Origin of the sequence: Stutzerimonas stutzeri (assembly GCF_019090095.1) — a bacterium.
Lineage (GTDB): Bacteria > Pseudomonadota > Gammaproteobacteria > Pseudomonadales > Pseudomonadaceae > Stutzerimonas > Stutzerimonas stutzeri_AN.
This window is the reverse complement of record NZ_JAGQFP010000003.1, coordinates 281,637-336,044: the sequence shown is the minus strand read 5'-3', so window position 1 is coordinate 336,044 and position 54,408 is coordinate 281,637. Positions and strand designations below refer to the sequence as shown.

Below are 54,408 nucleotides of genomic sequence, written 5' to 3'. Positions count from 1 at the left end.
TACGACTCCATGTGCCTGAAGCTCATCGTCTGGGCGCTGACCTGGGAAGAGGCGCTGGCGCGTGGCTCGCGCGCGCTGGACGACATGCGCGTACAGGGCGTGAAGACCACGGCCAGCTACTACCAGAAGATTCTCGAAAACCCGGATTTCCGCAGCGGACAGTTCAACACCAGCTTCGTCGATAACCATCCGGAACTGCTGAACTACTCGATCAAACGCAAGCCGGGCGAACTGGCCCTGGCCATCGCTGCCGCCATCGCCGCCCACGCAGGCCTGTGAGGAACGAACCATGACTGCTCAGAAGAAAATCACCGTTACTGACACCATCCTGCGTGATGCCCACCAGTCGCTGATCGCCACCCGCATGCGCACCGAAGACATGCTGCCGATCTGCGACAAGCTCGACCGCGTCGGCTACTGGTCGCTGGAAGTCTGGGGCGGCGCGACGTTCGACGCCTGCGTGCGCTTCCTCAAGGAAGACCCCTGGGAGCGCCTGCGCCAGCTCAAGGCGGCGCTGCCCAACACGCGTCTGCAAATGCTGCTGCGCGGGCAGAACCTGCTCGGTTACCGGCATTACGCCGACGACGTGGTCGAGGCCTTCTGCGCCAAGGCGGCGGAAAACGGCATCGACGTGTTCCGCATCTTCGATGCGATGAACGATGTGCGTAACCTGGAAACCGCCATCAAGGCCGTGAAGAAGACCGGCAAGCATGCCCAGGGCACCATCGCCTACACCACCAGCCCGGTGCACACCGTCGAGCTGTTCGTCGAGCAAGGCCGGGCGATGCGCGACATGGGCGTCGATTCCATCGCGATCAAGGACATGGCCGGTCTGCTGACGCCGTTCGCCACCGGCGACCTGGTCCGCGCACTGAAAGCCGAGATCGACCTGCCGGTGTTCATTCACTCGCACGACACCGCCGGCGTGGCCAGCATGTGTCAGCTCAAGGCGATCGAGAACGGTGCCGACCACATCGACACCGCGATCTCCTCCATGGCCTGGGGCACCAGCCACCCGGGCACCGAGTCGATGGTCGCCGCGCTGCGCGGCACGCCGTACGACACCGGTCTGGACTTGGAGCTGATCCAGGAAATCGGCCTGTATTTCTACGCGGTGCGCAAGAAGTATCACCAGTTCGAAAGCGACTTCACCGGCGTCGATACCCGCGTGCAGGTCAACCAGGTGCCGGGCGGGATGATTTCCAACCTCGCCAACCAGCTCAAGGAACAGGGCGCGCTCAACCGCATGGATGAAGTACTCGCCGAGATCCCGCGCGTGCGCAAGGACCTGGGCTACCCGCCCTTGGTGACCCCGACCTCGCAGATCGTCGGCACCCAGGCGTTCTTCAACGTGCTTGCCGGTGAGCGCTACAAGACCATCACCAACGAAGTGAAGCTCTATCTGCAGGGCCGCTACGGCAAGGCACCCGGCAACATCGATGCCAAGCTGCAGCGCCAGGCCATCGGCGGAGAAGAAATTATCGAAGTTCGTCCGGCCGACCTGATCAAGCCGGAACTGGACAAGCTGCGCCAGGAGATCGGCGCGTTGGCCCACAGCGAAGAGGACGTACTGACCTACGCGATGTTCCCGGATATCGGTCGCAAGTTCCTCGAGGAGCGCGAGGCCGGCACCTTGCAACCCGAGGTGCTGCTGCCGATCCCCGACGGCACCGCGGCGAGCGCCGCCAGTGGCGAAGGTGTACCGACCGAGTTCGTCATTGACGTGCACGGCGAGACCTACCGGGTCGACATCACCGGCGTCGGCGTCAAGGGCGAAGGCAAGCGGCACTTCTTCCTCTCCATCGATGGCATGCCGGAAGAGGTGGTGTTCGAACCGCTGAACAACTTCGTCGGCGGCGGCAGCGGCGGGCAGCGCAAGCAGGCCAGCGGCCCGGGCGATGTCAGCACCAGCATGCCGGGCAACGTGGTGGATGTGCTGGTCAAGGAAGGCGATGTGGTCAAGGCCGGACAGCCGGTACTGATCAGCGAAGCGATGAAGATGGAGACCGAGATCCAGGCGCCGATTGCCGGCAAGGTGAAGGCCGTGCACGTGGCCAAGGGTGACCGGGTAACGCCGGGTGATCTGCTGATCGAGATCGAAGCTTAAGCAACTGTCCCGTGGGAGCCGAAAGGCTCCCTTTTTTTGTCTGCTGAACGAATGCGGGAGTTATCGATGGGGCTCGACCCAGTTGTGCTGTTCTTCCTGTTCGGCCTGTTTGCCGGGTTGTTGAAAAGTGAGCTGAAGCTGCCAACGGCACTGTACGACACGCTGTCCATATTGCTGCTGCTGGCCATCGGGCTGCATGGCGGTGTCGAGCTGGCCGAGCAGGCCAGTGCGGCGTTGCTGGGGCAGTCGGCGTTGGTGTTGCTGCTTGGTTGCACGCTGCCGCTGCTGGCGTTTCCGTTGCTGCGTCTGCTGGGCTTTTCGCGGGTGGACTCAGCCAGTGTTGCGGCGCACTACGGTTCGGTCAGCGCCGGTACCTTCGCCGTAGTGGTGGCATTTTTGCTGGCCAACAAGATTGCCTTCGAAAGCTACATGCCGCTGTTCGTGGCGATCCTGGAAATACCGGCAATCCTGGTCGGCATCGTGCTTGCCAAGGGCGTCGCGCGCGACACCGACTGGCGAGAGCTCGGTCGAGAGATCTTTTTGGGCAAGAGCATCATGCTGCTGCTGGGCGGGTTGATCATCGGGGCCATCGCGGGCAAGGAAGGCATCAAGCCGCTTGAGCCTTTCTACACCAGCATGTTCAAACCTGTTCTGGCGCTCTTTCTGCTGGAAATGGGCTTGATCGCGTCAGGCCAGATGGGCTCGTTAAAGCGCTATGGCCTGCGTCTGGCCGTGTTCGGCCTTGGCATGCCATTGATGGGAGCGCTGATCGGCGCTTTGCTCGCGCGGCTGATGGGGTTGTCGCTCGGCGGCACCGCAATGCTCGCTACGCTGGCTGCCAGTGCGTCCTACATCGCCGTGCCAGCAGCCATGCGCCTGGCATTGCCGGAGGCCAATCCCTCACTGTCACTGACGGCGTCGCTGGGGATTACCTTTCCATTCAACATCCTGATCGGTATTCCGCTGTATCTGGCGCTGGCCGAAACCTTGATCGCCTGGGGGCTTTGACATGACGACTGCGACCCGAACACTGCTCACCGTGATCTGTGAAGCCGCGCTGGAAAAGAAGCTTGTGGCCGATCTTGACCACCTCGGCGCACCGGGCTGGACCCTGTCCGAAGTGCGAGGGCGAGGCAGCCGTGGCGTGCGCAGCGCCGAATGGGACACCGAGGGCAACATTCGGCTGGAGATCATCTGCAACCGCGACGTCGCCGAGCGCATCGTCGAGCATCTGCAGGCTCGCTATTACGACAATTTCGCCATGGTCTGTTATCTGGCGGATGTCGAAGTGCTGCGGCCGGAAAAGTTCTAAGCGGTTGCCTTGTGGGATTGGCAAGCAAGGTGGGACGTGGCTCGATCGGACATCGCCTCGGCGCATGCCGAGACGATGAGCCGATGGGGCTAGCGGTCGAGACGGCGCTGACTGCGAAGGGCTTTCAGGTCGCCCTGGGTGCACGTGAGTGGCTCGGCGCCGGTCAGGTCATAGCAGCGCTGACCGAAGCCCATCGGCCAGTAAATGATGCCGCCGGGTGGCCAGAAGATCGATGCAACGCGAAAGCGCGCGCGCAGCTTGCCTTGCTGAAGCAGTTCGCCCTGTTCATTGCTGAGCTTGTAGGGAATGCCGCCAGCGGCGGTCCAGAAGAACGGGCGGGTTTTGACCAAGCCCTGGGAGTATTGCTGCGGTCGCTCATAGACGGAGACCTGGCTATGTTCCGGCAGCTTGAAATAGGTCGCGGTGGAGCAACCGCTAAGGATGATGGCGAAGGCCAACAGGCTTGCCGCGCGTTTCAACGTCATATCGATTCGTTCCTTGTGGTGATGCCCAGGGCGCATACCGTGCCCTGTAAAGCGGGCGGGACTATACCCCGCGCAAGGGTGATGGCGAAATCGTGGCGCTGAACGGTGCAGTCGCAAGGCGAGGTCGAGCGTTGTCTGGTCATCGCAATGGGCGTCGGCGCTTGTCGCGTCTGCTGGATCTGGAGAGGCGGCATGGGGATGTGTGCGTTGATCGGAACACGGGAAGGCCGGCGGCAGAGGTTGACTGTGATGATCGCCGTCTAACTGGCGTCAGTAGCCTGATGAGCAACTGGCCTGCGCGGCAGTGCGCTGGCGTGCCCCGACTTCTTCCAACCATGGGACCTGTATGCAAAACCTGTTGAGCGAAATCCTCGATGAAGTTCGGCCGCTGCTCGGTAAAGGCAAGGTGGCGGACTACATTCCTGCACTGGCGGACGTGCCGGCCGATCAGCTGGGTATTGCCGTCTGTAGCGCCGAGGGTGAGCTCTACCACGCCGGCGATGCGAAGACGCCGTTCTCGATCCAGAGCATCTCCAAGGTGTTCAGCCTGGTGCAGGCGATCCAGCACGGTGGCGAGTCGCTGTGGGAGCGGCTGGGGCACGAGCCGTCCGGGCAGCCGTTCAACTCGCTGGTGCAGCTGGAGTTCGAACGCGGCCGGCCGCGCAACCCGTTCATCAACGCCGGAGCGCTGGTGATCTGCGACATCAACCAATCGCGTTTCGCCGTGCCGGCCCTGTCGATGCGCGACTTCGTGCGGCACCTGTCGGGCAATCCGCTGATCGTGTCGGACTCCCGCGTCGCCGAGTCGGAGTACCAGCATCGCGCACGAAACGCAGCGATGGCTTACCTGATGCAGGCCTTTGGCAACTTTCACAATGATGTCGAGGCGGTGTTGCGCAGCTACTTCCATCACTGTGCGCTGCGCATGAGCTGCATCGACCTGGCCCGCGCGTTCAGCTTTCTGGTGCGCGACGGCGCTTGTCTGGACGGTGACGAGCCGGTGCTCAGCCCGAGGCAAGCGAAGCAGGTCAACGCGATCATGGCGACCAGCGGACTTTACGACGAGGCCGGCAATTTTGCCTACCGCGTCGGTCTGCCGGGCAAGAGCGGTGTCGGTGGCGGCATCGTCGCCGTGGTGCCCGGGCGTTTCACGGTTTGTGTCTGGTCGCCGGAATTGAACCAGGCCGGCAATTCACTGATCGGTATGGCCGCTCTGGAGAAACTATCGCAGCGCATCGGCTGGTCCATTTTCTAAAGGCCGGTCGCCTGGATTCCTCGGGCTGGGGTGGGACCCCGGCCTGGTTACGGTCTGTCACACCTTTGCGGTGTCTGGCCTTGTACGTGCAACGTCGTATCCAACCAACCTAAAAGAGAGATCGCCATGAGTCTCGAAGACAAGACGACCGAAACGGCGCAGGAGGCGCTCGACAACCTGATCGCAGGCGTCATGCAATTTCGCGAGGAAATCTATCCCCAGCAACGCGAGCTGTTCAGCAAGCTGGCCAACGAGCAGACGCCGCGGGCGATGTTCATCACCTGTGCCGACTCGCGCATCCTGCCGGAGCTGATCACCCAGAGTTCGCCAGGCGATCTGTTCGTGACGCGTAACGTCGGCAATATCGTACCGCCCTACGGCGTGATGAACGGCGGCGTGTCCACTGCCATCGAGTTCGCCGTGATGGCGCTCGGCGTTCACCACATCATCGTCTGCGGTCACTCCGACTGCGGTGCGATGAAGGCGGTGCTGAACCCGTCGAGCCTGGAGAAGATGCCGACGGTCAGAACCTGGCTGCGCCATGCCGAGGTGGCCAAGACCGTGGTTGAAGCCAACTGCGGTTGCGCCGATCACAACACCCTCGGTGTGCTGACCGAGGAGAACGTGCTGGCGCAGCTCGATCATCTGCGTACGCATCCCTCGGTGGCGGCGCGGCTGGCCAGTGGCGACCTGTTCATCCATGGCTGGGTGTACAACATCGGCACCAGCGAGATACGTGCCTACGACGCGTCGAAAGGCGAATTCCGCCTGATCGGTGACGGCCCGTTGCCGATGGCGACGCCGAAATCGCGTTACGTCTGACCGGGCGTGACCGCAGGTGCGCTTATGGCGCCTTGCGGTCACGGATCAGGTAGCAGAGGTCGGGTGTCTTGCTGCACCCGGCATAACCTTCGCTGATGATCTCGTTCAGCGCTGCTTGCAGGCGCGTCACCGCCTCGTCAGGGGTGTCCTTGTGCAGCGCCAGATAAAGGTCGGTCGGCTGGAAGCTCAGCACCGCATGCAGACCCTCCGCACCTTGCTGTTTGGCGTGATAGCGCCAGACCGGGTCGGCGGTGGCCCACAGGTCGATGCGACCGCTGAGCAATTTGCGCAGGTTCTCCTCTTCGCTCAGGCTGTCGATCGGCTGCAAGCCCTGGCTGCTGAGCAATTGGCTGATCCCACTGCTTTTCTGAGTACCAATTGCGTAGGGCTTGGCCTGGCTTAGCGACGTGAGCGCGATATCGGCATTCGGCGCGGCCAGCAGCACGCTTTCATAGCGCGCCAGCGGCCCGACCCATTTGAATTGCGCTTGGTTCTGTTGCGTACGGGCAACGGAAAACAGGCCATAGCCGGCGTCGTCCAGCGTCTGGGTATAGATGCGGTCCCAGGGCGAGCGCAGGGTCAGGCTATAGGCGATTCCGGCACGCTTGAACATTTCGCGCACCGTGTCGGTGCCGATACCCTGCACCTCGTCGCCGCGCGCGAAGTGCTTGTTGTTCGGGCCCATATTGAACGGCGGAAAATTATCGGTTTGCAGGATGATCTGGTAGTTCTTCGGCAGCTCCGCCTGTGCGGTGCCGATGGCCAGCCCGAGGCATAGCGATAGGATGGCTTTATGGGGCGCGCCCATGATGTCTGCTCCCTTGACGCTGTTTTTATTGTTGACTGCTCAAGGGTAGTCGCGCGGCGCCACCCATGCCAGCGCGGGGCGCCGTTGGGGTGAACGCGATCGCGTTGCGGAAGATTGTTTGGTTAGGAGCGGAGGGCGCGCCACACTCAGTGGCGCATCCAGCGGATTCGCGGCGCAGCGCGAATTATTTGTGCAGGACGAACTGGCCAGTGAAGCGTACGGCGTCACGTCCGTCGGCCGCCAGGATTCGACTGTGCAAGGCGATGCGCGAACGGCCTCGGCGGCGATAGATGGCCTCGAAGCGATCCCAGGCCTCTTCGCTGGGCGCCGAGCAGATCGCGATGGCGTCATCCACCACCGGGAGCGGGTAGTCGATCTGGCCTTCGTGAATGACGATATGGCCATCCTCGATGCCCGCCTCGCGCAGACGTAGATGCAGCCAGCCCCAGCCAGCCAGAACCGAGGCGCAATACAGGCTACCGCCGAACATGCTGCTCTTGTGGTTGATGTTCGCCTGCAACGGGACCCTCAGGCGCAGCTCATGGTTTTCCCATTGCTCGACACGCAGGCCCATTGCCCGGGTCAGAGGGATATCGTGGTGCAGAATGGCTTCCAGGTAGCGGCTATCGCGGCTCATTCCGGGCGGATTCCTAAACGTTTGCAGATACAGGCAGACGTCAAGCATGACTGCTGAGTCACGAGATTGCCAGTTTCTGCGGGCGCTTTTTTACCGGGTTCGAATCGCCGTTGGCGGCTGGCTCGCCAGCCTCAGCGGGCCGCCGTTTTCTGCTGGTAGGCGCAATAGCCGGGCCGTGGGCCGATGCGTGGATGGTTGCGGCAGGTGTCCGGTCGCTTGGCATAGACCGTGCACAGACGTGTCTGCCGGTCGAGGTAGAGGCAGTCCCCATTGGCCAGGCGAGTCAGGGTGAAAATGCCATGCTTCTGATTGAAATGTTCGATGATGCCGGCCTTGCTCAGGCGCTTGGCGACCTGCTTGGTCGGTTCGTCGCGTTCGAAGGCATCGATCACCTCCAGGCGGATCAAGTCCTCGAGACGCACCTCGACGGGCAAGGTGCAGCAGGTGGCTCGGCAGTCGCCACACAGGCCATTGCTGTAGCGCGCCCAGGTTTCCAGGCGGTCGGGGTCGGCGGAAGCGATCAGTCGAGTTTTCACGGGGCAGGGCAATCGGTCATGAAGGCGCGCGATCATAACGAGCCGGTGTGGAATTTCCAGCGAATCCGACGAGTCGAACGACGGACAGACGGTCGCGCAGATCCCGCCGAAACCTGCAAACCTGTCTACAGAGCTGTTTTGCGAGGTGGCCTGGGGCTGCCATGTACTCCTCACTTTCATTCCCCGCTTCTCGAGGTCCGTCCATGACGCAAGAATCCATTGCTTCCAACGCCGATGAAGTCACCGCTTTCCGCCAGGCCATCATCAGCAAGCTGACCTATTCGATCGGCAAGGATCCGGAGCACGCCTCCGACCATGACTGGTTCGAAGCGGTTGCGCTGGCAACTCGCGATCGCATGATCGACCAGTGGATGGATCGCACGCGGCAGGGCTATCGCGAGGGCAAGAAGCGGGTGTACTACCTCTCGCTCGAGTTCCTGATCGGTCGATTGCTGGTCGACAGCCTGAGCAACCTGGGGTTGCTGGAGGTGGCGCGAGAGGCATTGTCGGAAGTCGACGTCGATTTCGAGCGCATCCGCGTGCTCGAGCCGGACGCCGCGCTCGGCAACGGCGGTCTCGGCCGGCTGGCAGCCTGCTTCATGGAAAGCATGGCGACCCTGGGCATTGCGGCGCATGGCTATGGCATTCGATATGACCACGGCTTGTTCCGCCAGGCGATCGTCGATGGCTGGCAGCACGAGCAGACAGAGACCTGGCTGAACTTCGGCAACCCGTGGGAGTTCGAGCGGCCCGAGGTGAGCTACCTGATCGGATTCGGCGGCAGCGTCACCGCCATGCCGCACGATGCCGCCGGGCAGGAGCAGCGCAAGCATTTCTGGCACTGGGCCGAAGGGGTTCGTGCAATCGCCTACGACACGCCCGTGGTCGGCTGGCGGGGCGCCAGCGTCAATACGCTGCGGCTGTGGCGCGCGCGGGCCGAGGCGGATTTCCATCTGGAGCGCTTCAATGCCGGTGACCATATCGGCGCGGTCGCCGAGGAAGCCCGCGCCCAGAGCATTTCACGGGTGCTCTATCCCGCCGATAGCACCGAAGCGGGGCAGGAGCTGCGACTGCGTCAGGAATATTTCTTCGTTGCCGCCTCGCTGCAAGACCTGTTGCGCCGTCACCTGGATCAGCGTGGCACGCTGCTGAACCTGCCGGAATTTGCTGCCATCCAGCTCAACGACACCCATCCGGCGATCGCCGTGGCGGAGCTGATGCGGTTGCTGGTCGACGTTCATGACATTCCCTGGCGCAAGGCCTGGGAACTCACCGTCGGCACCCTGTCCTACACCAACCACACCTTGTTGCCCGAAGCGCTGGAAACCTGGCCGGTGGGGCTGATGGAACGCTTGTTGCCGCGCCACATGCAGATCATCTACCTGATCAACGCGCAGCATCTCGATGCGTTGCGCGAGCGCGGCGTTCACGACCTCGACCTGCTGCGCTCGGTGTCCTTGATCGAGGAGGGGCATGGCCGGCGGGTGCGCATGGGCAACCTGGCCTTTCTCGGTTCGCATTGCATCAATGGCGTGTCCGCGCTGCATACCGGCCTGATGCGCGAGACGGTCTTCACCGACCTGCACTCGTTGTATCCGAAACGCATCAGCAACAAGACCAACGGCATCACCTTCCGCCGCTGGCTGTATCAATCCAACCCGCAGCTGACCCGCCTGTTGGTCGAGCATGTGGGCGAGGAGCTGCTCGACTCGCCGGAGACGCTGCTGCGCCAGCTCGAGCCGTTCGCTGACCAGCCGGACTTCCGTGCACGTTTCGCCGCCCAGCGGCTCGGCAACAAGCAGCTACTGGCGCGCATGATTCAGGAGCGGCTGGGGATCAGCGTCGATCCGAATGCGCTGTTCGACGTCCACGTCAAACGCATCCACGAGTACAAGCGCCAGCTGCTCAACCTGCTGCATACCGTGGCGTTGTACCAGGCGATTCGCTCCGATCCCGGCGGTCACTGGGTTCCGCGCGTGAAGATTTTCGCCGGCAAGGCGGCGGCCAGTTACCACACGGCCAAATTGATCATCAAACTGACCAACGATATCGCGCGGACGATCAACGACGACCCCACCGTCCGCGGGCTGCTCAAGGTGGTCTTCCTGCCCAACTACAACGTCAGCCTGGCCGAGCGCATCATTCCGGCGGCCGACCTCTCCGAGCAGATCTCCACGGCCGGGCTCGAGGCCTCCGGAACCAGCAACATGAAGTTCGCGCTCAACGGCGCGCTGACTATCGGCACCCTGGATGGCGCTAACGTCGAGATGTGCGAGCAGATCGGTGCGGAGCACATGTTCATCTTCGGCATGACCGCTCAGGAAGTCGAAGCGCGCAAGCAGGCCAACGAATACAACGCCGAGGCCACCATCATCGAGTCGCCGCGGCTCAACGAGGTGCTGATGGCGATTCGTAACGGCGCCTTCTCGGCGGATGATCCGGCGCGCTACACGGGGCTGATCGATGGCCTGAAGTGGCACGACACCTTCATGGTCTGCGCCGATTTCGAGGCGTACTGGCAGGCGCAGCTGGAGGTCGAGGCGCGTTGGCGCGATGCCGATAGCTGGTGGCGTTCGGCTGTCCTGAATACCGCGCGCACGGGCTGGTTCTCCTCGGACCGGACCATCCGTGAGTACGCCGAGGAGATCTGGAAGGTGCTGTGAGCGCTCGTGAGCGTCGCGATGGGGCAGGGTAGAGCGGTCGCCTGACTGGGGCGGCCGCTTCGCTGAACTCCGCGGATATCGGTCGGTCTGAGGGAGGGTTAGTTTTCCCTCGGCCTGCTAAACTGCGCGGGTTTCTTCATTCTCCGGAGCCATTCCATGTCACGCGTAACCCTGAGTCGCTACCTGATCGAGCAGACCCGCAGTAACAACACCCCTGCTGATCTGCGCTTCCTTATCGAGGTAGTGGCCCGAGCGTGCAAGGAGATCAGCCACGCCGTATCCAAGGGCGCACTGGGTGGCGTGCTCGGCGCAACCGAAACCGAGAACATCCAGGGCGAAGTCCAGAAGAAGCTCGACGTGCTGTCCAACGAAATCCTCCTCGAAGCCAACGAGTGGGGCGGCCACCTGGCGGGCATGGCGTCGGAAGAAATGGACAACGCCTACCAGATTCCCGGCAAGTACCCGAAGGGCGCCTATCTGCTGGTCTTCGATCCGCTGGATGGCTCCAGCAACATCGATGTGAACGTCTCCGTCGGGACCATTTTCTCGGTGCTACGCTGCCCGGGCGAATGCTTCACTCAGAACGATGCATTGGGAGAAGAAGCCTTCCTGCAGCCGGGCACCAAGCAGGTCGCTGCCGGCTACGCAATCTACGGTCCGCAGACCATGCTGATCCTGACCCTGGGCAATGGCGTCATGGGCTTCACGCTGGACCGCGAGCTGGGCAGCTTCGTGTTGACGCATGAAAACCTGCGTGTGCCCGAATCGACCGCCGAATTCGCCATCAACATGTCCAACCAGCGTCATTGGGAAGCGCCTGTGCAGCGCTACGTCGGCGAGCTGCTGGCGGGTACCGAAGGTCCGCTGACCAAGAACTACAACATGCGCTGGATCGCCTCGATGGTGGCCGACGTCCATCGCATCCTGACCCGGGGCGGCATCTTCATGTACCCCCGCGATTCCCGCGAGCCAGGCAAGGCGGGCAAGCTGCGGCTGATGTACGAAGCCAACCCGATGTCCTTCATCATCGAGCAGGCCGGTGGTGCCGCCACCAACGGTACTCAGCGGATCCTCGACATCCAGCCCGACTCCCTGCATCAGCGTGTGCCGGTCTTCCTCGGTTCCAAGGAAGAGGTCGAGCGCGTCACTGGCTATCACCAGGGCTGATCGATGTCGGCGCCCTGGCTGGACCTGTTGAACTGGTGGTTCGGTGAGGGCGCCACGGCCCGCGAAATCGCCAGCGACAAGCAAACCCTGTGGTTCGGCTACAAGGCCGAACAGGATGCCGAGGCACGTCGTCGCTTTGGTGGCCTGGTCGACCAGGCACTGGCTGGCGGTTTGGGCGAGTGGACTGAATCGCCGCAGGGCTGGCTGGCGCTGGTGCTGCTGCTCGATCAGCTACCGCGCATGATCCACCGTGGCACAGCGCAGGCGTTCGCCGGCGATGAGCGCGCATTGCAGCTGGTGCGCGAGGGCATGGCCCATGGCGGCGACGTCCTGTTGTCGCCGATCCAGCGGGTGTTCATCTACCTGGTGCTTGAGCACGCCGAGAACCTGCAGGTGCAGGAGCAGTCGGTGGCGCAGTTCCAGATGCTGTACGGGCTCGTCGGGAGCGAAGAGCAGGCGTTGTTCGCCAATTTCCTGAGCTTCGCCGAGCGTCATCGCGATGTCATCGCGCGCTTCGGCCGCTTCCCTCATCGCAACGAGCTGCTCGGGCGGGATTCTACCGAGGCCGAGCGGGCTTTCCTGGCCGAACCCGGCTCACGCTTCTAGCCTATCGAATACGGAACCTCCCGCCTCGTTCGTTTCCTAAACTTTACCCAGGCGGCCCCGTCCGTGTGGGCCAGCCACCGCCGACTCAAGGAATTCATCATGTCGCTGCGTCCCTTTTCGTTGATCGTTGCAGTGGCGCTGCTAGCCGCCTGCAGCCCGGTCACTCAAGAGAATTTCGCCAAGCTGGAAGCTGGCATGTCTCGCGCTGAAGTCGAGAAGCTGCTCGGCAAACCCGGCGAGTGCGCTGGCGCCCTGGGGATGTCCAGCTGCACCTGGGGGCAAAAGAACCGCTTCATCAGCATTCAATTTGCCGGCGACAAGGTGATGATGTTCTCCGGCCAAGGCCTGAAATGAGGAGTTCCCGATGCGTACGCTGATCGCGCTGTTCGCAGCCGCACTGCTGGCCGGTTGCGCCGGCTCAAAACCTGAGGACGCGCCCCAGACCGTCGGACAGGTCGATCTGCAGCGCTATCAAGGCACCTGGTACGAACAGGCGCGACTACCGATGTTTTTCCAGCGCAACTGCGTGCGCTCCGAGGCGCACTACAGGTTGCAGCCGGACAATAGCGTAGCGGTCACCAATCGCTGCGAAACCAAAGACGGCGAGTGGGAGCAGGCGACTGGCGAAGCGGTGCCGCAGGAGCCTGGCCGCACGGACCGGCTCTGGGTGCGTTTCGACAACTGGTTCAGCAACCTCTTTCCGGGCCTGACCAAGGGCCACTACTGGATCCTGTATCTCGACGAGGCTTACAGCGTGGCGCTGGTGGGCAGTCCTGACCGCGACTACCTCTGGCTGCTGTCGCGCGAACAGGAGATCGACCAGGGTACGCGCGACCGGCTGCTCGAGGTGGCCCGGCAGCGCGGCTACGACACCGGTGAGCTGATCTGGCGCGGCGAGTCGTCCTGACGCCAAGCGATTCCTGTACGCGCCGGTGGCAGCGGCGGTCCTTATTGCCAATCCAGACGGGCCAGCTTCCACTGGCCGTGTTCTTTCCACCATTCGAGCCTCACTTCGTAGTGACGGGCGCGCTGCGGTAGCAGGTGTTCTGCACCGGTCAGCGCGACCTGGGCTTGGCTGTGGCCGCGGTCCGGGTAGGTCGGGTTGATCCAGCTGCGGCTGCTCAGGCGGATGACATTGACGTTGCGGTGGCGCAGGAACATCAGCGTTGCGGTTCGCTGCGCCCAGTCACGACCGTATTGGCCGTTGGCCGTGAAGTCCGTATGAAGGCTATCCATCAGTGCGCCGGTATCGCGTTTTTCGATGCTCTGCTGGAGTGATTCGGCCGCGGCATCCAGCGCGGCCTGCGGGTCGTCAGCATTGCATCCGGCCAACGCCAGCGCGGCGAAGACGCCCCATACTGCTATTTTCCATACGGGCATGCCGAACCTCTCGAACCTCGTTATGATGCCGGAAATGCCAGGCGGGTCATCGAGCCCGCACCGACCATGGAGTGTGCCATGCAGACCTTGTACCCGGAGATCAAACCCTACGCCCGGCACGAGCTGGCGGTCGAAGCGCCGCATGTGCTCTACGTCGACGAGAGTGGATCACCGGAAGGCCTGCCTGTGGTCTTCGTACACGGCGGGCCGGGTGGCGGTTGCGATGCGCTGAGCCGGCGTTTTTTCGATCCGACGCTGTACCGCATCGTCACCTTCGACCAACGCGGCTGCGGCCGTTCCACGCCCCACGCCAGCCTGGAAAATAACACCACCGCTCACTTGATTGCCGACATGGAGCGCATCCGCGAGCACCTGGGTATCGAAAAATGGGTGCTGTTCGGCGGATCCTGGGGCTCGACGCTGTCGCTGGCCTACGCCCAGGCCTATCCCGAGCGCGTCCATGCGTTGATCCTGCGTGGCGTGTTCCTCTGCCGGCCGCAGGAGCTACGCTGGTTCTACCAGGAGGGCGCCAACCGGATCTTCCCCGACTATTGGCAGGACTACCTCGCGCCGATTCCGGTCGAGGAGCGTGGCGACCTGATGCGGGCCTACTACAAGCGGCTCACCGGCACCGACCAGATTGCCCAGATGCATGCCGCCAAGGCCTGGTCCTGCTGGGAGGGCCGTACCGCCACCCTGCGCCCGAACACTCAGGTGGTCGACCGCTTCTCCGATACCCACCGCGCCCTGGCCATGGCACGCATCGAGTGCCACTACTTCGTCAACAACGCCTTCCTCGAGCCGAACCAGTTGCTGCGTGACGTACACAAGGTGGCGCACCTGCCGTGCATCATCGTGCACGGCCGTTACGACGTGATCTGCCCGCTGGAAAACGCCTGGGAACTGCACGAAGCCTGGCCCAACAGCGAACTGCAGATCATCCGTGAAGCCGGCCATTCGGCCGCCGAACCGGGCATCTGCGACGCCCTGGTGCGCGCTGCTGCCGACATCGCCCAGCGCTTGCTCGACCTGCCACCCGAGGAAGCCTGATGAAGGCGCTGATCCAGCGCGTGCGGCATGCACGCGTCGAGGTCGCGAACGAGGTGGTCGGCTCCATTGACCAGGGGTTGTTGGTGCTGGTGGGCGTCAAGCGCGAGGATGATAAGGCGCGTGCCGACAAGCTGCTGCACAAGCTGCTGCGCTATCGCGTATTCAGCGACGAGCAGGGCAAGATGAATCGGTCTCTGGCCGACGTCGGCGGTGGGCTCCTGCTGGTCTCCCAGTTCACCCTGGCCGCCGATACCGGCAGCGGATTGCGCCCGAGCTTTTCCAGCGCGGCGCCACCCGCGCTTGGTGAACAGCTCTACGAGTACCTGCTCGCCCAGGCGCGCCAGCAGCACCCGTTGGTCGCCTACGGCCGTTTCGGCGCCGACATGCAGGTGCATCTGCAAAACGACGGCCCGGTGACCTTCCTGCTGGAAAGTTGAGACGCCCGCTGCGGTTCGACTAGCGCTTCGAGGGCTCCAGGCCGTTCTCGTGCAGCCAGGTGATGGCGTATTCGCGCAGTTGCACGGTCTGGTAGTCGAGCCAGGCCTGACGAACCTCTGGAAAATCCTCCAGCTTGAAATCGAAGGTGCGCAGCGGCTTGCGTCCTTGCAGGGCATTGCTCAGCACTGCATGGGCGTTGGGGTCGTGCTGGGTGAAGAGGAACGCCTCGCGCATGGCGATCGATTGTGCAAGCCCGAGCGGTTCGATATGCAGGAAGCGGTCTTCTTGCACGTCGTATTTTTCGTCGATGCCCGGCGTGGTTTCGCCCGGGAAAACCGCACGGATCTCACCCGATTCCAGGTCGAGGTAATGCTCACTGGCGTCGCGGTTGTCCAGCGCGTACTCCAGGCGGTGTAGATCGATGGTCAAAGGTCGCATGGCAGATGCTGCTGTTTGGGGTTCAGTAGCTCTGACCCGTATGCACCGGATGCGTGCATGACGTTCATCGGTACTGGCTGGCCGCCCGACGTACGTACCGGAAGGTCAGAACAGGCGCGCCAGCAGGGCGCTGACGGCTGTTTCCACACGCAAGATGCGCTCGCCCAGCTGCACGGGCTGCAGGCCCGCCTCGGTGAGCTTGTCGACTTCGTAAGGAATCCAGCCGCCTTCCGGTCCTATCGCCAGCGTCACCGGGTCGGTGACTGCGCGCGGGCAGCTCGGGTAGTCGCCCGGATGACCCACCAGCCCACGAGTGCCTGCGGCCAGTTGCGGCAGACGGTCCTCGACGAAGGGTTTGAAGCGCTTTTCGATACTGACCTGGGGGAGCACTGTGTCGCGTGCCTGCTCCAGACCGAGCAGCAACTGCTCGCGAATAGCAGCCGGTTCCAGGAAGGGGGTCTGCCAGAAGCTCTTTTCTACCCGGTAGCTGTTGAGCAGTACCAGTCGCGGCACACCCATGCAGGCGACCGTCTGCAGCACGCGACGGAGCATCTTGGGTCGCGGCAAGGCCAGCAGCAGGGTGATCGGCAGCTTGGCCGGTGGCGGTTGGGTCAACCGCACCTCCAGCTCGGCTTCGTTGGTATCCAGGCGCAGCAGGCGACCCTGCCCCATCTGACCGCCCAGCAAGCCGACGCGCAGGCTTTCGCCTGGTTCGGCGCGGTGCACCTCTTGGATGTGCGTGAGCCGGCGGTCGCGCAGGACCACCCGATCGGCGGCCACGAAATCGGCCGCCTCCAGCAGCAACAGGTTCACGGGCGGGAAGCGGGCGGCTGGTCGCCGCGGTGCGTCTCGTCGTCAGCGTCGCTGCGGAACGCTTGCTCGCGCTTCTGAACCATGCTGCCGCAGATCAGCCCGGCCTCGAACAGCAGCCACATCGGCACGGCCAGCAGCGCTTGGGAGAACACGTCCGGTGGTGTCAGCACCATGCCGACCACGAAGCAGCCCACGATCACGTACGGGCGGCTCTTGCGCAGCGCGGCGACGTCGACGATGCCGACCCAGATCAGCAGGAAGGTCGCCACCGGTATTTCGAATGCCACGCCGAACGCGAAGAACAGGGTGAGCACGAAATCCAGGTACTGGCCGATGTCCGTCATCATCGCCACGCCTTCCGGCGTCACGCTGGCGAAGAAGCCGAACATGATCGGGAACACGACGAAGTAGGCGAAGGCCATGCCGCCGTAGAACAGGAAAATGCTGGAGATCAGCAGCGGTACCGCGACGCGCTTTTCGTGCTTGTACAGCCCGGGGGCGATGAAGCTCCAGATCTGGTGCAGGATCACCGGCATCGACAGGAACAGCGCCACCATCATGGTCAGCTTGAACGGCGTCAGGAACGGCGAGGCCACGCCCGTGGCGATCATCGTCGCGCCCTCCGGCAGATAGGCGCGCAGCGGCGCGGCCACCAGGGCGTAGATCTGCTGGGAGAAGTAGAACAGCCCGCCGAACAGCAGAAGAATGGCGACCACGCAACGCAACAGCCGCTTGCGCAGCTCCGTCAGATGGGCGACCAGCGGCATTTCCTGATCATCGATGGAAGTATTGCTCATGGCTCAGCAGGTCTGTCCGGGCGTGGTACGGGAGGCGTTTCGGTGGTTTTGGCGGCGTCCGCCGCGGCCTGCGCTTCAAGCGTGCTGGCGTCGGGGGGCGGCGTGGCCGATTGGGGAGAGCTGCTGCCGGTGCCGGGTGAATCGGGCATGATGCTCTGCTTCATTTCCCGCTCGAGGTCGAGGATTCGCTCGTTATGCAGCTGCCGACGGATCTCGTCGGCGCCGATCTCGCGTTCGACCTCGGCCTTGATGTTGGCAAAGCTGCGTTTGGCGCGACCTATCCACAGCCCGGCCGTGCGTACCGCGCCCGGCAACCGCTCCGGGCCGAGGACGAACAACGCCACCAGGCCGATCAGCAGCAGTTCGGTGAAGCCGATATCGAACATGGCGCCTCACTGCTTCTTCGTGGGATCTTCGACCTTGCGGGCCTCGGCATCGATGGTGTGGTTCTGCTTCTCTTCGACACTGGGCTTGTCCTCATCGGTGCCCATTGACTTGCGGAAGCCCTTGATCGCATCGCCCAAGTCCGAGCCCAGGCCCTTGAGGCGCTTGGTGCCAAAGAGCATGACCACGATGAGCAGAATGATCAGGAGCTGCCAGACGCTGATTCCACCAAAACCCATGCTGTGTTACTCCAGTTGAATGTCAGGATTGTGGGCGTGCGGCTTTTTCCGCGTGCCCGGAGAGACCGAAACGCCGGTCCAGTTCGTCCAGCACCGCCTGCGGGTGCTGGTCCAGCGCGGCCAGCATGACCAGGCTGTGAAACCACAGATCGGCGGTTTCGTAGATCAGATCGCTCGCATCGCCACTGGCGGCAGCGTCCTTGGCGGCCAGGATGGTTTCCACTGATTCCTCGCCGACTTTCTCGAGGATCTTGTTCAGCCCCTTGTGGTAGAGGCTGGCGACGTACGAGCTGTCGGCCGCGGCGCCCTTGCGGGCTTCCAGCACCTCGGCCAGACGGGCGAAGGTGTCACTCATGGCTATGCTCCCGGTAAATCGCCTGCGGGTCCTTGAGCACCGGTTCGACGGTTTTCCACTCACCGTTCTCGAACACCCGGTAGAAGCAACTCTCGCGTCCGGTGTGGCAAGCGATGCCGCCGATCTGTTCGACGCTCAGCACGATGACGTCGGCGTCGCAGTCCAGGCGCAGTTCGTGCAGCTTCTGCACGTGTCCGGATTCTTCCCCCTTGCGCCACAGCTTGCCACGTGAACGTGACCAGTAGATGGCGCGGTTTTCCGCTGCGGTCAATGCCAGCGCCTCGCGGTTCATCCAGGCCATCATCAGGATGCGCCCGGTCTGATGATCCTGGGCGATGGCCGGCACCAGGCCGTCCTCGTTCCAGTTTATCTCGTCCAGCCAGTTCATCGAATTCTCCGGTCAATGCGCGCAGTGTGCCAGCCTCTCGGACGGCTGGCTATCGGCGTACCACGAGGTAAATCCCGGCGCTCAGCATCAGCCAGGCCGGCCAGGTGGTTACCGCGGTGAAGCTGTCGGCCGCCGCGGCGACGGTGGCGCCGCCACCGAGCAGAACGGCGCCGACCAGCCGCAGCGGCCAGTGCCGATGATGTTCGTGCCAAGGTGGCGGCGGGTTGTTGGCATGGGGGTTGGACATGCGCTCGAGCAGCTCGCGCGTCATGCCCGCCAGATGCGGCAGCTGTTCGATCTGCGCCTGGGCGTTCTTCAGCAACTGTTTCGGGCTCATGCGCTCGCGCATCCAGCGCTCGAGGTAGGGTTGGCCGGTTGCCCAGAGGTCCAGCTCCGGATAGAGCTCGCGGCCCAGCCCCTCGATGTTGAGCAGCGTCTTCTGCAGCAGCACCAACTGGGGCTGGACTTCCATATTGAAGCGGCGAGCCACCTGGAACAGCCGTACCAGCAGCTGGCCGAAGGAGATGTCCTTCAGCGGCTTTTCGAAGATCGGCTCGCAGACGGTGCGGATCGCTGCCTCGAATTCGTTGACCTTGGTTTCGGCCGGCACCCAGCCGGAATCGATGTGCAGCTGGGCGACCTTGCGGTAGTCACGCCGGAAGAACGCCATCAGGTTGCGTGCCAGGTAATCCTGGTCTTCCGGTGTCAGGCTGCCGACGATACCGAAGTCGACGGCGATGTACTGCGGATTCCACGGCTGGTGGGTGCTGACGAAGATGTTGCCGGGATGCATGTCGGCATGGAAGAAGCTGTCGCGGAAGACCTGGGTGAAGAAGATCTCCACGCCGCGCTCGGCCAGCTGCTTCATGTCGGTGCGCTGCTCGGCCAGGCGCTTCATGTCGGTGACCGGTACACCGTAGATGCGCTCCATGACCAGCACCTGCGGACGGCACAGGTCCCAGTAGACCTGGGGAATGTAGAGCAGCGGCGAGCCCTGGAAATTACGCCTCAGCTGGCTGGCGTTGGCAGCCTCACGCAGCAGGTCGAGCTCGTCGTAGATGGTCTTGGCATAGTCATCGACGACCTCGACCAGGTGCAGGCGACGGGCTTCGGTCGAGGCGCGCTCGGCGGTTTTGGCCAGCAGGAACAGCCAGGCGAGGTCCTGGCTGATCACCGGGCGCAGGTTCGGGCGGACCACTTTGACCACCACCTCTTCGCCGCTGCGCAGCTTCGCTGCATGCACCTGGGCGACCGAGGCGGAAGCCAGTGGCTTGCTGTCGAAGCGCGCGAAGATCTGCGCGACCGGTGCGCCCAGCTGGCGCTCGATCAGCGCGGTGGCGACGGCCGAGTCGAACGGTGGCACGCGGTCCTGCAGCATGGCCAGCTCTTCGGCGATGTCCGGCGGCAGCAGGTCGCGGCGGGTCGAAAGGATCTGCCCGAACTTGATGAAGATCGGCCCCAGCCCTTCCAGCGCCAGCCGCAGCCGCGCGCCGCGAGACAGCTCGGTGTGGCGCCGCGGCAGCCAGCGCCAGGGCAGCAGGTAACTGGTCGCGCGCAGCCACCAGGGCATCGGCAGGTCGAGGATGATGTCATCCAGGCGGTAGCGGATCACCACCAGCAGGATGCGAAACAGGCGGCGGGCCGCGGCGAACAGCTTCATTCGGTTCGGTCTGGTTTCAGGGAATGGGCGAGCCGCTCGACTCGGGCTTCGAGTCGGTCGAGGTCGAGCTTGAGGCGGTCCAGTTCGGCGAAGCGGGTTTCGGCTTCGGCGCTGCCCACCAGGGTTCGCGATTCTTCGTTGAGGTAGTCGGCCAGGTCCTGGCGCAGGCTGTCGGCGCTTTGGCGCATCCATTCGGCCTGACCACGCAAGCCGGAACCGAGCACGTGCGTGGCGACCGGGCCGAGCAGGCGGGACAGTTCGTATTCCCAGTCCAGCTCCAGGTCCTGCAGTACCTCGGCCAGGCTCATCAAGGCGCCGCTGTCGCCGTCGATCTCGACGTCCGGGCCGTGCAGGATGGCGGTCTTGTTCCGGCTGGTGGCCAGGCGAATCAGACTGCTGGCGGAGGCACGCAGGCGGCAGTCGGCCTCGCTGCCCCAGTCGGCAGCCAGGCGCAGTCCCTCGCCATCGGCGAGCACGAAGACGCGCCACGCCGGTGCGCTGCAGTCGATCTCGATGATCCGGCCGCTGAGACGAGCCAGGCGTGGCAGCGCGGTCGGGTCCAGGCGCAGCGCGCGGTTGATGCCGCGCTCGGCACCGGCCAGCAGAGCAGTGCGCAGCATCAGGGCTTGATGCCGCGGTGCAGAGCGACGATGCCGCCGGTCATGTTGTGGTAGGTCACGCGCTCGAATCCGGCATCGGCCATCATGCCCTTGAGTGTTTCCTGATCGGGGTGCATGCGGATCGATTCGGCCAGGTAGCGGTAGCTTTCCGAGTCGTTGGTGATCAGCTTGCCCATCATCGGCAACAGACTGAACGAGTAGGCGTCGTAGGCCTTGGAGAACAGTGGGTTGGTCGGCTTGGAGAATTCCAGCACCAGCAGCCGGCCGCCGGGCTTGAGCACCCGCAACATGGAGGCGATGGCGTCTTCCTTGTGCGTCACGTTGCGCAGGCCGAAGGCGATGGTGACCACGTCGAAATAGTTGTCCGGGAAGGGCAGCTTCTCGGCGTCGGCCTGGACGAACTTGACGTTGCCGGCCACGCCCTTGTCCAGCAGACGGTCACGCCCGACCTTGAGCATGGAGGCGTTGATGTCGGCCAGTACCACTTCGCCGGTCGGGCCGACGATGCGCGAGAATTGGCGTGTCAGGTCGCCGGTGCCGCCGGCGATGTCCAGGATGCGGTTGCCGTGGCGTGCCCCGGACAGCTCGATGGTGAAGCGTTTCCAGAGGCGATGAACGCCGCCGGACATCAGGTCGTTCATCAGGTCGTATTTGGCCGCCACGGAGTGGAATACCTCGGCAACCTTCTGCGCTTTCTCGCTCTCGCGCACGTTCTTGTAGCCGAAGTGCGTGGTGGGCTCTGCGTCATGCTCTTTGCGGGGATCGGTCATGTCACTGTCACCGGAAGAATGTGCCCGGCATTCTAAACCTAAATGCGACGTCGAGCGCGAAGCGGCGAGCGGCAAGTCAGCGCAGCGCAGAGAGGCGCGGTAGCGTCGCCCGACAGCCGGCTCGGCGCGGCGGCAACTGCTATAGTGCGCGCCTTTTTTAACCCAGCAGCCAGGAGTTGCCATGGCCCGCATCGTTGTTGAGCGTACCCACACCCTTGGTCGGCAGGCCGCCCGTGAAAAGGCCGAGCAGTTGGCGGCGAAACTGGCGAGCGACTACGGCGTACGCTGCGAATGGCAGGGCGATGTGTTGGCGGTCCGTCGTAGCGGCGCCGATGGCCGCATCGAGGTGGGTGACGATCGGGTGCGCGTGCTGCTCGATCTCGGCGTGTTGCTGTCGGCGATGGGCAGCAGCGTGCAGGCGCAGATCGAACGCACACTGGACAAGGCGCTGCAGGCTTGAGCGCCAGCCCGAGCGACGCGGTCAGAGCATCAGCTTGACTGGAGAGATGTCCGGGTCACGGGACTTGCCGGCGGCGGCGAGCGCGTCGAGGTAATCGGCCCACATCTGTTCGTGGTGGGTCGCCAGCCGGTGGAGATAGTCCCAGCTATACAGGCCACTGTCGTGGCCATCACTGAAGGTGAGCTTCAAGGCGTATTGGCCGGCTGGCTCGATCCCTTCCAGGGCGACGTTGATCTTGCCGGTCTGCAGAATCGGGTTGCCGTGACCCTGCACTTCCGCCGATGGCGAGTGCACCCGCAAAAATTCGGCCGGCAGCACATAGCGTTGGCCGGGGCCGTACTCGAGCTCCAGTGTCCGGGACAGCTTGTGCAGCTTGATGGCGGTGGGGATGTGCATGCGCCTGCTCCGTAGGGGGACGCCAGAAGCCGCAAGCGAGCGCCGCCCGCTCCGGCTTCAAGCGACCCGCTGCCGTTAAAGAATGTACCGCGACAGGTCTTCGTCTTCGGCCAGCTCGCCGAGGTGGCTGTTGACGTAGTCCGTGTCGATGCGGATCGGTTCGCCGTTCTGCTGTCCGGCCAGGTCGCCAGCGCTGAACGAAACCTCTTCGAGCAGCCGTTCCAGCAAGGTATGCAGGCGGCGGGCGCCGATATTCTCGGTCTTCTCGTTGACCTGCCAGGCGATCTGCGCCAGACGCTTGATGCCGTCATCGGTAAATTCGATGCCCAGCCCCTCGGTCTTCAGCAACTCGCGATACTGCTCGGTGAGCGAGGCATGCGGTTCGGTGAGAATGCGCTCGAAGTCCTCGGGCGACAGCGCCTTGAGCTCGACCCGGATCGGCAGGCGACCCTGCAGCTCGGGGACCAGGTCGCTGGGCTTGGAGAGGTGGAACGCCCCCGAGGCGATGAACAGGATGTGGTCGGTCTTGACCATGCCCAGCTTGGTGTTGACGGTGCTGCCCTCGATCAACGGCAGCAGGTCGCGCTGCACGCCTTCGCGGGAGACGTCGGCACCGCCGGTGTTGCCGCGCTTGGCGACCTTGTCGATCTCGTCGATGAAGACGATTCCGTTCTGCTCCACCGCTTCGAGCGCACGGGCCTTGAGCTCTTCCTCATTGACCAGGCGCGCGGCCTCTTCGTCGCGGACCAGCTTGAGCGCGTCCTTGATCTTCAGCTTGCGGCTCTTCTTCTTGCCCTTGCCCATGTTGGAGAACAGGCTTTGCAGCTGGTTGGTCATCTCTTCCATGCCCGGCGGGGCCATGATTTCCACGCCGCCCGGGTTCTCGGCTACTTCGATCTCGATTTCCTTGTCGTCGAGCTGACCTTCGCGCAGACGCTTGCGGAACAGCTGGCGGGTGTTGGAATCATTGCTCTGCACCGGCTCGTCGCCGAATCCCGCTGGGCGTGCCTGGGGCAACAAGGCGTCGAGGATGCGCTCTTCGGCGGCGTCCTCGGCGCGATGGCGCATCTTCACCACTTCCTGCTCACGCAGCATTTTCAGGGCCGCGTCAGCGAGGTCGCGGATGATCGATTCGACATCGCGACCCACATAACCGACTTCAGTAAATTTCGTCGCTTCCACCTTGATAAAGGGGGCGTTCGCCAGCTTGGCCAGGCGACGGGCGATCTCGGTCTTGCCGACGCCGGTGGGGCCGATCATCAGGATGTTCTTCGGGGTGACTTCCGGGCGCAGCTCGGCGGAGAGCTGCATGCGCCGCCAGCGGTTGCGCAGGGCAATGGCAACGGCACGCTTGGCGTCGTCCTGGCCGATGATATGGCGGTTGAGTTCGTGGACGATCTCGCGGGGCGTCATGGACATGGTGCGGTACTCCGGGGCTCGAGGGCGATCAGTTCGCGCTGTCGAGCTCCTCGATGGTGAGATTCTGGTTGGTGAAGACACAAATGCTGCCGGCAATGTTCAGCGCGGTCTCGGCGATTTCCTGCGCGCTCATGTCGTCGCCGCCTTTGCGCATCAACGCCATCGCCGCGGCCTGGGCGAAACCACCGCCGGAGCCCATGGCGATCAGGTCGTCCTCCGGCTGCACCACGTCACCGTTGCCGGTGATGATCAGCGAGGCGTCCTTGTTGGCGACGGCGAGCATGGCTTCCAGACGGCTCAGCGAGCGGTCGGTACGCCAGTCCTTGGCCAGCTCGACGGCGGCACGGACCAGATGGCCCTGGTGCTTCTCCAATTGGCCTTCGAAGCGCTCGAACAGGGTAAAGGCATCGGCGGTGGCGCCCGCGAAACCGGCCAGTACCTGGCCGTGATAGAGACGCCGCACCTTCTTGGCATTGCCTTTCATGACGGTATTGCCGAGGGAAACCTGGCCGTCGCCGCCCATGACGACTTTGCCGTTGCGGCGGACTGAAACGATGGTGGTCAAAAGAGAACTCTCCACGCAGCGGGGCGATGAATGCCCGAATGCGCTTGATATGGGGGACTCTTTTGCGCATTTCAACCAAGTGCGGGTGAAAGGTCGGAGCTGGACACGGCACCCTGCCTGATTGCGCCTTTTGGGGATCGTCGGCGCGGCGCCGATCACGCCGGCGGGCGCCTCGATGGATCACTGCAAGGCGAAGTCCAGCTGCCGCCAGGCCTCGTAGACCGCGACGGCAACGGTGTTGGAGAGGTTCAGGCTACGGCTGTCGGGCCGCATCGGCAGACGCAGGCGCTGCTCGTTGGGCAGTGCATCGCGAATCTCTGGCGGCAGGCCGCGGCTTTCCGGACCGAACAGGAAGGCGTCGCCGCGCTCGAACCGGACCTGATGGAAGGGCTGCGATCCCTTGGTGGTAAAGGCGAACAGGCGCGGCTGGCCGAGGCTTGCCAGGCAACTGTCGAGGTCGGCGTGTCGCTTGAGCGGCGCGTACTCGTGATAATCCAGGCCGGCGCGGCGCAGCCGCTTGTCATCCAGCTCGAAGCCCAGGGGTTCGATCAGATGCAGACTGCAGCCGGCGTTGGCGCAGAGCCTGATAATGTTGCCGGTATTCGGCGGAATTTCCGGTTGAAAAAGGATCACGTGGAACATGCGCGGCACCGACACTGATAACGACCGGCATTCTACTGCAGGCGGCCCTGTGGCTGATGATCCGCTACCTCGCCTGCGCCGACGCTTTTTCGGTGCGCTGGTGCTGCTCGGGCTGCTGTTCGGCTCGTTGCTGGGCAATCTGTTCCGTCCCGGGCCGGTGGAGCTGCTGCGGGTCGAGCCCGTGGCCAGTGGCTTGCAACTGTGGTTCAGCCGCGAGCCGGAGCTCTATAGCGAGAACGTCGACGGGGCGGTGGGAATGCTGTTTCAGGCCAAGGGCCAGGCCGCAGCCGGGCGCTTGAAAATCAATGAAAACGATGCGCGCTGGCGCGTGCAGGGCACGGAGAGGGGCCTGCTGCTGCACGTCGTTGCGACGCGCCCGCTGCAGGCCCGCTGGTCCGGTGAGAAGGTCGACGGCGAGTGGCGGCTACAGCTGCAGATCATGCCGCGTTAGGGCGCAGCCTGCGGATGGCCCGCTTCGCCTTCAGCTGTCGTCGCCCTCGTCATCGTCGGCGGCGTCACCGCCCATGCCCAGCTCCTTGATCTTGCGTGTCAGGGTGTTGCGGCCCCAACCGAGCAGCAGCGCGGCATCGCGACGGCGACCGGCGGTGTGCTTGAGCGCGGTCTCGATCATGATCCGCTCGAAGGCCGGCACGGCCTCGTCGAGCAGGTTGGACTGACCGCGAGACAACGCCAGGTCCGCCCACTGATGCAGGGCCTGTTCCCAGTTCTTCGCCGGCAGGGTGTCGGTCGGCTGGCTGAGCAGTTCCGGTGGCAGGTCACTGACATGGACTTCACGGCCGGAAGCCATCACGGTGATCCAGCGGCAGGTGTTTTCCAACTGGCGGACGTTGCCCGGCCAGGGGAGGTTGCGCAGGTATTCCTCGGTTTCGGCCTTGAGCAGCTTGGTCTCGACCGCCAGCTCCTGGGCGGCGCTGGCAAGGAAATGCTTGGCCAGGGCGGGGATGTCCTCGCGCCGGTCGGACAGGCGCGGAATATGAATGCGGATGACGTTCAGCCGATGAAACAGGTCCTCGCGAAACTTGCCGGCCTGCACCAGGGTTTCCAGGTCCTGGTGGGTGGCGGCGATGATGCGCACGTCGACCTTGACCGGCGTGTGACCGCCGACCCGGTAGAACTCCCCGTCGGCCAGCACGCGCAACAGGCGCGTCTGGGTGTCGGCCGGCATGTCACCGATTTCGTCGAGGAACAAGGTGCCGCCGTCGGCCTGCTCGAAGCGCCCGCGACGCTGGTTGGCCGCGCCGGTAAACGCGCCTTTCTCGTGGCCGAACAATTCCGATTCCATCAGGTCCTTCGGAATGGCCGCCATGTTCAGTGCGATGAACGGCGAGGCCGCGCGCGGGCTGTGGCGGTGCAGGGCATGGGCCACCAGCTCCTTGCCGGTACCGGATTCGCCGTTGATCAGCACGGTGATGTTGGAGTGCGAGAGCCGTCCGATGGCGCGGAAGACTTCCTGCATCGCCGGCGCTTCGCCGATGATTTCGGGCGTGTGATGCTGACGGGCCGGCTCCTGCAGGTTCTGCTGTTCCTGGGCGTGCTGGTTGGCACGCTTGACCAGCGCCACGGCGTCGTCGACGTCGAACGGCTTGGGCAGGTATTCGAAGGCGCCGCCCTGGTATGACGCCACGGCGCTGTCCAGGTCGGAATGCGCGGTCATGATGATCACCGGCAGGCGCGGGTACAGCTCGCGGATCTGCTTGAGCAGGTCCAGGCCGCTGGTGCCCGGCATGCGGATGTCGGAGATGATCACGTCCGGCTGCTGGCGCGACAGGCGGGCAAGCACGCCGTCGGCGCTGTCGAAACTTTGTGTGGCCATTCCGTCCTGCTGCAGCGCCTTTTCCAGTACCCAGCGGATGGAGCGGTCGTCGTCGACGATCCAGACGTTTTCGCTTTGGCTCATACGGAAAGGGCTCCTTGTTCCAGGGGCAGGAAGATTGAGAAGGCGGTATGGCCGGGATGGCTTTCGCACTCGATCAGGCCTTGGTGCTGGCTGATGATGTTCTGGGTGATGGCCAGGCCGAGCCCGGTTCCGTCCGGGCGACCACTGACCATCGGGTAGAAGAGGGTGTTCTGCAGCTCGGCCGGAATGCCGGGCCCGTTGTCGATGATCTCGATTCGCGCCACCAGGCGATGGCGCACATGGCCGATGGTGAACTGGCGCAGCGTGCGGGTGCGCAGCGTCAGGCGGCCCAGCCCCAGCTCGCATTGCCCGGCCAGTGCCTGCATGGCGTTGCGCATGATGTTGAGCACCGCCTGAATCATCTGTTCGCGGTCGAGCAGCACTTCCGGAATGCTCGGGTCATAGTCGCGCACCAAAATGAGGCTGCCTTGGCTCTCGGCCTCGATCAGGCTGGCCACGTGTTCGAGCACTTCGTGAATGTTGGTCATCGACAGGGACGGCAGCTTGTTCGAGCCGAGCATCCGATCGACCAGGTTTCGCAGGCGGTCGGCTTCCTCGATGATCACCTCAGTGTAGTCCTTGAGGTGCTCCTCCGGCAGCTCGCGCGAGAGCAGTTGCGCCGCACCGCGGATACCGCCCAGCGGGTTCTTGATCTCATGGGCGAGGCCGCGCACCAGTAGCTTGGTGGTTTCGTGCGCAGACAGTTGCGCCTCTTCCTTGGTGATGCGCAGCAAGCGATCACGCGGCAGCACCTCGAGCAGCAGCTTGGTTTCCTGCCGAGTCAGGATTGGTGTAACCGCATAGTCGACGGTCAGCGCCTGTCCGTTGGTGGAGGTCAGGGTCGCCTCACGCTTGGTGAAGGGATGCGCCTGCTCCACGGCTTGGCGCAGCGCGGCCAGTGCTTCGGACGACTCGGTGAACAGTTCGCTGATGAACTGGCCGTGGCTGCGTTGACCGCTGACCGCCAGCAGCATCTCGGCAGCCGGATTCATGTACTCCAGGCGCAGCCGCGAATCGAGCAAGAGCGTCGCGGTGGTCAGGTTCTCGATCAGCAGGCGCTGTAGGGCTTCGTTGATCATGGCTGTCTGCATCCGATGGGTAAGGCGGGAAATGCAAGAAGCAAACCAAGGTGCGTAGTTTCGGCGCAACGCCGCGGGTACTAGCGCTCCAGCGCGGGGCATGGCCGAAAACGGACCACGGCGATCAGGCGGGTCGTGCTAATGCACCATTCAGGTGCATAGCATGGTCACAGAAAGGGCACGAAGGGAATATCCCTCTTTTCCTTCGGCTTGTCTTTGAGGGGACATTCGGGGCGGACGCCATAGTCGTCCTTCTTGCAGGGCCTGACCATGCGGCGCTGAGCCAGCGAGGTGCGCATCATGTGGAAGGTGCTGGGAGGGCTGCTTTGCACCAGGGCTCCGCTCTGGTCGACCACTTGCACGCTGAGCTGGTGCGTGCCGCGATCGACATTCTCCAAGGCGAACTGCGGATTGCTGCCGGACAGTCCGGTGTCGCTGCCGTCCATCAGCAGGCGATAGGCGTGGCCGGGCAACAGCGGCGGCGTGCTGCCGACCGACACCAGCAAGCCGCCGGCATTGTCGCGAATGGTGGCGTCCGGCAGGGGCGTCAGGATGTCGAGCTGGGTGTAGCGGTTCGTCGCGCTCTCGGTCGCGGGAGCTGCCGTCGGTGCTGGTGCCGGCATGTCGCGTGGTTCGGCTGCGGGCATGCTGTTGGTTGGCTTCGGCTTCACCTGCTCGACCGCCCGCCCGCCGGGGCGATCGGTGAAGACACGGTTGCCCTGCTCGTCGGTGTAGCTGTAGATCTCGGCGGCCGCCGGAAGGGCGCACGCCAGCAGCGCGGCCGCGAGCGTTCGGTAAGCGGTTCTCAAGAGGCGGGCTTCGGCTTGGGCGTGGGGGTCGGTTTCGGCGTTGGTTTGGGGGGTACGGCCGGCTTGGGACGCAGCGCAGGGCTCGAGGTGTTGACCCGCTGCACCGTGAACTGCTCGCTTGCGCGCTGAATGACCTGGCCGCCGCGCAGCAATTCGACTTCGATTACATGCGTTCCGCGGTCGACATGGATCAGCTGCAGTGACGTCGAGCTGCTGGGCTCGCCCTGGGGTTCGCCGTCGAGCAAAAAGCGGATGCGATGATTCTGGCGCAGCGGCGGATCGAGCTGCGCGTTGACCACGAAGGTACCGTTGTTTGCGCGCAGCGCCTGCTCATCGGGAATGCCGCCAATGGACAGGCTGCGGTAAGCCTGCTGTCGGCCTGCGCCGGTCTGTTCTTCCGTCAGGGGAGGGGGCGCATCCGGGACCTTGATGTCCACGGTATTGGCCGGCGGTAGATCGACGGCCTCTGCCGTAACCCCTTCCGGGGGCTGGTTGGTGAAGACGGTGTTGCCCTTGTCGTCGGTGTATTTGTAGATCTGCGCCTGGGCGGGGATCGTGAGTGCGAGCAGCAGGCCGAACAATGCGATGCGCATGGGAAGCTCCGCGAAGTGGGTAGCGGCAGCCTTGCACTGTGACGGCTGCTAGGCAAGTGCCAGCGTTGCGATTTGGGATCGGCACCACTGCGCTGGCCCGTAGCGGTGTGGAGGTCCCGGGTCGCCTCGGTGCGGAAACGAAAAAGCCTCCCGAAGGAGGCCTTTTCTGTCACGCGGACTGGATCAGACGCTGTAGTACAGGTCGTATTCCAGCGGGTGAACGAAGGTGCGGACCTTGATTTCTTCCTCGCTCTTGAGCTCGAGGTAGGCATCGATGAAGTCGTCGGAGAACACGCCGCCCTTGGTCAGGAACGCACGGCCCTTGTCGAGTTCTTCCAGGGCTTCCTTCAGGCTGCCGCAGACCTGCGGGATCAGCTTGCCTTCTTCCGGCGGCAGATCGTACAGGTTCTTGTCGGCGGCATCGCCAGGATGGATCTTGTTCTGGATACCGTCCAGGCCAGCCATCAGCAGTGCGGCGAAGCACAGGTAGGGGTTGGCAGCCGGATCCGGGAAGCGCGCTTCGATGCGGCGGGCTTTCGGGCTGGATACGTACGGAATACGGATCGAAGCGGAACGGTTGCGCGCCGAGTAGGCCAGCATGACCGGTGCTTCGAAGCCCGGGACCAGACGCTTGTAGGAGTTGGTCGACGGGTTGGTGAAGCCGTTCAGCGCCTTACCGTGCTTGATAATGCCGCCGATGAAGTACAGGGCGGTCTCGGACAGACCGGCATAGCCTTCGCCAGCGAAGGTGTTCTTGCCGTCCTTGGAGATCGACATGTGTACGTGCATGCCCGAACCGTTGTCGCCGTACAGTGGCTTCGGCATGAAGGTCGCGGTCTTGCCATAGGCGTCGGCGACGTTGTGCACGCAGTACTTCAGGGTCTGAACTTCGTCAGCCTTGTTGACCAGCGTGTTGAACTTGACGCCGATTTCGTTCTGGCCGGCAGTCGCCACTTCGTGGTGATGCACTTCGACGACCAGGCCCATTTCTTCCATGGCGTTGCACATGGCGGTACGGATTTCATGGTCGTGGTCGCACGGCGGAACCGGGAAGTAGCCGCCCTTGACGGCCGGGCGGTGGCCCTTGTTGCCGCCTTCGACGTCCTGGTCGGTCATCCAGGAACCCTGTTCGGAGTAGATCTTGAACATGGAGCCGGAGATGTCGGACTTGAACTTCACTTCGTCGAAGATGAAGAACTCGGGCTCCGGACCGACGAAGACGGTGTCGCCGATGCCGGTGGACTTGAGGAATTCCTCGGCGCGCTTGGCGATCGAGCGTGGGTCGCGATCGTAGCCCTGCATGGTGCTCGGCTCAACGATGTCGCAGACCAGAATCAGGGTCGGTTCTTCGGTGAACGGATCCAGTACAGCGGTCTCGTCGACCGGCATCAGGATCATGTCGGAGGCTTCGATGCCTTTCCAACCATGGATGGAGGAACCGTCGAACATCTTGCCGTGCTCGAAGAAGTCTTCATCCTGAGCGTCACGCGCCGGGACAGTCACGTGGTGCTGTTTGCCTTTGGTATCAGTGAAGCGCAGATCAATCCACTTCACATCGTAATCTTTGATCAGTTGAAGCGACTTCGACATGGTGTTCTCCAAGTGGTGGAAGCGTGACAGGTTGCTTCCGAATCAGGGTGAAGCCGGGCGGCGATGTTCCGCCATGGCGACCTGCCTCACAAGGGAGCAAATTGCATGCCAGTGCTCCGTATTGGGTCTGGACGCCTATATAGGGTGTTTCTTCGGCGGATGCCGTCGAGTGGTCTGGCCGACACAAGAAAAAGCGCACCTTATTGGTGCGCAGAAAAATCGCTTTGTTCAATTTAGGTGCATTATGGTTCTCTTCGAGAAAACTGCCTAAAGCTTGATCAATTTCCGATATACTCCGCCCCCCTCTTTTTACGCCTTGCCGGCGCACGCGCTGTTTCCATGAAACTGATCGTCAAAGTATTCCCAGAAATCACCATCAAGAGCCCGCCGGTGCGAAAGGGCTTCATTCGCCAATTGGCGAAGAACATCCGCACCGTGCTGCGCGACCTCGATCCCGATGTGCGGGTGGAAGGGGTGTGGGATAACGTCGAAGTGGAAACCGCGCTCAGCGACGCCAAACCGCTGCGCGAGATGATCGAGCGTTTGCGTTGCACGCCGGGTATCGCCCATTGCCTGGAGGTCCACGAGTATCCGCTGGTCGATCCCGAGGACATCGTCGAGAAATGCAAGGCGCACTTCGCCGATCGGCTGGCTGGCAAGATCTTCGCCGTGCGCTGCAAGCGCGCGGGCAAGCACCCGTTCAGCTCGATGGACGTCGAGCGGCTGGTCGGCAGCCGGCTGCGCGAGGAATGCGGCGCTGCCGGTATCTCGCTGAAGGCGCCGGAAATCGAAGTGCGGATGGAAATCCGTGATCAGCGCGTGTTCATCGTGCATGCCCAGCATGACGGCATTGGCGGTTATCCGCTGGGCGCGCTGGAGCAGACGCTGGTGCTGATGTCCGGCGGCTTCGACTCCACCGTGGCGGCCTATCAGATGATGCGCCGCGGGCTGATGACCCATTTCTGCTTCTTCAACCTCGGCGGTCGCGCCCATGAGCTGGGTGTGATGGAAGTCGCCCACTATCTATGGAAGAAGTACGGCAGCTCGCACCGCGTGTTGTTTATCAGCGTGCCGTTCGAAGAAGTGGTCGGCGAGATTCTCGAGAAGGTCGACAACAGTCAGATGGGTGTCGTGCTCAAGCGCATGATGTTGCGCGCTTCGACCCAGATCGCCGAGCGTCTGCATATCGATGCGCTGGTCACCGGCGAGGCGATTTCCCAGGTTTCCAGCCAGACGTTGCCCAACCTGTCGGTGATCGATTCGGCCACCGACATGCTGGTGCTGCGCCCGCTGATCGCCAGCCACAAGCAGGACATCATCGACACGGCCTTCGAGATCGGTACCGCCGAGTTCGCCAAGAACATGCCCGAGTATTGTGGCGTGATTTCCAAGAACCCGACCACCAAGGCCAAGCGCTACCGTGTCGAGCATGAGGAAAAGCAGTTCGACATGGCGGTGCTCGAGCGCGCCATGGCCAATACCCGCCAGGTCGCTATCGACCGCGTGATCGACGAGCTGGGCCAGGATCTGCAAGTCGAAGAAGTTGGCGAAGCCAGGGCTGGCCAAGTGGTCCTCGACATCCGTCACCCCGACGCGGCCGAGGACGAACCTCTGCAGCTGGCAGGCATCGAAGTGCAGACGTTGCCGTTCTATGCGATCAACAACCGTTTCAAGGAACTGGACTCGAACCGCCAGTACCTGCTGTATTGCGATAAAGGTGTCATGAGCCGCCTGCATGCTCATCATCTGCTGAGCGAGGGGCATGTCAATGTGCGTGTTTATCGTCCGGGCTAAACAGCCTGGCCTGCTGGGAGGCAGCATTCGCCATCGCCCTCCCGACCGGTGAGGCCCGCTCGGGCTCACCCGGCTCATGACGTACCGGCGTTCGCGCGTGCGAACCGGCAAACTTTCAGCTTCAGGCCTTCAGCTTGTAGCTTTTTTACAGAGAAACAGACTTGTGATCGAGAATCTCCGCAACATCGCCATCATCGCCCACGTCGACCATGGCAAAACCACCCTCGTCGACAAACTCCTGCGCCTGTCCGGCACCCTGGACCGCAAGGAAGCCGAAAACGAGCGAGTGATGGACTCCAACGACCAGGAAAAGGAACGCGGCATCACCATCCTGGCCAAGAACACCGCGCTGAAGTGGAAGGACTACAACATCAATATCGTCGACACCCCCGGCCACGCCGACTTCGGTGGTGAGGTCGAGCGCGTGATGTCGATGGTCGACTCCGTGCTGCTGGTGGTCGATGCACAAGACGGCCCGATGCCGCAGACCCGCTTCGTGACCCAGAAGGCGTTCAAGGCCGGCCTGCGCCCGATCGTCGTGGTGAACAAGATCGACCGTCCCGGCGCGCGTCCGGACTGGGTCATCGACCAGATCTTCGACCTGTTCGACAACCTCGGCGCCACCGACGAGCAGCTGGACTTCCCGATCGTCTACGCCTCGGCCCTGAACGGCATTGCCGGCATGGACTACGAGAACATGGACGACAACATGGACGCCCTGTTCCAGGCCATCGTCGACCACGTGCCGGCACCGGTCGTGGACGTCGATGGTCCGTTCCAGATGCAGATCTCGCAGCTGGACTACAACAGCTTCCTCGGTGTAATCGGCATCGGTCGTATCGCCCGCGGTACCGTCAAGTCCAACACCCCGGTGACCGCCATCGGCGCCGACGGCAAGAAGCGCAATGGCCGTATCCTCAAGATCATGGGGCACTCCGGTCTGCAGCGCGTCGAAGTGCCTGAAGCCCAGGCCGGCGACATCGTCTGCGTCTCCGGCATGGACGAGCTGTACATCTCCGACACCCTGTGCGATCAGAACGCCGTCGAGGCCCTGCCGCCGCTGACCGTCGACCAGCCGACCGTGAGCATGACCTTCCAGGTCAACGACTCGCCGTTCGCCGGCAAGGAAGGCAAGTTCGTCACCAGCCGCAACATCAAGGACCGTCTGGACAAGGAGCTGCTGCACAACGTGGCGCTGCGCGTCGAGCAGGGCGACTCCCCCGAGAAGTTCAAGGTCTCCGGTCGTGGCGAGCTGCACCTGTCGGTCCTGATCGAGAACATGCGCCGCGAAGGCTTCGAGCTGGCCGTAGGCCGTCCGGAAGTGGTAATCATCGAGAACGAGGCCGGCGAAAAGCAGGAACCGTACGAGAACGTCACCATCGACATCGAAGAACAGCATCAGGGCCCGGTCATGGAGCAGATGGGCCTGCGCAAGGGCGATCTGACCAACATGATCCCCGACGGCAAGGGCCGTATCCGCCTGGAATACACCATCCCGGCGCGCGGCCTGATCGGCTTCCGTAACAACTTCCTTACCCTGACCTCGGGCTCGGGCATCCTGACCTCGACCTTCAGCCACTACGGCGCGATCAAGGCCGGCGAAGTCACCAACCGCCAGAACGGCGTGCTGGTATCCATGGCCACCGGTACGGCGTTGACCTACTCGCTGGAAACCCTGCAGGCGCGCGGCAAGCTGTTCCTGGCGCCGGGCGACGAGATCTACGAAGGCCAGCTGTGCGGTATCAACAGCCGTGACAACGACCTGGTGCTCAACCCCACCAAGGGCAAGAAGCTCGACAACATGCGTGCCTCGGGCAAGGACGAAGTCATCGCCCTGGTTCCGCCGATCAAGTTCACCCTCGAGCAGGCGCTGGAATTCATCGCCGACGACGAGCTGGTGGAAGTGACGCCGAAGTCGATCCGCCTGCGCAAGAAGCTGCTCAACGAGAACGACCGCAAGCGCTACGAGCGCGCCAAGGTCTGATGACCGAGCGGTAGTGAAGAAAGGCGCCTTAGGGCGCCTTTCTTTTTGGGTGCAGACGGGCGGTGAACTACGGGCGCAGAAGGTGCTTGCATATCTAAGCAGTGAACCGCGCTGACCGCACTCTGTGGAGTGGGGCACCCCGATGGGCGCCATCCGTCTCGACACCCTGCGGACAGCATCACTGTCTTGAATCGATCGCGGCTACGTGATGCGCCTCTGCCTGCTGCCGCAGGACCTGGCCCATGGCGAAAGCATCATCTACCCCGGCCCCTTCAACCCAAATTGCATCGGCCAGTCACGGTGGTTGAAGACCTGGCCCTCAGCGCGGATGCGGGCAATTTCGCTTAGATCGATGGTTGCGAAGACCCAACGGGGCTCGTCGTCGGGGCCTTCCGCCAGGATGCCGTCATCGGGAAAGCCGTAATCGACCGGCGTATAGACACTGGCGCGGCCGATGTTGATATCTACCGCTTCGGACCAGGGCGCATGGCCAACGGTGGGCGCCTGGACCACATAGCACTGATTTTCCAGCGCCCGGGCCTGGCAACCGATGCGCACCCGATGGAAACCTGCCTGGGTATCGGTGCAGCTAGGCACCAGCAGCAGATCGGCTCCGGCTGCAACCTGCTGGTTCGCAATCATCGGGAACTCCGAGTCGTAGCAAATCAGGATGCCGATACGGCCCAGTTCGGTATCGATCACTTCGATCTGGTCGCCTGCGCTGACCTGCCATTGTTCGGCCTCAAAGCGAGTCATCATCAGTTTGTCCTGATGCCCTAGCGTCCCTTGGGGGCCAAACAGGGTCGCCCGGTTTACCACGCGCCCCGCCTGCAGTTCGGTCGGGAAGGAGCTGGCGAGAACCAATACGTTGTGGCGGCTGGCCAGTGCCTGGTGGATGGCGTGCCATTTTGGCAGCAAGGTCTGCATGGCCTGCAGCTGGTGCTGCAGGTCGTCATAAACCGTCTCGCCGAACAGCGAGGCCAGTTCCATGCTGCCGTACTCGGGAAACACCAACAGCCTGGCGCCTTGCTGCGCGGCGCTGGCAATCCAGCGCTCAAGTTTTTCGGCGAACTCATCCCAGTGTGCAAAGAAGCCGATGTCGTACTGGGCGGTCGCGAGTTTGAATGCGCTCATTGCAGGGATTTCATCCAGAAGGTCATGGGCTTGGCTGTTTCCTGCGCATCGCCAAGGTCTTTCCAGCTGAAGTGCGTCGCCAGCTCCGGGTGTTTTTCGTAGCCACGATGACGCCAGAACTCGTCCAGTGGTCGGTAGTCGGCAGGACGCGCGGGATGGGTGGCGGGGCGCTCCACGGCGCAAAAGCAGGAGTACTTCATACCGCCAATGGCGCGTGCGTGAAGCTCACGCTGTTCAAAAAACGCCACGCCCGCCCCCTGGCCACGGTATTGCGGCAGTAGCACGGATTCGCCGCAGTAAAAGAGCTCATCGACGTTGTAGTCAGCCTCACGAAAGGGCTGCTGGACTTCCTCCGTTTCATGGCGCAGCGGCAATCCGGTAGACGCACCGACGACGTTCTCGCCATCGAATGCCAGCACCACCACACTGTGCGGCGCTTCGATGTAGGTCTGCAGATAGCGCGCCTCGTAATCGGGGTCGCCGTCATACAGGTAGGGGAAGTCACGGAACACGCGCATGCGTAGCCGGGCCAGTTCGGGGATGAACCGGTGAAGCGCTGCGCCAGACAGGCGCCGGAAGATCAGCTTGGCCATTACGCGGACACTTGAGCGATCCAGTCTTCAAGGTTGTAGTAATTGGTGACCCGCGCCACCTGCCCCTCTCGGATGACGAAGAACGCACCCGCCGGAAGGCGGTAGGTCTGGCCCTTCGCTTCGGGCAGCCCCTCGTCGGTCGCCAGGTATTCGCCTAGCACGGTGAATTCGACCGCAGCGCGGTCACCGGCTTCATTCGTGGTGATCGAGAGGTCCACGATCGTTTCCCGGTAGTTGCGGTTCATGCGCTCCATGAACGCCGCGAAGGCCGGCTTGCCGACCTCGCGCCCACCCTGGTTGATGTCGTGAATGACATCGTCGGTGAGCAGCGAGAGGAAGGTCTCCATGTCTCCGGCATTGAAGGCATCGTAGTAGCGTTGCAGTAGCTGAGCGGTGGCCTGATGCATGTGAGGTGTCCTGAAATGATCCGTGGTCCGATGGTAGACAGTCGCGGCGGCCTGACGAAAGAGCCGTGCAAGCGGGCTGGCAAAATCAAGTAAGTGACGGTCGCAACTGCAACATCGGCGGGGGGATCAGGCACGCTTGGCAATGTGATTCCCGTCTCGCTCAGCGATCCCCGCTTGTCTGCTCGGCACCGCTAGCCGAGGAAGCCGCTTGGCCGTCGACGGTCGGCCACCCCGAGCCTGGGACGATCGCTCTTACGCCTATCGAAAGGCTGCTAGCTACCGCGGCGCTACATAAGCATTGCATCCGCTGTCCTGCCAGTTCGTAAGGTCGCCCCTTATGACGGCCCTTGTCGGCGAATGAACTCGCAAGGCGTCATACATGCGACATCGCCATTCTAGAAAGCGACCCCTTTGCCGCTGATCCGGGCGACGCGGCTAAAAACGATTGCCATGCGGTCGACAGAATGAGAGACAGGCACTTATGGCCAAGGGCCATTTATGTTGCTGCCACACGGACGGAAGATGACGATGCTCGGTTTCGCGACGGCCAGACTGGCCAATATGGGAACGGCTACCAAACTCGCCCTCGGTTTCGGCCTGGTCTTGCTGCTGACCGCCGTAGTCACCATCGCTGGGCTGACGGCCCTGCAGTCGGTGAACACGCGATTCGATGCACTCAAGCGCGTGTCGTCGATAAAAACCGAGGTCCTGTCCATCCGCAGCATCGAGCAACAATTCACGGAAAGCGGTGACGCAAACCAGGTCAAGGCACTCAACGACCAGGTGGCCACAACCCTGGCCAACGTTGCCGAGCTCAAGGCGCAAGTGGGCGAGGCGCAACAACAGGGGCTCACCAGCGTTGAGCAAGCCCTTGGCGACTATCAGGCGGCCTTCGGCCGTTTCGTGCAGGTGTCCGACGCCAAAACCATCGCGCTGGATTCCGCCTACTGGTCAGTCGTCAGCGCCTCCAACAGCCTCGATATCCTGCAGAGCGGGCTGGTCGAAGACGGCCTCTACGACCTCAAGGAATCCGAGGGGCAGCGAGGCGCCGAGATGGTCAGCCAGGGGCAGCAGATCGCTCAACTGTACAGCCTGATTCTTTCCGCCCTGAACGAGGCTCGCCAGCGCACTCAGCAGCGCGACGAAGCGCCGGCCACGACGATCCAGCAGGCCCAGGCGGCGCTGGATCTCACTAACACGCTGATGGAAGCGTTGGACCGGGGCATGTATGGCTCGGTGCTGACCGAGGTGGCGGGCAACATCAAGTCCTTCAACGACCGGCTGGCCGATTACACCCAGGCGCTGGCGGACGGCGCTCGCCTGTACGCCGAAATGAACGACCGTGCCGCAGGCGCGCTCGAGGCTGCGGACAGGGCTTATCAGGCCCAGCAAGACGCCATGCACGACAACCTGGTCGCCAGCAGCCGCTTGATTCTGCTCGCGTCCGGATTGGCCTTGATCGTCGGCGTCATCGCCTCGCTGTTGATAACCCGGCTGATCGTCCGGCCACTGCGCGAAGTGATAAAGGCCGCCAATCAGATCGCCCGAGGCGACCTCAGCGCGCACATCGTGGTTAACCGTCGTGATGAGTTCGGCCAGCTGATGCAGGCGATGCAGGAAATGTCGACGAGCCTGCGCGGGATCGTGGGCCGCCTGCAAGGGGCGGTGACGCAGATCGCCGATTCCGCGGAACAGGTAGCGGGCGTCACCGCACAAGCCCGGGATGGGGTGCTGCGACAGCGCGTCGAGATCGATCAGGTCGCCACGGCGATGAACGAGATGTCCGCGACGGTGCACGAGGTGGCGCGCAACGCCGAAGAGGCGGCGGGTTCTGCACGGGTGGCCGACCGCACCGTCGGCGACGGGCACGCGATGGTCAACCAGAGCATGCAGCGCGTAGGGCAACTGGTCGAATCGGTCCAGCAGGCGGTGCGTGGTATCGATGCGCTGAGCGACGAGAGCCAACGCATCGGCACCGTGCTCGATGTCATCAAGACCGTCGCCGAGCAGACCAACCTGCTCGCGTTGAACGCCGCCATCGAGGCAGCGCGCGCCGGGGAGCAAGGACGGGGCTTCGCCGTGGTGGCCGATGAGGTCCGCTCGCTGGCCCAGCGCACCCAGCAATCGACGGCCGAAATCCAGCAGCTCATCGATGCGCTGCAAACCAGTGCGAAGGCCTCGGTTCGACAGATGCAGCAGAGCAATGAGCTGGTCCAGCTGACCGCCACCGACGCGAACCAGACAGCGCTCGCCCTGAACGAGATTGCCGCCGCGGTCTCCAGTATCCAGCAGATGACCCAGCAGATCGCCACGGCCGCCGAGGAACAGACTGCGGTGGCCGAAGAGATCAATCGCAGTGTCATCAACATCCGGGACGTGGCGGACCTGTCGTTCACCAGCATGGAGGAAACGACACACTCGCTCGAGCAGTTCAGGCAGCTCAGCCAGGAATTGCAGACGCTGGCCGGGCATTTCCGTGTGGGTGAGCACTGAGCAGCGATGCTGTAGCGGCTGCTGTTGCAGCCCGACGGTCCGCTGATCAGACAGGGTTCGGCCATTCGCTCGACGTCGCGGGAGCTTCCTGCTGGGCGTCTTGGGGGCTGGTGGGTATGACGTCAAACAGCGCTCGCCAGCAGCATCGAAGGAGCCTCGCGCCGCATGGGCTAGGTTTCGCCCGGGTTACTGACGAACCCAGGTCTGCGTGCGGCCCAGCGCTTCGATGCCGATGTAACCGCGCATCTCCAGCTTGTCGCCGCCTTCGAGCAGCGTCACCTTGGCGCGGTAGGTCTTGCCCTTGGCCGGGTCGAGGATGGTGCCGCCGGTCCAAACGTTTTCACCGTCGGGTTTCAGGCCCCAGAGAATGGTCATACCGGTGATGGGCCGGTCCTTGCGCTCGCCTTCGCACTCCGTACACAGCGGGTTCGGGCCATGGTCCGACTGCAGAATTTGCGCGACCTTGCCGCTCAGGGTGCCATCGTCGGCCTGCTGGATCTCGACAATGGACTTGGGCTTGCCAGTTTCGTCATCGATGGTCTGCCAGCGGCCAGCCGGTGAGTCGGCAGCGAACGCCATGGACGTGAAGCTCAAGGGCAATGCGATCAGGACGGCGGTGAACAGTGCGCGCATGGTTTCTCCTGCGGTGGATTGGATGGCGGCCACTCTATCACTGCATGGGAGGCTTGGCGCCCCGCTGAATACGTGCCGTTAGTGCCAAGATCGATGACTATCGGCACTTGAAACCGCTGAACGACTTGCGGTGGAAGAAGGCGTCACGCGGCTGTCATGCCCATGTCATACGCTCGCTGCTTTTCTTGCAGGAGGCGCGTGATGCCGATTATTCGTCCGTTGTTATTCGCGTTGTTGTGGCCCGGTTTGGTGTGCGCCGAGGTGCGCGTGGTCGGGCCGATCGAAGCCGGTGTGTTTGAAAGCGCTTATCGGGACCAGCAACCAGGCGAGCGCCTGCTGACCCGCAAGGATCAGCGAATCCTCGAAGTGGATCATGTGCCGCTGCAAATCGGCACCAAGTTCGGTCTGCGCTACCGTCTGCAAGACAAGCACGCCGACGATACGCCTCTCACGCTGCTGTACCTGACGCCCGGTGTGGTCGATCCGGGTGGCCAGCGCCATGATCGGTACGAAGTCGTACAGAAGCTGGTGCCCGATGCGCCGGAGGATGTGATGGCGTTCGAGTTCACCGAGACCCATGAGCTGGTGCCGGGTGAGTGGCACTTCATGGTGTTCCAGGGTGACCGCAAGCTGGCCGAGCAGCGCTTTCAGGTGCGCTGAGCCGGCTGGGTTGGCTCCGCGAGTGCGGTGTGGCGGTCGCGTATTGATGCTCCGCGGCGCGCCCCGCTGTGCGGTCCGGAGCGGGCTTGTGCTGCCGCCGTCTGCGCGCCATGCTCCCCTCGGTTTAATACAGGAGCGCCATGATGCAAGGAAGGCTAAGCGTTTTGCTGTTGTGCCTGTTGGCTGCCCACACGCATGCGGCGTTCAAGAAAGACGAAGAGGCGTTTGCCCTTCGGCAAGCCGAGTTGGAGCGACGGTGCGAAGCGGCACGGAGCGAGAAGTTGGCACCGTTGCGCGAAGCCGCCTTCCAGCAATGCATGAGCGCCAAGCGCGGCGCCGATAGTGCGGCCGACTGCCATCGCAAGACGGCTGGCGAGAACGGCAATCGGGTCGGCGGGACCCCGCGCTTCTACGACTTGCCCGCCTGTGTCGAAGCCTTCGAGCACAAGCGTCAGCGGCCTTGAGCGTATACCCGGCCGGTGCTCGCAACGTCACGCCGAAAGCGCTGCGCCGCTGCCCCGAACAGGTGTCCTCGCGCGGCGCCCCAGCGGCCAGCCGACCGCCCGATATCCGCTATTGCAGCATCCATGGCCCTGCCTGCGGGCTGCTTTCCTGCGCCATACGAGCCGCCTTCGTTCATCGCCGAATCATCGCGCGGGGCTCGCCATCTAGCCGAACGAAGGCTGGTGAGGGCCGTCACCGTTCGTCGGAGCGTTGAGGTGAGGACGGTCCAGGGTTCAAGTCTGCGCATACAGCGCCGAAAAAAGGAGTGCTTGAATGCGCTTTGAATGATGTCAGTATGATGGCTGTCTGCCTGGGCATAGCTGACGTTCACGACCCCGAGGTCACCCGATGAAACCACCCTCGTTCCGCCATCTGACGTGTGCTCTGGCGTTGCTCGCCTCGCTGGTCGGCGGTCAGACGGCTTGCGCTCATGGGGGCCTTACCGTGGTCACCGAGGAGTTGCCGCCGTACAACATGACCCTCGACGGCAAGCTGACCGGTATGAGCACGGAAATCGTGCAGGCGGTGCTCGAGGAAGCGGGCGAGGCGGCGCGCATCCAGTCGATGCCCTGGGCGCGTGCCTATGACATCGCGCTCAATTCGGAAAAGGTGCTGATCTACTCCATTGCCCGCACGCCGCAGCGCGAGGCGCTGTTCAAGTGGGTCGGCGTCATCGCGCCAACACGGTGGTATCTGTTCTCGCTGCCCGGCACGCAGTTCCATCTGAAGACGCTCGACGACGCCCGTCAGTACCAGATCGCCACGGTAAAAGACGACGTCGGCGAGCAGTACCTGATCGACAAGGGTTTCGCCATCGGACGCAACCTGCAGTCGAGCAACAAGTACGAACACAACTACGCCAAGCTCAAGGCCGGCCGCGTGGACTTGTGGATATCCAACGAGTTGAACGCACATTACCTGGTGCGCAAGGCCAGCGGAAATCCGAATGAAAATGCCGTGCCGCAGCTGAGTATCGACGATCTCGGCGGTGCCGATGGTCTGTACATGGCGTTCAGCCGTCACACGCCGGATGAGGTGGTGCAACGCTTCCGCCAGGCCCTTGCACGCATGCGAGCCGATGGTCGTTACGACGCCATTGCCGGCAAATGGCTGAAATGAACGCACGCCTGCCCGACGCCTCCTCGGTCGTGCCGCGTCAGACCAGCTCGCTTGGTCGTCGTCTGGTGCTGGCCACGTTGGGCTTCTGTCTGCTGTTCACCCTGGTCACTGCGGGCCTGCGCACCTGGTCGGCCTGGCAGCGCGGCTTGGCGACGATGAATGCCGAACTCGCGCTGATCGATCAGGTGTTTCGCAGCAATCTGGCCAAGGCGATCTGGGAGATGGACAGCGATGCGCTGCAAACCCAGCTCGACAGCGTTGCGCAGGCAGCGCCCATCGGGCGCGTCGAACTGCAGATCATCCGTGCCGGACGCGAGCCGGAGGTCATCGCGCGTGAGCGCACCCAGCAGCCGCGCGAACACCGTGCGCCGCGGCTGCATCACGCGCTCAGCTACGTGCCCTACGCCGGTGCTAGCGAAACGGTCGGCGAGCTGACCCTGGAAGGTAACGAGGGCTTGCTCTGGGACCGGCTGATAAGCGAAGTCACCGATATCGTCATCACCCAGATCATCCAGTCGCTGCTGCTTGCCGGCCTGATCATGTGGATGTTCAACCGCACCGTGACCCTGCATGTCCGCCGCATCGCCCGGCACCTGAGCCGGCTCACCCCCGAAAATCTGGACAAGACTCTGCGCCTCGACCGAAAGATGACCGAGCGCGATGAGCTGAGCCTGCTGGAATCCGGCGTCAACGGGCTGCAGGCCAAGCTTTCGAACTACCTCGAGCGTCAGCACCATGATGAGCAGGCGCTGGCGGCCCATCGCGATCGCCTGGCCGAGCTGGTCGAGGAGCGCACCGCCGAGCTGCGTGCGGCCAACGTACTGCTCGAAGAGCTGTCACGCAGCGACCCGCTCACCGGCCTGGCTAACCGGCGCCACTTCGATGAACTCAAGGAAGTCGAATTCCGCCGGGCGCTGCGCCAGGGCCAGCCGCTGACGGTGCTGATGTGCGACGTCGATTTCTTCAAGCGCTACAACGACCACTACGGTCATGCACAAGGGGACCACTGCCTGCAGGCCGTGGCCGAGACGCTCAGGGGCGTCTTCGCCCGTGCTGGCGAGGTGGTTGCGCGGCTCGGTGGCGAGGAATTCGTGGTGCTGATGCCGGGCGTGGACGCCGAGGCTGGCCGTCGCGCCGCCGTGCGGCTGCAGCAGCGACTGGCCGAGCGGGCGCTGCCACATGCGCGCTCCGACGTCTCGTCACTGGTGACCTTGAGCATCGGTCTGGCCGCGTTCGAGCCGGACTGCATCGACCAATTCGACCAACTGCTTCGCCGGGCGGATGAGGCTCTCTACCGAGCCAAGACCCAGGGTCGCAACTGTATCGCCGCCTGATTCGATCGTGAGGAACCGTACGATGCGCCCTTTTACCTGGATCGCCTGCTCATTGGGACTGTTGGGTATGACGCTGCAGGCCGCGCCGTTGCGTGTCGTGACCGAGGACACGGCGTACAGCTACCTGCAGGACGGCCAGGTGACAGGCACCGCCAGCCGTGTGGTCGAAGCGACCCTGCAGCGCGCCGGCGTGACGGACTACCATGTCAGCCTCTATCCCTGGGCCCGCGCATACGACATGGCGTTGAGCGAGCCGAATGTGCTGATCTACCTGATCGCCCGAACACCCGAACGCGAAGCGCTGTTCCGTTGGGTCGGCGAAATCATGCGTATCGAGTACCACTTCTACAAACTGCGGTCGCGCGACGACATCCAGGTGCCGGATCTGGAGGCGGCCAAGGCCTATCGGGTCGGGGTGCTGCGCGAGGACGTGCGTCACCAGTACCTGCAGGCCAAGGGCTTTCGCAAGATCGTGGTCGCCGCGCAAAACGCTGAAAACTTCCGGCGCCTGCTCAACGGCCAGGTCGATCTGGTGCCCATGCCCGAGCAGGACATCGTCATGCTGTGCAACGAGGCGGGAGTCGATCCGGCCAGCGTCGAGCGGGTCTTTACCCCCGACGCCGCCACGCAGCTCTACCTGGCTTTCAGCCGGCAAACCGACGACAGGACCGTGCAGCATGTCCAGGCCGCCTTCGAGCAGCTGCGCAACGAGGGTGTGGTCGAGCAACTGATGGCCACGCCGCGCTGATTCACCCCGTGTCGCCCTGGAATCGGCCGCCGCCTCCGGCCTCGCAGCGCCTGCCGACCGAACGGGCTCAGCCCTGCAGATCAGCCAGCATCGCCGTGGCGACGGCTTCGGCGACCTTGATGCCATCGACGCCGGCCGAGAGGATGCCGCCGGCGTATCCGGCACCTTCACCGGCGGGATACAGGCCGCGGGTGTTGAGGCTCTGCAGCGTCTCGTTGTCGCGCTTGATCCGTACCGGCGAGGACGTGCGCGTCTCGATGCCGGTGAGTACAGCATCGGCGCGATCGAAGCCGCGGATCTGCTTGCCGAAGGCCGGCAGCGCTTCGCGGATGGCCTCGATCACGTAATCGGGCAGTGACGGCGCTAGGTCGCCCAGCTTCACGCCCGGTTTGTAGGACGGCTCGACTTCGCCGAATGCGGTCGACGGCTTGCCCCGAATGAAGTCGCCAACCAGCTGCCCCGGCGCGCAATAATCGCCGCCGCCCAGCTCGAAGGCGCGCGATTCCAGCCGTTCCTGCAACTCGACGCCGGCCAGCGGGCCGCCGGGGAAGTCCTCTTCCGGGTTGATGCCGACGACGATGCCGGCGTTGGCATTGCGCTCGTTGCGCGAGTATTGGCTCATGCCGTTGGTCACCACACGCTCCGGCTCGGAGGTAGCCGCCACCACGGTGCCACCCGGGCACATGCAGAAGCTGTAGGCCGCGCGGCCGTTCTTGGCGTGGTAGACCAGCTTGTAGTCGGCGGCGCCCAATTCCGGGTGGCCGGCATATTTGCCCAGGCGCGCCTGGTCGATGAGCGATTGCGGGTGCTCGATGCGAAAGCCCACGGCGAAGGGCTTGGCCTCGATATAGACGCCGCGCTCGTGCAGCACGCGGAAGGTGTCACGCGAGCTGTGACCGAGTGCAAGCACCACGTAGCGGCTACGCAGTTCCTGGCCATCGGCCATGCACACGCCCTGGATACGGCCGTCCTCGATGATGAAATCCACGACGCGGCTGTCGAAACGCACCTCGCCGCCCAGCGCCTTGATTTCCTCGCGCATGGTCGAGACCACGCCGGTCAGGCGGAAGGTGCCGATGTGCGGCTTGCTGACGAACATGATCTCTTCCGGCGCGCCGGCGCGGACGAACTCGTGCATCACTTTGCGGCCGTAGAACTTCGGGTCCTTGATCTGGCTGTAGAGCTTGCCGTCGGAGAACAGCCCCGCACCGCCTTCGCCGAACTGCACGTTGGATTCGGGGCTCAGTACCTTCTTGCGCCACAGCGCCCAGGTGTCCTTGGTGCGGCTGCGCACATCACGGCCGCGCTCCAGCACGATCGGGCGGAAGCCCATCTGCGCCAGCGTCAACGCGGCGAACAGGCCGCAGGGGCCGAAGCCGATCACCAGCGGCCGCTCGCTCAGCCCTTCCGGCGCTTGGCCGACCGGATAGTAGCCGGTGTCCGGCGCCACGCGGATGTTGCGGTCGTCCGCCAGGCGCGCCAGTACCTTGGCCTCGTCCGCCACGCTGGCGTCGATGATGTAGACGAAGGTGATCTCGCTGTTCTTCTTGCGTGCGTCGTAGCTGCGCTTGAAGACGGTGAAGTCGAGAAGATCGGCATCCTTGATGCCCAGGCGCGCGGTGATGGCGTGGCGAAGGGCCTCGGCGGGATGATCGAGGGGCAGTTGCAGTTCTGTGATGCGAATCATGACAGGTCCTGGCCGGTGGCCCCGGCAGAGGTGAGGGCACAGCACTATTGCCGGCTTGCTCAGCCGGAAATAGAGGGGGTGGGTATTCGGCGCGCAGTGTAGCCGCGAGGAGGGGACCTGTCATGCTGGCGCGATGCGCGACCCGAGCGACGTGGCGATCCTCCGGCCTCGCCTCGTCTGGCCGCGCATCGGCCAACGGCCAGCTTCGTTACTGCAGCACCACCCGGGCATTGAGCGGTTGTAGCGGGCGGTTGTTGGCATGTCCGACGGCATCTTTCAGCGCATCGATCTGCTCGCCGGAGGCGATCACCGGCTGCTTGAGTACCAGCCAGCGCACGCCTTCGGTGCAGGGCGGGGTGGTCAGGGAGCCGCTGAAGCGGTAGTAGTCCAGCGACTCGGGCAGCAACTCGGTGGCGTTGACCACCGGCGTAATCGGTCGGCTCTCGCCCGCCGTGGGTGGCGCATCCCACAGCCGGGACAGCGCGGCGTTGGCGGCGCCTTGCTCGAACATCAGCGCCAGCACCGCGAGGTTACCGTTCTTGTCGGCGTGCACCAGGTGGCCTTCGAGCGGATAGGATTTGCCCTTGACGCGGTTCTCGCTGGGCGCGTGGAAGTGAAACTGCAGCAGCTCATAGCGGTTGCCGTCCAGGTGCAGCACGCTACCGGGCTCGTATACCACCTGAACGGTGTGCCCGTTGTTGACCACCTTGCTGGCGCCTGCCGTGTAGTTCAGCCGCAGTGGCGTGAGGTCGGCCTCGACGAAACCGCTGAGATCGACCGGTGACTGGTTCTTGCCCTGGCAGGCGCCGAATTCCGGCGTCAGCTTCGCCCAGTTTTCCGGCCCTGCGTTGCCCGAGTAATCCCAGTGAGTGCCGGGCGTCACCGCCCAGGCATTGGCACAGACAAGCAGGGCACCGAGGCCCGATACGGTGTGTTTCATGACGTGTCCACCCTCTGTATTTAGCTGTTGTTCTTGACGGAGACACCCGGGGTTGGGGGCGCTCGCCTGTTTGACCCGCCCGCTGCCGGGTTGCTCGCACGAGTACGCGCCGCTCAGCCATTACTCCGCGTCTGTTTGTCATCCACGACGCCGTGATCGCCTATACTCGCGCGCCATCAGCCGTGGCCCGAGGGCGCGGTGCTCGGCGGCCCCGGTCGGCTTTGCCTGGTTCGGTTACCTCAGAAGGGAACATTCATGCTCAACAACGATGTGATGCGCAGCCTGCGCTACATCCTCAACGTCAATGACGCCAAGATTGCCGAGATCACGCGGCTCACCGGTTGCGAAATTCCTGATTCCGAAGCGGTGGCCTACCTGAAAAAGGACGACGAGGACGGCTTCAAACCCTGTCCTGACCGGATCATGGCGCACTTTCTCGACGGCCTGGTGATCTACAAGCGCGGCAAGGACGAGAGCCGGCCCACGCCGCCCATCGAGCTGCCGGTGACCAACAACACGGTGCTGAAGAAGCTGCGCGTGGCGTTCGAACTCAAGGAAGACGACATGCACGCGATCCTCAAGTCCGTCGACTTCCCGGTCTCGAAACCGGAGCTCAACGCGCTGTTCCGCAAGGCGGGGCATAGCAACTACCGGGTCTGCGGCGACCAGCTGTTGCGCAACTTCCTCAAGGGGCTGGCGCAATGCGGCCAGTGACTGCGTCCTGACACGAGAAAGCCCGGCTGATCAGCCGGGCTTTTTCGTTGTGCCAGTGCCTCAGCTCTGGATCATCGCGATGACCTTGTCACGCAGCTTCGGATCGTTCTGCACGGCCTGGTTGATGGCGTTGTATTCCTCGATGCTCAGGTCGTTCTCCTGCACCGTATTCATCATTTTCTCATTGGCCTGCTGCTGCAGCTGCTGGGCCTCGGCCGGGTCGCCGGTCTTTTCCAGCTTGGCGGTGAAGTCCTCGCGGATCTCCATGATTTCGCCCAGCGAGTCGGCGAACTTCTCCAGCTTCTTGTCGCTGATGTCCGCAGCCTGTACCGCGGGGGCAGGCTGCGTCGCCGGCGCCGGGCTGGCCTGCTGAGCGGCCACCTGCGTGGCGCTGGCGGCCATCAGCAGCGCGGCGAAACTGGCGGAAACGAGGCGGGTGTTTAGCTTGGTCATGATCCAGTCCTGTCGTTGAGAATTCGCCAGTCAGAATTGCATCGCTCGTGCCAGAACGGTCATCTCGTCCCAAGTCTTTGATTTACATGAGTTCGCGCCGTTCGTCACAGCCGCGTCGACCGATCAGAGCAGGCTCTGTAGAGTGCCAATATGGCACATGTAGCAGTTTGGCAAGGTATCTCGACCCTGCGCGGCGCGCTGGTATTGAAGGTCGTCGTCCCGCTCGTCGCGATCATGTTCGGCTTCAGTTATCTGATGCTGTGGACGGTCGAGCGCAGCAGCGAGCGGCGTTTGCAGGAGGAGGTCGAGCTGGTCGCGCGGGCGGTGCGTCTGCCCCTGAGCGACAGCCTGGAGCGCAAGCACGATCGCACCATGCAACAGGTGCTCGAGTCCGTGCTGGGTGTCGGGCGCGTCTATGGCGCCTACCTGTACGACGACGAGGGCGAGCTGGTGGCCTATGCCGGCGCCATGCAGCCTGACCAGGACCAGTCCTCGATCCAGGAGCTCGCTGCGGACGGCAAGCGCCGCGGTGGCTATCAGCGCATTCGGGGTCAGGAGGTGTACTCGTATTTTCTACCGCTGGAGCAGAGCGGCGGGCGCATCAACGGCCTGCTGCAGGTGACGCGCCGCTGGAGCGACTTCGAGCGTGATACCCGACGCCTGCGGGTCACCGCCGGCATCTCGTCCGGACTGCTGTCGCTGCTGGCGGTCGGTATCGTGCTGTTTGGGCACTGGTCGGCCATCGGCCGGCATCTGCAGCAGCTCACCCAGAGCATGGCGCGGGTGACGGGCGGCGAACGGCAACACCGCGCGCCACGCAGCGGACCGGCGGAAATCGCGGCGCTTGGCCAGGCGCTCAACCGCATGCTCGACAGCATCGCTGAAGCCGGGCAGCAGATGGCCGAACAGAAGGCCCGGGAAGCCGAGCTGGAAGCGCGCTTGCGCCGCTCGCAGCAACTGGCCGCGGTGGGGCGTCTGGCCGCTGGCGTCGCCCACGAGCTGGGCAGCCCGCTCAGCGTGATCGATGGCAAGGCCCAGCGTGTGCTGCGCAGCGAAACGCTGGACGACGCGCCGCGCAAGGGGCTGCTGCAGATCCGCAGCCAGGTGCAACGCCTGAGTGAAATCGTCCGACAGCTGCTGGAGTTCGGTCGCGCAGCCGGGCGACCGGTGCGGCGCATGCCGGCCGACGTGCTCGCCCATTCCGCCGCCGCGGCCGTCGCCGACGAGCTGGCCAGCCTCGAGGTGCGGCTGGATCTGCAGGCGCCACCGGACACGCTGTATTGCGAGGTCGACCCGCCGCGTTTCGAGCAGGCCCTGACCAATCTGTTGCGCAACGCCGCCCAGGCCAGCCCCGGCGGCCAGGTGCGCCTGCGCTGGTGGCAGGACGACCACTGTCTGCTGTTGCAGGTCGAAGACGACGGTCCGGGGGTTGCCGAGCAGGACCGTGCGGCGCTGTTCGAGCCCTTCTTCACCACCAAACCGGTGGGCAAGGGCAGCGGTCTGGGCCTGGCGGTCGCGCATGGCGTGGTGTCCGAAAGCGGTGGGCGCATCGAACTGGTGGACAGCCCGCTGGGTGGCGCGGCGTTTCGTATTTCCCTGGTGTTGGCCGATGAGGAGCATGGCGATGCAGACGGATGACAGCAGCCCGCAACGGGTCTTGGTGGTAGAGGACGACGACAGCCTGCGGCAGTTGCTGGTCGAAGAGCTGGAGGATCGCGCGCTGCAGGTGTGCTCGGTGGCCCGCGCCGAGGAAGCCGTACCGCTGCTGGAAAGCTGGGAGCCGGATCTGGTGCTCAGCGACCTGCGCCTGCCGGGGGCTGACGGCATGGCGCTGCTGCGGCGGGTCAAGGCCATGCAGGCGGCGCCGGCGTTTCTGGTAATCACCGCGTTTGGCAGCATTCAGCAGGCGGTCGCGGCGCTCAAGGAGGGCGCCGATGAATTCCTCACCAAACCGCTGGATCTCGAACATCTCGGCCTGGCCGTCTCGCGCGCCCTGGAGACCCGCCACTTGCGAGACGAGGTGCGGCGCTTCCAGCAATTGCTCAGCGATGATCGCTTTCACGGCATGCTCGGCCGCAGCCGGGTGATGCGCGGCCTGTTCGATCAGATCCGCCAGCTGGCACGCGCCGCCGGGCCGGTGCTGGTGATTGGCGAAAGCGGTACGGGCAAGGAGCTGGTCGCGCGTGCCGTGCACGCCGAGAGCGACCGGGCGCAGCGGCCGTTTCTGGCGATCAACTGTGCCGGGCTGCCGGCCGAACTGCTGGAGAGCGAGTTCTTCGGGCATGCCGCGGGCGCTTTCACCGGAGCCAATCGTGCCCACAAGGGCCTGTTCCAGCAGGCCGATGGCGGCACCCTGTTTCTCGACGAGATCGGCGAAATGCCGATGCCGTTGCAGGCCAAGCTGCTGCGCGTCCTGCAAGAGGGCACCATTCGCCCGGTGGGGGGCGAGCGCGAATTGAACGTCGATGTGCGCATCATCGCCGCCAGCAACCGACCGTTGGAAACCGCGGCCGGGCGCGAGTCGTTTCGCGAGGACCTGTTCTTCCGCCTGGAAACCTTCATTCTGCAGGTGCCGCCGCTGCGTGATCGCGAGGAAGACCGCGAGCTGCTCGCCGCCGGTTTCGTCGCGCATTTCGCCGCGCGTGACGGTCGCCCGGTGCGCGGGCTGTCGCGCACGGCGCTGGAGCAACTCAGGCGCTATCCCTTTCCGGGCAACGTGCGCGAGCTGCAGAACGCCATGGAGCGTGCCGTCACCTTCTGTCATGGCCGCAACATCGAACTCGAACACCTGCCGACGCGCATCGCCAACTATCAGGAAACCGCACCCGAAGCGGACGCCCCGGCGTTGCTCGGGCGGATGATCGACGGGCCGCTGCTGCCGACGCTCGACGAGCTGGAGATGCGCTACATCCACCACGTACTCGAACGGGTCGAGGGCAACAAGCGCCGCGCGGCGGCCCTGCTGGGCATCGGTCGGCGCACGCTGTACCGGCGGCTGGGGGAGCAGGAGCGGGAAGAGGACTGAGCCGACCCTCGAGGCGCGCTGCCGCGCCTGGCGGGCGTGGCTCAGGGCAGGGCGAGCGTCACTGGCGCAGGCTGCGCGTCGAGGTACAGCTCGGTTTGCGAGCGATCGCGGACGGCCACCCATTCGGCCAGCGCCGGCACCGAGCGCGGCGGCGAGATCAGGTAGCCCTGGAACAGGTCGCAGCCGGCGCGCAGCAATGCGGACTGCTTCTCCAACGTGTCCACCCCTTCGGCATTGACCCGTTTGCCCTGCGCCTGGCAGAACGCGACGATCGCCCCGAGGCTTTCCTGCATGTCGGACCGGGTCAGGCGCTCGACGATGGCCATGTCCAGCTTGATGGTATCGGCCGGGTATTCGAGCAGCTGCTGGATCGAGGTGTAACCGACGCCGAAATCGTCGATGGCTACGCGGAAGCCCGCCATGCGAATGGCCCGCACCACTTCCATGGTGTGATTGCTCAGCTCGGCGGCGTAGGTTTCGGTCAACTCGATTTCGATGCGGCTGGAGCAGATGCCGTAATGCGCGGCGCGCTCGATCAGGTAGTTGCAGAGCCGGTCGTCGGTCAGCTGGGCCGACGACACGTTGATCGCCAGGATCACCTGCTCGCCGAACAGCCTGACCAGCTCCGGGTAGCCGGCCAGGGCATGGTCGATCACCCAGCTGTCGATCTTCGGAAACAGCCCCGCCCGCTCGGCGATGGGGATGAATTCGCCTGGCGAGACCGTGCCCAGCAGCGGCGAATGCCAGCGCAGCAGCACCTCGCAACTGACGACTCGGCCCTCACGGTCCACCGCCGGCATGTAGACCAGACGGAACTGCTCGTCGCCGTCGAGTTGGCGCAACTGATCTTCAACCAGGCGGATGCGCTGGTTGCGTTGTTCCAGCGTCGCCGAGAACGCCACCGCGAGATTCCTGCCCTCGGCTTTGGCCTGGTACATCGCCGTGTCGGCACGGGTCAGCAATTGAGTGATGGAGTCGGCATCGGCCGGATAACAGGCGGTACCGATGCTGACGCTGACCGGATAAAGACGATCATCCAGCGCGAAGCCGCCCCGGCAGAGGCCGAGTATGGCGTCGGTCAGGGCCGGCAAGGTGTCGCGGCCAGGGTCGGCCATCAACAGGACCGCGAATTCGTCGCCGGACAGGCGAGCAAATACCGTCTCGGTGTCCGGGTGGGCCTGATGATGGCGTTGGAGCACGCCCTGTACGCGCTTGGCGAAGATCTGCAGCAGGGCATCGCCCGCATCATGGCCGTGCTGGTCGTTGACCTGCTTGAAGTTGTCCAGGTCGAGGAACAGCAGGGCCAGGTGCCGGCCGCTTTGCAGGCACTGGTCATACATGGCGCTGGCCTGCACGCTGAAATGGGCGCGGTTGCTGACCAGCGTCAGGCTGTCGGTCCAGGAGATCTCCTGGATGCGTTGCAGGGCCGCGGTGTTGCGCTCGTGGAGCGTTTTCATGTTCAGCGTCAGCCGGCCGATTTCGCCGCCATCGCTGGGTTCGTCGAGGGCGTCGCGCCGGCACAGCAGCAGGTCGGTGAGCTGGCTGTCCAGTTGGCTGATCGGGTCGGTGACGTAGCGGCGGATCAGCAGCAGCAACAGGCCGATGGTGATCAGGCCGATCAGCGAGCCGCCGACGATGAACGCCAGGCTGAGGGTTTGCAGCCGGTCGGCGATGTAGTCCGGCGCAGGGGTCAGCCGCGCACGCAGCGAGTGCGACAGCTCGACCTCGGCCGACAGGCCGGCAGGTGCCGCTGGCAGGTTCGCGGCGATTTCCACCGCCGCGCCGTATTCCTGTTCCAACTGTCGCTTGAGGCTGAGCAGGCGCTCCGGGCGTACGGCCAACTGCAGCGCAAAGGCCTCTTCACGTTGGCTGGGCAGCGGGCGGCTGTTGGAGGCTGAAAGCAGGAAGTCGGTGTTGAGCAGCAGCGAACCGCCGTCGGCGTCGGCCAGATAGGTCATCTCGCCGGGATCCGTCGCCCGTCTGGCATCGACAATCACCTGCTGCTGTCGGGCATTGATGATGGCGAATGGCGACAGGCTGCTCTCGAAGTAATAGGCCACGGTGCCGTCGGGCTGCACGATGGCGAAGGAAACGAACGACAGCCGGCTGGTCGACAGCGAGCGGATGCTTTGCTGGATGCGCAGGCCGAGCGTCTCGTTGCGGTAGGCGGTGTTGGACTCACGGAGAAACAGCCGTAGCGCCTGGCTGTCGATGATCGAGTACAGCACGCTGCGGCTGAACGCCTCGTAGTCCATATAGGCGGACTTCAACGCGGACAGCTGCTGCGTCAGGCGCGCCTGCTCGAGGCCCAGCAAGGAGGCCCGCTGGGTCAGGTAGGCAGTGGTCGCGGCGAGCAGCTGGATGATCAGAATGACCGGGAAGATCACCAGCAGTGCGCGTTTACCGAGCGTCATGGGCGTTTATCAGTGCGCTGATGATGCGCCGTCGTGTCTGCGTCGCGTCCAGTGGGCGCGACTCGTAGACCTGGCTGCGTTCCAGTACCGCTTCAGGTGGGTAGATGCTCGGGTCTTGCCGGATCGATTCGGGCAGCAGCGCCTGTGCTGCGGCGTTGGGGGTCGCGACGCTCAGCTGCGCGGCGTTCAGCGCGGCGATCTCGGGGTCGCTGATGAAGTTCAGGAAGCGATAGGCCAGGGCTTTTTTCGGTGTACTGGCCGGGATGGCCAGGCAGTCGACCCAGAGCAGGGTGCCTTCATCGGGCACTACGTAGCGCCAGGGCTTACCCTCGATGCCTTCGACGTCGTTGAGCACCAGCTGATCACCGCTGTAGGCCAGGGCCATGTCCGCCTGATTCAGATGGCGCTGGCTGCGCAGTGACGTGATCGCGTATTCATAGGTCAGTACGGCGCTCGACTGTGCCTGAAGCAGGGCGAAGGCCGCCTTGAGTTCGTCGTTGCTGGAGGTGTTGATCGAATGCTGCTGATAGATCAGCGGCGCGGCCAGCACGTCCTCGTGGTCTTCCATCAT

At 63.7% G+C, this 54,408-nt stretch carries 59 protein-coding genes (2 of these 59 running past the window's edge); 26 read left to right on the top strand and 33 right to left on the bottom strand.

Annotated elements, in window-relative coordinates:
- From KVO92_RS21445 to KVO92_RS21430, 4 genes are all read left to right on the top strand, one after another.
- Positions 1-279 carry the final stretch of an acetyl-CoA carboxylase biotin carboxylase subunit gene (locus tag KVO92_RS21445; protein WP_217477601.1) on the top strand. 1,137 nt of this gene lie to the left of the window's left edge, so 279 of the gene's 1,416 nt are visible here — the last part of the coding sequence; the start codon falls outside the window, past its left edge; the stop codon is at positions 277-279.
- A gap of 10 nt (positions 280-289) precedes the next feature.
- Complete coding sequence (oadA, locus tag KVO92_RS21440) at positions 290-2,107, top strand: sodium-extruding oxaloacetate decarboxylase subunit alpha (protein ID WP_217477600.1); 1,818 nt, start codon at positions 290-292, stop codon at positions 2,105-2,107.
- A 66-nt stretch (positions 2,108-2,173) separates the two neighbouring features.
- Complete coding sequence (locus KVO92_RS21435; protein WP_217477599.1) at positions 2,174-3,115, top strand: sodium-dependent bicarbonate transport family permease; 942 nt, start codon at positions 2,174-2,176, stop codon at positions 3,113-3,115.
- A gap of 1 nt (position 3,116) precedes the next feature.
- Entirely contained in the window at positions 3,117-3,419 is a 303-nt protein-coding gene (locus KVO92_RS21430; RefSeq protein WP_217477598.1) for a P-II family nitrogen regulator, read from the top strand.
- An 89-nt stretch (positions 3,420-3,508) separates the two neighbouring features.
- Here KVO92_RS21430 and KVO92_RS21425 read toward each other — a convergent pair whose 3' ends face one another.
- Complete coding sequence (locus tag KVO92_RS21425; protein ID WP_217477597.1) at positions 3,509-3,904, bottom strand: hypothetical protein; 396 nt, start codon at positions 3,902-3,904, stop codon at positions 3,509-3,511.
- A 346-nt stretch (positions 3,905-4,250) separates the two neighbouring features.
- On the opposite strand from KVO92_RS21425, the gene glsB reads away from it, so the two are divergent.
- Positions 4,251-5,159: a glutaminase B gene (gene glsB / locus KVO92_RS21420; RefSeq protein ID WP_217477596.1), complete on the top strand. Its 909-nt coding sequence runs from the start codon at positions 4,251-4,253 to the stop codon at positions 5,157-5,159.
- A 126-nt stretch (positions 5,160-5,285) separates the two neighbouring features.
- Positions 5,286-5,981: a carbonic anhydrase gene (locus KVO92_RS21415; protein ID WP_217477595.1), complete on the top strand. Its 696-nt coding sequence runs from the start codon at positions 5,286-5,288 to the stop codon at positions 5,979-5,981.
- Between the two features lie 22 nt (positions 5,982-6,003).
- Here the strand turns inward: KVO92_RS21415 and KVO92_RS21410 are convergent, their stop codons facing one another.
- The 3 genes from KVO92_RS21410 to KVO92_RS21400 all read right to left on the bottom strand — a co-directional run bounded on the left by KVO92_RS21410 (position 6,004) and on the right by KVO92_RS21400 (position 7,962).
- On the bottom strand, positions 6,004-6,789 hold the full coding sequence (locus tag KVO92_RS21410) for a substrate-binding periplasmic protein (protein WP_217477594.1): 786 nt from the start codon (positions 6,787-6,789) through the stop codon (positions 6,004-6,006).
- A 184-nt stretch (positions 6,790-6,973) separates the two neighbouring features.
- Positions 6,974-7,426, bottom strand: a complete 453-nt coding sequence (locus tag KVO92_RS21405) for a thioesterase domain-containing protein (protein ID WP_217477593.1) — start codon at positions 7,424-7,426, stop codon at positions 6,974-6,976.
- A 131-nt stretch (positions 7,427-7,557) separates the two neighbouring features.
- Positions 7,558-7,962 carry a YkgJ family cysteine cluster protein gene (locus KVO92_RS21400; protein ID WP_217477592.1) on the bottom strand — a complete coding sequence of 135 codons (405 nt, stop codon included), beginning with the start codon at positions 7,960-7,962 and terminating at the stop codon, positions 7,558-7,560.
- Between the two features lie 203 nt (positions 7,963-8,165).
- Here KVO92_RS21400 and KVO92_RS21395 point away from each other — a divergent pair, with 203 nt between their 5' ends.
- From KVO92_RS21395 to KVO92_RS21375, 5 genes are all read left to right on the top strand, one after another.
- The gene (locus KVO92_RS21395) at positions 8,166-10,625 is read left to right on the top strand and encodes a glycogen/starch/alpha-glucan phosphorylase (RefSeq protein WP_217477591.1); all 2,460 of its coding nucleotides are present in this window, start codon (positions 8,166-8,168) and stop codon (positions 10,623-10,625) included.
- 156 nt (positions 10,626-10,781) lie between these two features.
- Positions 10,782-11,792: a class 1 fructose-bisphosphatase gene (locus KVO92_RS21390; protein WP_217477590.1), complete on the top strand. Its 1,011-nt coding sequence runs from the start codon at positions 10,782-10,784 to the stop codon at positions 11,790-11,792.
- Positions 11,793-11,795: 3 nt separating this feature from the next.
- Positions 11,796-12,398, top strand: coding sequence for a DUF924 family protein (locus KVO92_RS21385; protein ID WP_217477589.1), 603 nt, complete (start codon positions 11,796-11,798; stop codon positions 12,396-12,398).
- Positions 12,399-12,497: 99 nt separating this feature from the next.
- Positions 12,498-12,752, top strand: a complete 255-nt coding sequence (gene bamE, locus KVO92_RS21380) for an outer membrane protein assembly factor BamE domain-containing protein (RefSeq protein WP_217477588.1) — start codon at positions 12,498-12,500, stop codon at positions 12,750-12,752.
- A gap of 10 nt (positions 12,753-12,762) precedes the next feature.
- Positions 12,763-13,305, top strand: a complete 543-nt coding sequence (locus KVO92_RS21375; RefSeq protein WP_217477587.1) for a lipocalin family protein — start codon at positions 12,763-12,765, stop codon at positions 13,303-13,305.
- Between the two features lie 41 nt (positions 13,306-13,346).
- On the opposite strand, the gene KVO92_RS21370 is transcribed toward KVO92_RS21375, so the two are convergent.
- Positions 13,347-13,778, bottom strand: a complete 432-nt coding sequence (locus tag KVO92_RS21370) for a hypothetical protein (protein ID WP_217477586.1) — start codon at positions 13,776-13,778, stop codon at positions 13,347-13,349.
- A gap of 78 nt (positions 13,779-13,856) precedes the next feature.
- Between KVO92_RS21370 and pip the strand changes: the two genes are divergently transcribed.
- Complete coding sequence (pip, locus tag KVO92_RS21365) at positions 13,857-14,828, top strand: prolyl aminopeptidase (protein ID WP_217477585.1); 972 nt, start codon at positions 13,857-13,859, stop codon at positions 14,826-14,828.
- Positions 14,828-15,265, top strand: coding sequence for a D-aminoacyl-tRNA deacylase (gene dtd, locus KVO92_RS21360; RefSeq protein ID WP_217477584.1), 438 nt, complete (start codon positions 14,828-14,830; stop codon positions 15,263-15,265). Before pip ends, dtd begins: the two co-directional genes overlap by 1 nt.
- Before the next feature lie 19 nt (positions 15,266-15,284).
- Here the strand turns inward: dtd and KVO92_RS21355 are convergent, their stop codons facing one another.
- The 10 genes from KVO92_RS21355 to ubiE form a co-directional block, all read right to left on the bottom strand.
- A complete protein-coding gene (locus KVO92_RS21355) occupies positions 15,285-15,704 on the bottom strand; it encodes a UPF0158 family protein (protein ID WP_217477583.1) in 420 nt (139 codons plus the stop codon).
- Between the two features lie 105 nt (positions 15,705-15,809).
- Entirely contained in the window at positions 15,810-16,517 is a 708-nt protein-coding gene (locus KVO92_RS21350) for a 16S rRNA (uracil(1498)-N(3))-methyltransferase (protein ID WP_217477582.1), read from the bottom strand.
- Positions 16,514-17,314 (bottom strand): twin-arginine translocase subunit TatC, encoded by an 801-nt coding sequence (gene tatC, locus KVO92_RS21345; protein WP_217477581.1) that lies wholly within the window; start codon positions 17,312-17,314, stop codon positions 16,514-16,516. The genes KVO92_RS21350 and tatC overlap by 4 nt, the downstream gene beginning before the upstream one ends.
- Positions 17,311-17,700: a Sec-independent protein translocase protein TatB gene (gene tatB, locus KVO92_RS21340; RefSeq protein WP_217477580.1), complete on the bottom strand. Its 390-nt coding sequence runs from the start codon at positions 17,698-17,700 to the stop codon at positions 17,311-17,313. The genes tatC and tatB overlap by 4 nt, the downstream gene beginning before the upstream one ends.
- Positions 17,701-17,706: 6 nt before the next feature.
- Positions 17,707-17,937: a twin-arginine translocase TatA/TatE family subunit gene (gene tatA / locus KVO92_RS21335; RefSeq protein WP_217477579.1), complete on the bottom strand. Its 231-nt coding sequence runs from the start codon at positions 17,935-17,937 to the stop codon at positions 17,707-17,709.
- Between the two features lie 22 nt (positions 17,938-17,959).
- The gene (locus KVO92_RS21330) at positions 17,960-18,292 is read right to left on the bottom strand and encodes a phosphoribosyl-ATP diphosphatase (protein ID WP_217477578.1); all 333 of its coding nucleotides are present in this window, start codon (positions 18,290-18,292) and stop codon (positions 17,960-17,962) included.
- Positions 18,285-18,680, bottom strand: a complete 396-nt coding sequence (gene hisI / locus KVO92_RS21325) for a phosphoribosyl-AMP cyclohydrolase (protein ID WP_217477577.1) — start codon at positions 18,678-18,680, stop codon at positions 18,285-18,287. Before hisI ends, KVO92_RS21330 begins: the two co-directional genes overlap by 8 nt.
- Before the next feature lie 49 nt (positions 18,681-18,729).
- Positions 18,730-20,340, bottom strand: a complete 1,611-nt coding sequence (gene ubiB / locus KVO92_RS21320) for a ubiquinone biosynthesis regulatory protein kinase UbiB (RefSeq protein ID WP_217477576.1) — start codon at positions 20,338-20,340, stop codon at positions 18,730-18,732.
- Complete coding sequence (locus tag KVO92_RS21315; protein ID WP_217477575.1) at positions 20,337-20,960, bottom strand: ubiquinone biosynthesis accessory factor UbiJ; 624 nt, start codon at positions 20,958-20,960, stop codon at positions 20,337-20,339. Before KVO92_RS21315 ends, ubiB begins: the two co-directional genes overlap by 4 nt.
- Positions 20,960-21,730, bottom strand: coding sequence for a bifunctional demethylmenaquinone methyltransferase/2-methoxy-6-polyprenyl-1,4-benzoquinol methylase UbiE (ubiE, locus tag KVO92_RS21310; RefSeq protein WP_217477574.1), 771 nt, complete (start codon positions 21,728-21,730; stop codon positions 20,960-20,962). The genes KVO92_RS21315 and ubiE overlap by 1 nt, the downstream gene beginning before the upstream one ends.
- Positions 21,731-21,911: 181 nt before the next feature.
- Between ubiE and KVO92_RS21305 the strand changes: the two genes are divergently transcribed.
- Positions 21,912-22,190, top strand: coding sequence for a polyhydroxyalkanoic acid system family protein (locus KVO92_RS21305; protein WP_217477573.1), 279 nt, complete (start codon positions 21,912-21,914; stop codon positions 22,188-22,190).
- 21 nt (positions 22,191-22,211) lie between these two features.
- On the opposite strand, the gene KVO92_RS21300 is transcribed toward KVO92_RS21305, so the two are convergent.
- The 4 genes from KVO92_RS21300 to trmL form a co-directional block, all read right to left on the bottom strand.
- On the bottom strand, positions 22,212-22,586 hold the full coding sequence (locus KVO92_RS21300) for a gamma-butyrobetaine hydroxylase-like domain-containing protein (RefSeq protein ID WP_217477572.1): 375 nt from the start codon (positions 22,584-22,586) through the stop codon (positions 22,212-22,214).
- A gap of 75 nt (positions 22,587-22,661) precedes the next feature.
- Positions 22,662-24,005, bottom strand: a complete 1,344-nt coding sequence (gene hslU, locus KVO92_RS21295) for an ATP-dependent protease ATPase subunit HslU (RefSeq protein WP_217477571.1) — start codon at positions 24,003-24,005, stop codon at positions 22,662-22,664.
- 28 nt (positions 24,006-24,033) lie between these two features.
- Positions 24,034-24,570 (bottom strand): ATP-dependent protease subunit HslV, encoded by a 537-nt coding sequence (gene hslV, locus KVO92_RS21290; protein WP_021207298.1) that lies wholly within the window; start codon positions 24,568-24,570, stop codon positions 24,034-24,036.
- Positions 24,571-24,750: 180 nt separating this feature from the next.
- Positions 24,751-25,212, bottom strand: a complete 462-nt coding sequence (trmL, locus tag KVO92_RS21285) for a tRNA (uridine(34)/cytosine(34)/5-carboxymethylaminomethyluridine(34)-2'-O)-methyltransferase TrmL (RefSeq protein WP_021207297.1) — start codon at positions 25,210-25,212, stop codon at positions 24,751-24,753.
- Positions 25,213-25,261: 49 nt separating this feature from the next.
- On the opposite strand from trmL, the gene KVO92_RS21280 reads away from it, so the two are divergent.
- The gene (locus KVO92_RS21280; RefSeq protein ID WP_336512661.1) at positions 25,262-25,663 is read left to right on the top strand and encodes a hypothetical protein; all 402 of its coding nucleotides are present in this window, start codon (positions 25,262-25,264) and stop codon (positions 25,661-25,663) included.
- 30 nt (positions 25,664-25,693) lie between these two features.
- Here the strand turns inward: KVO92_RS21280 and ntrC are convergent, their stop codons facing one another.
- The 5 genes from ntrC to glnA all read right to left on the bottom strand — a co-directional run bounded on the left by ntrC (position 25,694) and on the right by glnA (position 31,201).
- Positions 25,694-27,130 carry a nitrogen regulation protein NR(I) gene (ntrC, locus tag KVO92_RS21275; protein WP_217477569.1) on the bottom strand — a complete coding sequence of 479 codons (1,437 nt, stop codon included), beginning with the start codon at positions 27,128-27,130 and terminating at the stop codon, positions 25,694-25,696.
- Positions 27,127-28,209, bottom strand: a complete 1,083-nt coding sequence (gene glnL / locus KVO92_RS21270; RefSeq protein WP_217477568.1) for a nitrogen regulation protein NR(II) — start codon at positions 28,207-28,209, stop codon at positions 27,127-27,129. Before glnL ends, ntrC begins: the two co-directional genes overlap by 4 nt.
- Positions 28,210-28,376: 167 nt before the next feature.
- Positions 28,377-29,018 (bottom strand): DUF4124 domain-containing protein, encoded by a 642-nt coding sequence (locus KVO92_RS21265; RefSeq protein ID WP_217477567.1) that lies wholly within the window; start codon positions 29,016-29,018, stop codon positions 28,377-28,379.
- Complete coding sequence (locus KVO92_RS21260; protein WP_217477566.1) at positions 29,015-29,611, bottom strand: DUF4124 domain-containing protein; 597 nt, start codon at positions 29,609-29,611, stop codon at positions 29,015-29,017. The genes KVO92_RS21265 and KVO92_RS21260 overlap by 4 nt, the downstream gene beginning before the upstream one ends.
- Positions 29,612-29,794: 183 nt before the next feature.
- Entirely contained in the window at positions 29,795-31,201 is a 1,407-nt protein-coding gene (gene glnA, locus KVO92_RS21255; RefSeq protein ID WP_021207291.1) for a glutamate--ammonia ligase, read from the bottom strand.
- Between the two features lie 339 nt (positions 31,202-31,540).
- On the opposite strand from glnA, the gene thiI reads away from it, so the two are divergent.
- Positions 31,541-32,995 carry a tRNA uracil 4-sulfurtransferase ThiI gene (gene thiI, locus KVO92_RS21250; RefSeq protein WP_217477565.1) on the top strand — a complete coding sequence of 485 codons (1,455 nt, stop codon included), beginning with the start codon at positions 31,541-31,543 and terminating at the stop codon, positions 32,993-32,995.
- 163 nt (positions 32,996-33,158) lie between these two features.
- Positions 33,159-34,979 carry a translational GTPase TypA gene (gene typA, locus KVO92_RS21245; RefSeq protein WP_102846375.1) on the top strand — a complete coding sequence of 607 codons (1,821 nt, stop codon included), beginning with the start codon at positions 33,159-33,161 and terminating at the stop codon, positions 34,977-34,979.
- Between the two features lie 258 nt (positions 34,980-35,237).
- Here typA and KVO92_RS21240 read toward each other — a convergent pair whose 3' ends face one another.
- The 3 genes from KVO92_RS21240 to KVO92_RS21230 are packed head-to-tail and all read right to left on the bottom strand — an operon-like array spanning position 35,238 to position 37,113.
- A complete protein-coding gene (locus KVO92_RS21240) occupies positions 35,238-36,113 on the bottom strand; it encodes a carbon-nitrogen hydrolase family protein (protein ID WP_217477564.1) in 876 nt (291 codons plus the stop codon).
- A complete protein-coding gene (locus KVO92_RS21235; protein WP_217477629.1) occupies positions 36,110-36,697 on the bottom strand; it encodes a GNAT family N-acetyltransferase in 588 nt (195 codons plus the stop codon). The genes KVO92_RS21240 and KVO92_RS21235 overlap by 4 nt, the downstream gene beginning before the upstream one ends.
- A gap of 8 nt (positions 36,698-36,705) precedes the next feature.
- A complete protein-coding gene (locus KVO92_RS21230; protein WP_217477563.1) occupies positions 36,706-37,113 on the bottom strand; it encodes a ketosteroid isomerase-related protein in 408 nt (135 codons plus the stop codon).
- Between the two features lie 528 nt (positions 37,114-37,641).
- On the opposite strand from KVO92_RS21230, the gene KVO92_RS21225 reads away from it, so the two are divergent.
- Complete coding sequence (locus tag KVO92_RS21225; protein ID WP_217477562.1) at positions 37,642-39,606, top strand: HAMP domain-containing methyl-accepting chemotaxis protein; 1,965 nt, start codon at positions 37,642-37,644, stop codon at positions 39,604-39,606.
- Positions 39,607-39,792: 186 nt separating this feature from the next.
- On the opposite strand, the gene KVO92_RS21220 is transcribed toward KVO92_RS21225, so the two are convergent.
- Positions 39,793-40,239, bottom strand: a complete 447-nt coding sequence (locus KVO92_RS21220) for a DUF2147 domain-containing protein (protein ID WP_217477561.1) — start codon at positions 40,237-40,239, stop codon at positions 39,793-39,795.
- Positions 40,240-40,440: 201 nt separating this feature from the next.
- Between KVO92_RS21220 and KVO92_RS21215 the strand changes: the two genes are divergently transcribed.
- The 5 genes from KVO92_RS21215 (at position 40,441) to KVO92_RS21195 (ending at position 44,604) form a co-directional block, all read left to right on the top strand.
- Entirely contained in the window at positions 40,441-40,899 is a 459-nt protein-coding gene (locus KVO92_RS21215) for a DUF3859 domain-containing protein (protein ID WP_217477560.1), read from the top strand.
- A gap of 143 nt (positions 40,900-41,042) precedes the next feature.
- Positions 41,043-41,363 (top strand): hypothetical protein, encoded by a 321-nt coding sequence (locus tag KVO92_RS21210; protein WP_217477559.1) that lies wholly within the window; start codon positions 41,043-41,045, stop codon positions 41,361-41,363.
- A gap of 388 nt (positions 41,364-41,751) precedes the next feature.
- Positions 41,752-42,522: a substrate-binding periplasmic protein gene (locus KVO92_RS21205; protein WP_217477558.1), complete on the top strand. Its 771-nt coding sequence runs from the start codon at positions 41,752-41,754 to the stop codon at positions 42,520-42,522.
- Positions 42,519-43,856, top strand: a complete 1,338-nt coding sequence (locus KVO92_RS21200; protein WP_217477557.1) for a GGDEF domain-containing protein — start codon at positions 42,519-42,521, stop codon at positions 43,854-43,856. Before KVO92_RS21205 ends, KVO92_RS21200 begins: the two co-directional genes overlap by 4 nt.
- A gap of 22 nt (positions 43,857-43,878) precedes the next feature.
- Positions 43,879-44,604 (top strand): substrate-binding periplasmic protein, encoded by a 726-nt coding sequence (locus KVO92_RS21195; RefSeq protein ID WP_217477556.1) that lies wholly within the window; start codon positions 43,879-43,881, stop codon positions 44,602-44,604.
- A 67-nt stretch (positions 44,605-44,671) separates the two neighbouring features.
- Here KVO92_RS21195 and KVO92_RS21190 read toward each other — a convergent pair whose 3' ends face one another.
- Both KVO92_RS21190 and KVO92_RS21185 read right to left on the bottom strand, forming a co-directional pair.
- Positions 44,672-46,291 carry an NAD(P)/FAD-dependent oxidoreductase gene (locus tag KVO92_RS21190; protein ID WP_217477555.1) on the bottom strand — a complete coding sequence of 540 codons (1,620 nt, stop codon included), beginning with the start codon at positions 46,289-46,291 and terminating at the stop codon, positions 44,672-44,674.
- A 208-nt stretch (positions 46,292-46,499) separates the two neighbouring features.
- On the bottom strand, positions 46,500-47,231 hold the full coding sequence (locus KVO92_RS21185; RefSeq protein ID WP_217477554.1) for a carbonic anhydrase: 732 nt from the start codon (positions 47,229-47,231) through the stop codon (positions 46,500-46,502).
- 255 nt (positions 47,232-47,486) lie between these two features.
- On the opposite strand from KVO92_RS21185, the gene KVO92_RS21180 reads away from it, so the two are divergent.
- Positions 47,487-47,945 (top strand): DUF1456 family protein, encoded by a 459-nt coding sequence (locus tag KVO92_RS21180; RefSeq protein ID WP_217477553.1) that lies wholly within the window; start codon positions 47,487-47,489, stop codon positions 47,943-47,945.
- A gap of 60 nt (positions 47,946-48,005) precedes the next feature.
- Here the strand turns inward: KVO92_RS21180 and KVO92_RS21175 are convergent, their stop codons facing one another.
- Positions 48,006-48,398: a DUF4168 domain-containing protein gene (locus KVO92_RS21175; RefSeq protein ID WP_217477552.1), complete on the bottom strand. Its 393-nt coding sequence runs from the start codon at positions 48,396-48,398 to the stop codon at positions 48,006-48,008.
- A gap of 150 nt (positions 48,399-48,548) precedes the next feature.
- On the opposite strand from KVO92_RS21175, the gene KVO92_RS21170 reads away from it, so the two are divergent.
- Positions 48,549-50,036 (top strand): sensor histidine kinase, encoded by a 1,488-nt coding sequence (locus KVO92_RS21170; RefSeq protein ID WP_217477551.1) that lies wholly within the window; start codon positions 48,549-48,551, stop codon positions 50,034-50,036.
- The gene (locus KVO92_RS21165) at positions 50,023-51,423 is read left to right on the top strand and encodes a sigma-54-dependent transcriptional regulator (RefSeq protein WP_217477550.1); all 1,401 of its coding nucleotides are present in this window, start codon (positions 50,023-50,025) and stop codon (positions 51,421-51,423) included. The genes KVO92_RS21170 and KVO92_RS21165 overlap by 14 nt, the downstream gene beginning before the upstream one ends.
- Before the next feature lie 41 nt (positions 51,424-51,464).
- Here the strand turns inward: KVO92_RS21165 and KVO92_RS21160 are convergent, their stop codons facing one another.
- Together KVO92_RS21160 and KVO92_RS21155 are read right to left on the bottom strand one after the other, a co-directional pair.
- Complete coding sequence (locus tag KVO92_RS21160; RefSeq protein ID WP_217477549.1) at positions 51,465-53,837, bottom strand: putative bifunctional diguanylate cyclase/phosphodiesterase; 2,373 nt, start codon at positions 53,835-53,837, stop codon at positions 51,465-51,467.
- Positions 53,824-54,408, bottom strand: partial view of a polyamine ABC transporter substrate-binding protein gene (locus tag KVO92_RS21155; RefSeq protein ID WP_217477548.1) — the 3' portion only. 504 nt of this gene lie beyond the right edge of the window; only the last 585 of its 1,089 coding nucleotides appear in the window; the start codon falls outside the window, past its right edge — the gene reads right to left on this strand; the stop codon is at positions 53,824-53,826. Before KVO92_RS21155 ends, KVO92_RS21160 begins: the two co-directional genes overlap by 14 nt.

Coding starts and splice junctions, on each gene's coding strand:
- KVO92_RS21435 (WP_217477599.1), top strand. CDS start 2,174: ATGGGGCTCGACCCAGTTGTGCTGTTCTTCCTGTTCGGCCTGTTTGCC.
- KVO92_RS21185 (WP_217477554.1), bottom strand. CDS start 47,231: ATGAAACACACCGTATCGGGCCTCGGTGCCCTGCTTGTCTGTGCCAAT.
- KVO92_RS21195 (WP_217477556.1), top strand. CDS start 43,879: ATGCGCCCTTTTACCTGGATCGCCTGCTCATTGGGACTGTTGGGTATG.
- oadA (WP_217477600.1), top strand. CDS start 290: ATGACTGCTCAGAAGAAAATCACCGTTACTGACACCATCCTGCGTGAT.
- KVO92_RS21210 (WP_217477559.1), top strand. CDS start 41,043: ATGCAAGGAAGGCTAAGCGTTTTGCTGTTGTGCCTGTTGGCTGCCCAC.
- KVO92_RS21160 (WP_217477549.1), bottom strand. CDS start 53,837: ATGACGCTCGGTAAACGCGCACTGCTGGTGATCTTCCCGGTCATTCTG.
- KVO92_RS21240 (WP_217477564.1), bottom strand. CDS start 36,113: ATGAGCGCATTCAAACTCGCGACCGCCCAGTACGACATCGGCTTCTTT.
- glnA (WP_021207291.1), bottom strand. CDS start 31,201: ATGTCGAAGTCGCTTCAACTGATCAAAGATTACGATGTGAAGTGGATT.
- KVO92_RS21330 (WP_217477578.1), bottom strand. CDS start 18,292: ATGAGTGACACCTTCGCCCGTCTGGCCGAGGTGCTGGAAGCCCGCAAG.
- glsB (WP_217477596.1), top strand. CDS start 4,251: ATGCAAAACCTGTTGAGCGAAATCCTCGATGAAGTTCGGCCGCTGCTC.
- KVO92_RS21410 (WP_217477594.1), bottom strand. CDS start 6,789: ATGGGCGCGCCCCATAAAGCCATCCTATCGCTATGCCTCGGGCTGGCC.
- KVO92_RS21190 (WP_217477555.1), bottom strand. CDS start 46,291: ATGATTCGCATCACAGAACTGCAACTGCCCCTCGATCATCCCGCCGAG.
- ubiE (WP_217477574.1), bottom strand. CDS start 21,730: ATGACCGATCCCCGCAAAGAGCATGACGCAGAGCCCACCACGCACTTC.
- KVO92_RS21205 (WP_217477558.1), top strand. CDS start 41,752: ATGAAACCACCCTCGTTCCGCCATCTGACGTGTGCTCTGGCGTTGCTC.
- pip (WP_217477585.1), top strand. CDS start 13,857: ATGCAGACCTTGTACCCGGAGATCAAACCCTACGCCCGGCACGAGCTG.
- ntrC (WP_217477569.1), bottom strand. CDS start 27,130: ATGAGCCAAAGCGAAAACGTCTGGATCGTCGACGACGACCGCTCCATC.
- KVO92_RS21430 (WP_217477598.1), top strand. CDS start 3,117: ATGACGACTGCGACCCGAACACTGCTCACCGTGATCTGTGAAGCCGCG.
- KVO92_RS21425 (WP_217477597.1), bottom strand. CDS start 3,904: ATGACGTTGAAACGCGCGGCAAGCCTGTTGGCCTTCGCCATCATCCTT.
- KVO92_RS21305 (WP_217477573.1), top strand. CDS start 21,912: ATGGCCCGCATCGTTGTTGAGCGTACCCACACCCTTGGTCGGCAGGCC.
- KVO92_RS21220 (WP_217477561.1), bottom strand. CDS start 40,239: ATGCGCGCACTGTTCACCGCCGTCCTGATCGCATTGCCCTTGAGCTTC.
- KVO92_RS21315 (WP_217477575.1), bottom strand. CDS start 20,960: ATGCTGCGCACTGCTCTGCTGGCCGGTGCCGAGCGCGGCATCAACCGC.
- KVO92_RS21375 (WP_217477587.1), top strand. CDS start 12,763: ATGCGTACGCTGATCGCGCTGTTCGCAGCCGCACTGCTGGCCGGTTGC.
- KVO92_RS21390 (WP_217477590.1), top strand. CDS start 10,782: ATGTCACGCGTAACCCTGAGTCGCTACCTGATCGAGCAGACCCGCAGT.
- tatA (WP_217477579.1), bottom strand. CDS start 17,937: ATGGGTTTTGGTGGAATCAGCGTCTGGCAGCTCCTGATCATTCTGCTC.
- KVO92_RS21165 (WP_217477550.1), top strand. CDS start 50,023: ATGCAGACGGATGACAGCAGCCCGCAACGGGTCTTGGTGGTAGAGGAC.
- ubiB (WP_217477576.1), bottom strand. CDS start 20,340: ATGAAGCTGTTCGCCGCGGCCCGCCGCCTGTTTCGCATCCTGCTGGTG.
- dtd (WP_217477584.1), top strand. CDS start 14,828: ATGAAGGCGCTGATCCAGCGCGTGCGGCATGCACGCGTCGAGGTCGCG.
- KVO92_RS21370 (WP_217477586.1), bottom strand. CDS start 13,778: ATGCCCGTATGGAAAATAGCAGTATGGGGCGTCTTCGCCGCGCTGGCG.
- KVO92_RS21230 (WP_217477563.1), bottom strand. CDS start 37,113: ATGCATCAGGCCACCGCTCAGCTACTGCAACGCTACTACGATGCCTTC.
- KVO92_RS21405 (WP_217477593.1), bottom strand. CDS start 7,426: ATGAGCCGCGATAGCCGCTACCTGGAAGCCATTCTGCACCACGATATC.
- KVO92_RS21355 (WP_217477583.1), bottom strand. CDS start 15,704: ATGCGACCTTTGACCATCGATCTACACCGCCTGGAGTACGCGCTGGAC.
- glnL (WP_217477568.1), bottom strand. CDS start 28,209: ATGATCAACGAAGCCCTACAGCGCCTGCTGATCGAGAACCTGACCACC.
- KVO92_RS21415 (WP_217477595.1), top strand. CDS start 5,286: ATGAGTCTCGAAGACAAGACGACCGAAACGGCGCAGGAGGCGCTCGAC.
- KVO92_RS21180 (WP_217477553.1), top strand. CDS start 47,487: ATGCTCAACAACGATGTGATGCGCAGCCTGCGCTACATCCTCAACGTC.
- thiI (WP_217477565.1), top strand. CDS start 31,541: ATGAAACTGATCGTCAAAGTATTCCCAGAAATCACCATCAAGAGCCCG.
- KVO92_RS21300 (WP_217477572.1), bottom strand. CDS start 22,586: ATGCACATCCCCACCGCCATCAAGCTGCACAAGCTGTCCCGGACACTG.
- KVO92_RS21395 (WP_217477591.1), top strand. CDS start 8,166: ATGACGCAAGAATCCATTGCTTCCAACGCCGATGAAGTCACCGCTTTC.
- KVO92_RS21260 (WP_217477566.1), bottom strand. CDS start 29,611: ATGCGCATCGCATTGTTCGGCCTGCTGCTCGCACTCACGATCCCCGCC.
- tatB (WP_217477580.1), bottom strand. CDS start 17,700: ATGTTCGATATCGGCTTCACCGAACTGCTGCTGATCGGCCTGGTGGCG.
- KVO92_RS21225 (WP_217477562.1), top strand. CDS start 37,642: ATGCTCGGTTTCGCGACGGCCAGACTGGCCAATATGGGAACGGCTACC.
- hslU (WP_217477571.1), bottom strand. CDS start 24,005: ATGTCCATGACGCCCCGCGAGATCGTCCACGAACTCAACCGCCATATC.
- trmL (WP_021207297.1), bottom strand. CDS start 25,212: ATGTTCCACGTGATCCTTTTTCAACCGGAAATTCCGCCGAATACCGGC.
- KVO92_RS21385 (WP_217477589.1), top strand. CDS start 11,796: ATGTCGGCGCCCTGGCTGGACCTGTTGAACTGGTGGTTCGGTGAGGGC.
- KVO92_RS21200 (WP_217477557.1), top strand. CDS start 42,519: ATGAACGCACGCCTGCCCGACGCCTCCTCGGTCGTGCCGCGTCAGACC.
- KVO92_RS21215 (WP_217477560.1), top strand. CDS start 40,441: ATGCCGATTATTCGTCCGTTGTTATTCGCGTTGTTGTGGCCCGGTTTG.
- KVO92_RS21175 (WP_217477552.1), bottom strand. CDS start 48,398: ATGACCAAGCTAAACACCCGCCTCGTTTCCGCCAGTTTCGCCGCGCTG.
- tatC (WP_217477581.1), bottom strand. CDS start 17,314: ATGAGCAATACTTCCATCGATGATCAGGAAATGCCGCTGGTCGCCCAT.
- KVO92_RS21170 (WP_217477551.1), top strand. CDS start 48,549: ATGGCACATGTAGCAGTTTGGCAAGGTATCTCGACCCTGCGCGGCGCG.
- bamE (WP_217477588.1), top strand. CDS start 12,498: ATGTCGCTGCGTCCCTTTTCGTTGATCGTTGCAGTGGCGCTGCTAGCC.
- hisI (WP_217477577.1), bottom strand. CDS start 18,680: ATGAACTGGCTGGACGAGATAAACTGGAACGAGGACGGCCTGGTGCCG.